This window comes from Curtobacterium uvaldense, assembly GCF_028307415.1.
Taxonomy (GTDB): Bacteria; Actinomycetota; Actinomycetes; order Actinomycetales; family Microbacteriaceae; genus Curtobacterium.
This window is the reverse complement of the sequence record NZ_JAQMHU010000029.1, coordinates 1-40,596: the sequence shown is the minus strand read 5'-3', so window position 1 is coordinate 40,596 and position 40,596 is coordinate 1. Positions and strand designations below refer to the sequence as shown.

Genomic DNA, 40,596 nt, shown 5'->3' with positions numbered 1-40,596 from the left:
GGGCCCCCGGGGGGGGGCCTGGTGGTGGGGGTGTTGGTGTTGGGTAAGGGGTGGTTTTGGGGGGGGGGGGGGGGGGGGGGGGGGGGCCCCCCCCCCCCCCGCCTCGGGAGTCGGGTGGTCGACCGCAGACTACCGCGCGGCCGAGCCGTCCACGTAGTCGGCGTCGTTCGACTTCCACGCGAACAGCGCGCGGAGCTCGCGGCCGGTGGCCTCGATCGGGTGGCCCTCGCCCTTCGCGCGGAGCTCCTTGAACTCCGGCGCGCCGGCGTCCTGGTCCTCGATGAAGCGCTTGGCGAAGGTGCCGTCCTGGATGTCGGAGAGCACGGCCTTCATGTTCTCCTTGACCTCGGGCGAGATCACGCGGGGGCCGGAGACGTAGTCACCGAACTCGGCGGTGTCGGAGATCGACCAGCGCTGCTTGGTGAGGCCGCCCTCCCAGATGAGGTCGACGATGAGCTTGAGCTCGTGCAGGACCTCGAAGTAGGCGATCTGCGGCTGGTAGCCCGCCTCGACCAGGGTCTCGAAGCCGTACTGGATGAGCTGCGACGTGCCACCGCAGAGGACGGCCTGCTCACCGAACAGGTCGGTCTCGGTCTCCTCGGTGAAGGTCGTCTTGATGCCGCCGGAACGCAGGCCGCCGATGGCCTTGGCGTACGACCAGGCGAGGTCCCAGGCGCTGCCGGAGGCGTCGACCTCGACGGCGACGATCACGGGCACACCACGGCCGGCCTCGTACTCGCGACGGACGGTGTGCCCCGGGCCCTTCGGCGCGACGAGCGCGACGTCGACGCCCTCGGGGGCCTCGATGTAGCCGTAGCGGATGTTGAAGCCGTGGCCGAAGACGAGCGTCGCGCCGTCCTTCAGGTTCGGCTCGATGTCCTCGGCGTAGACGATGCGCTGCACCTGGTCCGGCGCGAGGATCACGACGACGTCGGCGTTCTTCGTCGCCTCGGCCGGGGTGAGGACCTGGAAGCCCGCCTCGGTCGCCTTGTCGCGGCTCTTCGAGCCCTCCTTGAGGCCGATGACGACCTCGACGCCGGAGTCACGGAGGTTGAGCGCGTGGGCGTGGCCCTGCGAGCCGTAGCCGATGACGGCGACCTTCTTGCCCTGGATGAGCGTCAGGTCGGCGTCGGCGTCGTACACGATGTCAGTCACGAGGGTGTGTCTCCTTGGTTCTGGTGGCTTGTGGTGTGCGGACGGGAGGCGCGTGGCGGGACCGCCCCGCGCCTCCCGCCCGGAAGCGGGGTGTGCTCAGCGCACGCGGTCGGTGATGCTCTTCGGCCCACGGCCCATGCCGAGCAGACCGGCGCGGGCGAGTTCCTTGACGCCGTAGGGCTCGAGGACGCGGAGGATCGCCTGGATCTTGCCCGGGTCGCCGGTCACCTCGACGATGAGCGAGTCGGTCGCCACGTCGACGACCTGCGCGCGGAAGAGGTTCACGGCCTCGAGCACGGCCGAGCGGGTCTGGTTGTCGACGCGGACCTTCACGAGCATGTGCTCGCGCTGCACCGACTGGGAGAAGTCGAGCTCGACGATCTTGATGACGTTGACGAGCTTGTTGAGCTGCTTCGTCACCTGCTCCAGCGGCAGGTCCTCGACGTCGACGACGACCGTGATCCGGGACAGGCCCTCGACCTCGGTGCCGCCCACGGCGAGCGACTCGATGTTGAAGCCGCGCCGGGCGAACAGCCCCGCGACGCGCGTCAGCAGACCCGGCTTGTCCTCGACGAGGAGGGAGAGGACGTGGCTCATGCGGTTTCTCCCGTCATGTCGGCGTCCTCGTCGTCCCAGGTCGGGGCGAGGGCCTGGGCGTACTCGATGGACGAGTTGCTGACCCCCTGCGGGACCATGGGCCAGACCATCGAGTCGCGGCTGACCACGAAGTCGATCACCACGGGGCGGTCGTTCGTCTCGAGGGCGAGCTGGATGGCGGCGTCGACCTCGTCCGCCTTCTCGACGCGGATGCCGAGGGCACCGTAGGCGTCGGCGAGCTTCACGAAGTCCGGGACGCGGCGCGTGCCGTGACCGGTCTGCAGGTCGGTGAAGGAGTGTCGGCCGTCGTAGAACAGCGTCTGCCACTGCCGCACCATGCCGAGCGAGGAGTTGTTGATGACCGCGACCTTGATCGGGATGTCGTTGATGACGCAGGTCGCGAGCTCCTGGTTCGTCATCTGGAAGCACCCGTCGCCGTCGATCGCCCAGACCACGCGGTCCGGCTGGGCGACCTTCGCGCCCATCGCCGCGGGGACCGAGTAGCCCATGGTGCCGGCGCCACCCGAGTTCAACCAGGCGTTCGGCCGCTCGTACCGGATGAACTGCGCGGACCACATCTGGTGCTGCCCGACCCCGGAGGCGAACACGCCCTCGGGACCGGTGAGCTCACCGATGCGCTTGATGATCGCCTGCGGCGCGAGCAGCCCGTCGGTCGGCTCCGCGTACCCGAGCGGGAAGTCCTGCCGGAGCTGGTCGAGCTTCGCCCACCAGGCGCTCGTGTCCGCCCGTTCGGCGGAGACGTCGTCCCAGGCGTCGAGGAGGTCGACGAGGACCTCGCGGGCGTCGCCGACGATCGGCACGTCGGCGAAGCGGATCTTCGAGATCTCCGCGGGGTCGATGTCGACGTGCACGACCTTGGCGTGCGGCGCGAACTCGTCCGCCTTGCCCGTCACACGGTCGTCGAAGCGTGCACCGAGGGCGACGATGAGGTCGCTCTCCTGCAGGCCGAGCACCGCGGGCACCGTGCCGTGCATGCCCGGCATGCCGAGGTGCTGCTGGTGCGAGTCCGGGAAGGCGCCACGGGCCATGAGGGTCGTGACGACCGGCGCACCGGTGGCCTCGGCGAAGCGCAGGAGCTCGGCCGACGCACCGGAGCGGACGACGCCGCCGCCGACGTACAGCACCGGACGCTCGGCCTCGGCCAGCAGCTGGGCCGCGGCCGTGATCTGCTTGCCGTGCGCCTTCGTGACCGGACGGTAGCCGGGCAGGTCGATCTTCGGCGGCCAGACGTACGGCGCCGACTTCTGCTGGGCGTCCTTCGTGATGTCGACGAGCACCGGGCCCGGGCGACCCGTCGTGGCGATCTGGTGGGCCGCGGCCAGCGTCGCCGGCACGTCGGCCGGGTCGGTCACGAGGAACGAGTGCTTCGTGATCGGCATCGTGATGCCGACGATGTCGGCCTCCTGGAAGGCGTCGGTGCCCATCAGGGTCGAGAACACCTGCCCGGTGATCGCGATGAACGGCACCGAGTCCATGTAGGCGTCGGCGATCGCCGTGACGAGGTTCGTCGCACCGGGACCGGACGTCGCGATGGCGACACCGACCTTGCCGGACGAGGAGGCGTACCCCTCGGCGGCGTGGCCGGCACCCTGCTCGTGGCGCACGAGGACGTGGCGGATGGTCGTCGACGCCATGAGCTCGTCGTAGAACGGGATGATCGCGCCGCCGGGCAGGCCGAAGACGTCGGTGATCCCGAGGTGCTCGAGCGTCCGCAGGACGGCTCCCGAGCCGGTCAGGATCTCGGGCGACCGCCGCGTACCGGCGGCCGCGGACAGCGGAGTGGCTTCCGTGGGCATGAGGTGGTCCTTGCCTGGAGGGATGGCGGTTCGAACGTGTCGACGCTAGCCCGTGACCGCGCCCTTGGCGGCGGACTGGACGAGCTTCGCGAACTTCGCGAGGACTCCGCGGGTGTAGCGCGGGGGCAGCGGGGCCCAGCCTTCTCGGCGGGCCTCCAGCTCGGCGTCGTCGACCAGTAGGTCGAGCGAGCGAGCCGCGATGTCGACACGGATGCGGTCGCCATCGCGCACGAATGCCACTGGACCTGCGTCCACGGCTTCCGGTGCGATGTGGCCGATGCACAGGCCGGTTGTGCCGCCTGAGAATCGTCCGTCCGTCAACAGTAGTACATCCTTGCCCAGGCCCGCGCCCTTGATGGCAGCGGTGATGGCGAGCATCTCGCGCATGCCGGGGCCGCCCTTCGGGCCCTCGTAGCGGATGACCACCACGTCGCCCTTCTGGATCCGTCCCTCGGTCAGGGCGTCCATGGCGGCGCGTTCGCGGTCGAACACCCGCGCCGGGCCCTCGAACACGGCGGCGTCGAAGCCGGCGGTCTTCACGACGGCACCCTCGGGCGCGAACGAGCCCTTGAGGATCGTCAGGCCACCGGTGGTGTGGATCGGGTTGTCGAGCTTCCGGAAGACCTCGCCGTCGAGCTCCGGCGGGTCGATCTCGGCCAGGTTCTCGGCGAGGGTCTTGCCGGTGACGGTCATGACGTCGCCGTGCAGCAGACCGGCCTCGAGCAGCGCCTTCATGATCACCGGGATGCCGCCGTTGCGGTCGACGTCGACCATGACGTACTTGCCGAACGGCTTCATGTCCGCCAGGTGCGGCACCTTCGAGCCGATGCGGTTGAAGTCGTCGAGACTCAGCTCGACCTCGGCCTCGTGCGCGATCGCGAGCAGGTGCAGCACGACGTTGGTCGAGCCTCCCAGCGCCATCGCGACGGCGATGGCGTTCTCGAACGCCTCCTTCGTCAGGATCTGGCGGGCGGTGAGCCCGAGGCGCAGCATGTTGACGACCGCCTCGCCGGAGCGGTGGGCGTAGTAGTCACGGCGACGGTCGGCGCTCGGCGGGGCCGCGGACCCGGGCAGCGACATGCCGAGGGCCTCGGCCACGCTCGCCATCGTGTTCGCGGTGTACATTCCGCCGCAGGCGCCCTCGCCCGGGACGATCGCGCACTCGATCTCCTTGAGCTCGGCCTCGGTCATGGTGCCGGCCTTGCACGCACCGACGCCCTCGAAGGAGTCGATGATCGTGACCTCCTTGAAGGAGCCGTCGGCCTGCTTCACGTAGCCCGGCATGACCGAACCCGCGTAGAGGAAGACGCTCGCGAGGTCCAGACGCGCGGCGGCCATGAGCATGCCGGGGAGCGACTTGTCGCAGCCGGCGAGCAGCACGGTGCCGTCGAGGCGCTCGGCGTTGACGACCGTCTCGACGCTGTCGGCGATGACCTCGCGGGAGACGAGCGAGAAGTGCATGCCCTCGTGGCCCATCGAGATGCCGTCGGAGACGGAGATGGTGCCGAACTGCAGCGGGTACCCGCCGCCGGAGTGCACGCCCTCCTTCGCACCCTGGGCGAGGCGGTCGAGCGAGAGGTTGCAGGGGGTGATCTCGTTCCAGGACGAGGCGATCCCGATCTGCGGCTTGTCCCAGTCGGCGTCGCCCATGCCGACGGCGCGGAGCATGCCACGCGAGGTGGTCGCTTCGATCCCGTCGGTGACGACCCGGCTGCGCGGCTTCACGTCGATGTCAGGCATGGAGGCAGTCTAGGACCAGTTGGGATACCACCCGGACACCGTTGCGCGGACGGGAGGCGCGGGGCCGGGTCGTCAGCGCGTCGCGCGCAGGCGTCCGAGCTGCTTCAGGACGTCGGTGAGCGCCGCAGGGTCGGCCACGCGGTGGGCGGCGAGCGTGTCGCCCTCCCCCACCTTCACGCCGACGTCGCCGTCGCGGAGCACCCGGAAGGCGTCCTCGTCGGTGACGTCGTCGCCGGCGAAGAACACCGCGTCGGCGCCGCGGAGCCCGCGCAGTCGATCGATCGCGTCGCCCTTCGTGACGTGCCGGACGGCGAACTCGACGATGTCCTTGCCGCCGCGCTCCAGCACGTCCGGGTCTGCTGCGTGCGCCGCCTCGTGCGCCGCCGCGTTCGCCGCGGCCGCGTCCTCGACGCTCGCCCGCCGGGTGTGCACACCGTGGCCGGCCGGCTTGTGCTCGATCACGACGTCGGGGAACCGTGCACCGACCTCGTCGAGGGCAGCGCCGACCCGTTCGACCCGCGCGAGCTCGTCGTCGCTCAGCGCGGCCTCGTCGTGGCCGTCCACGCGCCACTCGACACCGTGCGACCCGACGAGCGCCATGCCGTCGGGTGCGTGCGACACCCGGGCGAGCCCCTCGAGCGGACGCCCGGAGACGAGCACGACCTCGGTGTCGCGGGCGCGCTGCAGGGTGAGCACCGCGGCCCAGGAGCCGGGGAGCGCCCCGACCCGTGCGGGGTCGTCGGCGAAGGGTGCGAGCGTGCCGTCGAAGTCGAGGGCGACGAGCAGTCGCGGCGCAGCCGCGAGCGTCTCGAGGGCCGCCGCCAGGACGGCCGGGTCGGTGGAGACCTCAGGCACCGCGTGCCTCCCGGGTGTCCTCGGCGGCACGCGCCTTCTGCGCGTCCTGGTCGAAGATCGACATCCCGTCGTCCTCCGCCTCGCGGTGCCGCTCGCCGCCGTCGTCGGACGGGTCGATCCGCGACCCGCGCGGGGCGTGCCGGTCGAGCGCCTCGAGGAACGAGCGGGACCACCGGGCCACGTCGTTGTCGCGGACGCGCTTGCGGAGCGCGCGCATGCGCGTGGAGCGCTCGCGGCGGGGCATCTCGATGGCGCGCTGGATCGAGTCCTTCAGCGCGCCGATGTCGTGCGGGTTGACGATGACGGCCTGCTTGAGCTCGTCGGCGGCACCCGCGAACTCGGACAGGATGAGCACGCCGTCGTTGTCGAACCGGGCGGCCACGTACTCCTTCGCGACCAGGTTCATGCCGTCGCGCAGGGCCGTGACGAGCATGATGTCGGCGGCCAGGTAGAGCGCCACCATCTCCTCGCGCGGGTACCCGTGGTGCAGGTACGCGATCGGCTGGTGGCCGATGACCCCGAGGTCGCCGTTGATGCGGCCGACGGTGAGCTCGATCTCGTCACGCAGCGTCGCGTAGGTGTCGACCCGCTCGCGGCTCGGGCTCGCGACCTGCACGAGCGTGGCGTCCTCGACCGCGATCCGGCCGTCCTCGACGAGCTCGCCGAACGCCTTGATCCGGTGCCGGATGCCCTTCGTGTAGTCGAGCCGGTCGACGCCGAGCAGCACGGTCTTCGGGTTGCCGAGACTCTCGCGGATCTCCCGCGCGCGCTCCTGCACCTCGGGCCGGTGGGCGATCTCCTCGAAGCTCTCGGCATCGATGGAGATCGGGAAGTGCCGTGCCTCGACGTGCCGCACGGTGATGCCCTTGCGGCTCCGCGGGGCCGCCGGGTCGTCCACGGGGACGTCGATGGTCGACCCCTTGGTGGTGTAGCCCTTGATGTGCCGGACCGCGCGGAGGAAGTCGCTCGCGTCGTCCTGGCGCTGGAAGCCGATCACGTCGGCACCGAGCAGCCCGTCGAGGATCTGCGCGCGCCAGGGCAGCTGCGCGTAGATGCCGACCGGCGGGAACGGGATGTGGTTGAAGAAGCCGATCGTCAGGTCGGGGCGGCGCTCCCGCAGCAGCGCCGGCAGGAGCTGCAGCTGGTAGTCCTGCACCCACACGATGCCGTCCTGCTCGACGATCTCGGCGATCTGGTCGGCGAAGCGCTCGTTGACGCGTCGGTACGCGATCCACCAGTCGCGGTGGTAGCTCGGGTGCTCGATGACGTCGTGGTAGAGCGGCCACAGCGTGTCGTTGCTGAACCCCTCGTAGTACTCCTCGACGTCGGCGGCGCTGAGCGGCACCGGCACGATGTGGATGCCCTCGTTGTCGAACGGTGCGACCTCGACGTCCGGCTGGCCGACCCACCCGACCCAGGCGCCGTCGTTGGCGCGCATGACCGGTTCGAGCGCCGTCACCAGCCCGCCGGGCGAGTGCCGCCACCCCTCGTTGCCGTCCTCGTCGACGACGCGGTCCACCGGGAGGCGGTTCGAGGCGACGACGAAGGCGTAGCGGTCCGGGTCGGTGTCTGCTGCCATGGGGTGCTGGTGTCTCCGTTCCCTCCGGCCGGTGCGCCGGGATCGAGGCCGACGGTACCAGCGGAGGGGCGGCCGGCTCTCGGTGCGCCGTCACTAGGCTCGTCGCCATGGTCATGACACGGGCGTGGCGGGACGGCACCGCGGTGGAGCGGGACTTCCCCGTCGAACGGGTGTCGGACCTGCTGGAGCGCGACGACGGCACCTTCGTGTGGGTGGACCACGTCGACCCGGACCCCGGTGACCTGGACCAGCTCGAGGACGAGCTCGGGGTGCACGCGCTCGCGGTCGAGGACGCCCTCGAGCACGGGCAGCGGCCGAAGCTCGACCGCTACCGGGACAGCCTGTTCCTGGTCGTCTACGACGTCGACGGCCTCGACGCCGAGGGCGAGCTCGTCACGCACGAGGTGAAGGCCTTCGTCACGCACCGGGCGCTCGTGACCATCCACGGCCCCGACGTCGACCTCGGCGCCGTCGAACGGCGGCTGGAGGCGAACGCCGACCTGGCCGACCGCGGGGTGCCCTGGCTCGTCTGGGGACTCCTCGACGCCGTCGTCGACCACGCCACGAAGGCCGTCGAGGACATCGAGGCACGCATCGACGACCTCGAGGACGACCTGTTCGAGCACGGGGACCCGCGCGAGCAGCAGGTCCAGCGCCGGTCCTTCCGGCTGCGGAAGGCGCTCGGCGTGCTCCGGCGGCAGGTCGTGCCCACGCGCGACAGCGTCGGGTCCCTGCTGCACGGCGACGCCGAGACGATCGCCGACGGCATCCGCCCGTACCTCCGTGACGTCGAGGACCACCTCGTGACGATCGCGGACTCGGTCGAGCAGCTCCGCGACGCGGTGTCGAGCGTCCTCGACACGAACCTGAACCTGGCGTCGAACCGGCAGAACACCGTGATGAAGAAGGTGACGAGCTGGGCGGCGATCATCGCGATCCCGACCGCCATCACCGGGTTCTTCGGGCAGAACGTGACGTTCCCCGGGGAGGGGCACTGGAGCGGACTGGCCGCATCGGTGTCGCTGATCGTCGCGACGTCGCTCGTGCTCTACCGCGTGTTCAAGAGCAAGGACTGGCTGTAGCCGGCCGCCTCAGAGCTGCAGCGCGAGCACACCGGCGACGACGGTGAGCGGCGCGACCACGCACCCCAGCGCCATGTAGCGTCCCCACGACAGGTGCACGCCCTCGGCCGACAGCCGTGCGTGCCACAGCAGCGTCGCGAGCGAGGCCCACGGCGTGATGAGGCACCCCGCGTTCACGCCGACCAGGAGCGCCGCGTAGCGCAGCGCCTCGTGTCCGGCGGCCGGCTCGAGCACCAGGTACGCGGGCAGGTTGTCGATCGCGTTCGCCGCGACCCCGCCGGCACCGCCGAGCAGCAGGAGCGACCCGGTGTCGGTGCCACCGGACAGCGCCTGCACGATCGGGTCGGTGAGCCCCGTGGCGTGCAGGGTCTCGACGACGACGAACAGCCCGGCCGCGAAGACGAGCGTCGCCCAGGGGACGCGGGACGGCCGGAGCTCGGACGGTGCGCGGAACGCGGCGACGACGACGAGCAGCGCCGCCGCGACGAGCGCCGCGACCCAGACCGTCACGCCGGCGGTCAGCGCGACCACGAGCAGGACGAGCACCGCCGAGGCCGCCCAGAAGAACAGCGGGTCGCGCGGCCGTCGCACGTCGACCGGCGTGTACCGGCCGAAGAGCTTCCCGCGGAACACCACGAGGAGCACCGCGCACGGCACGACGACCCCGGCGAGCGCCGCCCACACCATGAGGCCGGCGAACGGGATCGGGCCGTCGAGGCCGATCCCGTCGACGGCGAGCAGGTTCGTCAGGTTCGACACCGGCAGCAGGAGCGACGCCGTGTTGGCGAGCCACACGGTCGTGAGCGCGAAGGGCATCGGCGGCAGCCCGACGCGACGCGCGAGCGTGATGACGATCGGGGTGAGGAGCACCGCCGTGGTGTCGATGCTCAGGAAGACCGTGCAGACCACCGCGAGCACGACGACGGCCGCCCAGAGGCCGATCGTGCGCCCGCCGCCGACGCGGGCCGCCAGGTCGGCGAGCCGGTCGAAGACACCGGCGTCGGCCGCGAGCTCCGACACGATCGTCAGCCCGAGCACGAACGCGAGCACCGGGACGACCCGGTCGGCCAGCGCGCCGAGGTCCGAGAGGGGCAGCAGCCCGAGCGCGACGCAGACGGCGCCCACGACGAGCAGCACTCCCCCGATGACGGCCTGGCGCACGGTGTCTCCTCGCTCTGCGGACCGGCAGGGCGACCGGCGGCGCTCCAATGTAGCGGCCGGTAGCGTGGCGGGGACGACCAGGAGGAGGAACCCGTGCGGAAGTTCATGTTCAGCGGTGCGGTGTGGAGTTCGATCATCAGCGGCTACAGCGTCGTGCAGACCACCCGGCAGGGGCCGCGCGACTGGCGCCTGGCCCTCACGTGGATCGCGTGGCTCGCGACGACGATCGTCGCGCTCGGCACGGTCGTCGAGGACGACCGAGCCGTCAAGGCGCGCCAGCGCTAGGACGCACGTCGTGGTCACGACGGTGACCGGACGACGGACGGGAGGCGCGGTACCCACCGGTACCGCGCCTCCCGTCCGTCGTCCCGTGGCGTCGCGACCTGCGGGCGCCCGTGCGGTCAGCGCAGGCTGTCAGCGCGTGCGGTCAGCGCTCGGGCGGGACCTCGTCCGGGCGGATGTCGGACGTCTGGATCGGACCGGTGAACAGCGCGGTGCGCTCGTCGCCCTCACGGAAGAGCGCAGCGTCCTGCTCCTCGGTGCGGGCGCGGCGCTCGCCGACGCGCTCGGTGCCCTGCGTGACCTGCACCCGCTGACGGGGCAGGGCGTCGGGGTGCTCGCGCTGCACCCACTCGACCATCTCCTCGCGGACGTAGCAGCGCAGGTCGAACAGGCCGCCGGCGTCCGGAGCGGACACCAGGATGCGGACCCGCACGAGCCCGCTCACCGCGTCGGTGACCTGGAGCACCTTGGTCCGACCGTCCCAGATCGTCGAGGTCGACAGGATGCGGTCGAGCTCCCCGCGCATCTCGGTCGGACTGATCCGCCAGTCGAGGTCGAACTCGACCGCGCCCAGCAGCTCGCTGCCGGTGCGGGTCCAGTTCTCGAACGGCGTGGACGTGAAGTAGGTCGACGGGAGCACGAACCGGCGGTCGTCCCACAGGTGCACGACGACGTAAGTCAGGGTGATCTCCTCGATGCGCCCCCACTGCTGCTCGACCACGACGACGTCGTCGACGCGGATCGACCCGGAGAACGCGAGCTGCATGCCGGCGAACACGTTGCCGAGGGTGGACTGCGCCGCGAGACCCGCGACGACGGAGATGAGTCCGGCCGAGGCCAGGACGCTCGCGCCCGCGGCCTCGACCCCGGGGAAGGTCAGCAGGATCGCGCCGACCGCGATGATGACGAGCACGGCGACCGTGAGTCGGCGGATGATGAGGACCTGGGTGCGGATGCGCCGTGCCACCCGGTTGTCGGGGACGTCGACGCGGTAGCGGTGCAGGCCGAGGTCCTCGAGGAAGATGGCGATCTGGCACGCCAGCCAGCAGCCGACGGCGATGGTGGCGATGAGGAAGGCGTGCGAGACCTCGTCGCGCCACGGGTAGGTGTCCTCGTCGTGCGGGATGCTCGTCGTGAAGGCCGTCCAGAGCAGCGCGATGAGCAGGATCGACCGCGCGGGGTGCTTGGTGCGCCGGGACAGGACCGCGGCCCAGCGTTCCCGGCGGGCGATGGTCCGGAGCACGAGGTGCAGGACGAGCGCTGCGGCGGCCGTCACGAGCAGGGCGATCCCGATCGCGACGAGGAGTCGGAGGAGGGTGTCCATCCGTCCATGCTGTCGGACCGGCGTCGGTGGGCGTTCAGCGTCGGCACACCTGTGGTGTCGTTCAGGGTGGGCTCCCGTTCCACCCCGGGCCGTCCACGCATGTAGGTTGGCGCGCATGACAGCGCAGAACGACACGGGTGTTGCGAAGCCCGCGAACGACTTCTCGCACGAGCAGGAGGGCTACCAGCACGGCCTGAAGCCCCGGCAACTGCAGATGATCGCGATCGGTGGGGCCATCGGCACCGGGCTCTTCCTCGGCGCGGGTGGACGCCTGAACACCGCCGGCCCCGCGCTGGCGGTCACCTACCTGATCGCCGGCGTCTTCGCGTTCTTCATCCTGCGCGCGCTCGGCGAGCTCGTCCTGCACCGCCCGTCCTCCGGGTCGTTCATCTCCTACGCCCGCGAGTTCTACGGCGAGAAGTTCGCCTACGCAGCCGGGTGGATGTACTTCCTGAACTGGGCGATGACCTCGATCGTGGACACGACCGCCGTCGCGCTGTACCTCCACTACTGGAGTGCGTTCACCGCGGCACCGCAGTGGCTCCTCGCACTCATCGCCCTCGTCGTCGTGCTCGCCGCCAACATGGTCGCCGTCAAGGTGTTCGGCGAGCTCGAGTTCTGGTTCGCGCTCATCAAGGTCGCCGCACTCGTCGCGTTCCTCGTGATCGCCCTCGTCTGGCTGATCTTCGCCTTCCCGGTGGAGACCGGCGGCGAGGCGGTCCGCACGGGCTTCTCGATCTGGGCCGACAACGGCGGACTCATCCCGAACGGCGTGCTGCCGGCGGTGCTCGTCGTCCAGGGCGTCGTGTTCGCCTACGCCGCCATCGAGCTCGTCGGCACCGCGTCCGGCGAGACCCAGGACACCGAGAAGGTCATCCCCCGCGCCATCAACTCCGTCGTCTTCCGCATCGCGGTCTTCTACGTCGGGTCGGTCGTCCTGCTCTCCCTCCTCCTGCCGTACACGTCGTACAAGGACGGGCAGAGCCCCTTCGTGACGTTCTTCTCGTCGCTCGGCAACCCGCAGGTCGGCGTCGTCGCCGGGTCGATCATGAACTTCGTGGTGCTCACCGCGGCGCTCTCGTCGCTGAACGCGGGGCTGTACTCCACCGGCCGCGCGCTGCACTCGATGGGCATGAACGGCTCCGCGCCGAAGTGGACCACGAAGATGTCGAAGGGCGGTGTGCCGTACGCCGGCATCCTGCTCACCGCGGCGTTCACCGTCGCGGGCGTCGCCCTCAACTACTTCGTGCCGGCGCAGGCGTTCGAGATCGCGCTGAACGTCGCGAGCCTCGGCATCATCACCGCGTGGGGCACGATCATCCTCTGCCAGATGAAGCTGCGGCAGTGGGCGAAGCAGGGGCTCGCGAAGGAGCCGTCGTTCAAGCTGCCCGGCGCCCCGGTCACCTCGTGGTTGACGCTCGCGTTCCTGGCGTCGGTGGTCGTGCTCATGGCGATCGACTACCCCGTGGGCACGTACACGATCGCCTCGCTCGTGGTCATCATCCCGCTGCTGATCGTCGGCTGGTTCCTGCAGCGCGACCGCATCCTCCGCATCGCCGCGCTCCGCGAGGGTGTGACCGGGCCGTTCCCGATCGGTGTGCGCGACCCCGCGAACCAGGTCCGCCGCGACGGACAGGACGGGTCGGGCAGCTCCCGCGGCTGATCGCGCCTCCCGGACAGGGTCCGGTGCGCGCCGGTACGATCGGCGCGTGCCGGACCCTTCTGTCTCCCCCACGCTCGACCTCCAGCTCACCTGGCGTGGCACCTTCGGGCGGATCCGGGTCTACGACGACACCGTCCGCGCGGAGACGAGCTTCGAGCGCGACGCACTGACGCAGGTGCCGACTGACCTGATCACCGGGTGGCGCATCGAGCCGTGCGACTTCGACGCGGTGTGCGTGGAGTTCGTCTGCGAGGACGAGACGTTCCGCGTGCTGCTCGACACCGGCGACGAGCGGGTGGCGCGGCTCGGGCTCGAGCGGGCGCTCGGGGCGCCGCTGCCGCCGGCTTCCTGAGCCGTCCGGGTCGCTCGCCGCGCGCGAGACGCCGGCGTCGGCGCGGGACGCCGGCGTCAGCGCGGGACGCCTGCATCAGTTCGAGACGCCTGCGTTCGTGCGAGACACCGCAGGCGCCGCGAGACGCCGCCGGATACAGCGGCGTCTCGCCGGCACGGCGGCGTCTCGCCGGGACGGCGGCGGCTCGCCGGGACGGCGGCGTCTCGCCGGCACAGCGGCGGCTCGACGGGACGGCGGCGGCTCACGAGCGCATGGTGACCACGGACGGACGGGAGGCGCGGTACCAGCCGGCACCGCGCCTCCCGTCCGTCAGGTGGCCACTCGGACCGCGTCAGACCAGCAGCAGGATCCCCGCGACCACGGCGGCGAGGGCGATCGCGAAGGCGATGAGCAGCAGCACCAGGTGCACCGTGTAGAACGTCGTCGGCTTGCCGGCCGCGTCGCGCGCCCGGCTGTCCTTCGCGACCCGCTGGAAGAAGCGCGGCCAGGTCACGAGGTTGAACACGGCGGCGAGGAACAGGACGATGGCGGCGAAGACGGTCACCCGACGAGTCTAGACAGCGACGCGATCCCGGCTCGTGACCGGAGCGTGAGCCCGGGGGTGCTCGGCCGCCCCCAACGCGGCCGAGACCTCCCCGGCGTGCCGACGACGAGGGACCCCGTCGTGTAGCACGTGCTACAGACCCTACACGGAAGCACACCGCAACGTCGAGCGCTGCTCGGGAACGTGATCCGACCGATGCAGACGAGCAGGGCTCAGACGGAGTCGCGAGCAGGCGCGAGCGCTTCGTCGAGCGCGGACTCCGCCTCGGCGAGCACGATGCGCTCGTCGGCGTCCAGCGGTCGGCGCGAGCGGCGGGCACCGTCGTTGATCTCCACGATGGTCCGGCTGAGCCGCGTCGCGGTGTCCTCGGTCGCCGGGTAGGCGTTGTCGGTACCGATGCGGGCGTGCAGCGGCTCGAGGGCGGCCAGGGCGGCGTCCAGGCGGCGCGCACGGCGTCGACGGGAGAGCTGGTGGCCGATGACCAGCAGCAGCATCCCCGAGGCCATGCAGAGCACCGCGCCGGGCGTCGTGACGTCGTACGGCGGGGTGAGCGCGCGGGTGACGTCGAGGCGACCGACCACGTGTGCGACGTCCATCACGGCGACGACGACCATCCGCACGACACCGAGGACCCCGCCGAGCACGATCACCCACAGCCCGACCAGGTCCGCCGCCGTCCGGGCCTCCCGCAGGCGCATGATGCAGATCACACCGGTGGCGCCGACCGCAGTGCCGAGGTAGGTCGTCTGCGCGATCGAGTAGACGGCCGCGGCGGGCTGGTGCCCCGCGACGAGCATGAACGTCGTCGTGGTCGGCGGCTGGTCGAGCGTGAGGAACGCCGCCACGACCACCACCACGACGACCGCGAACGCGACGATGATGGCGGTCCGCAGCCACCGCCACGCTGCGCCGACGGCCTTCGCGACGCCCCAGAGGAGCGTGCTCGTCCCGGCGATCATCAGGCAGTCGCTGACGACCGTGACGACGTTGCGGCCACCGACGAGCGGGTCGAGCCAGCGGTACAGCGGATCGACGTTCGTGACGATCGTCGCGGTGAACAGCAGGAACGTCACCGCGAGCGTCCGGTCCTGCCCCCGCTGCAGTCGGAACAGCACCACCGTCCCGACGACGAGGACCACCGCCATCGTGACGGAGACGATCACCCGAAGACCCCGCGGAAGGCGCTCGGACGACCTCGGTTCGACCGGATGAGGGCGGCGAGGCGGTCGGCGAAGAGCTCGGCCTCGTGCTCGTAGGTGTTCGAGAACAGCCCGCGCGCGAGTGCTCGCTCCACCTTGTACTCGGGGACGTCCGGGATCACGTCGCGCACGTAGGCCGACTGTGCCGCGTGCTCCGAGTGCCGGTGCAGCACGTGCCCGAGCTCGTGGCCGATGACGAACGACCGGAACGTCGCCGAGTTCGTCGGCGAGATCATCACGAGGTGCTGGTGCTCGAGCGTCGCCACGAACCCGCAGACCGGCTCGGCGCTGAGGAACGACTCCTCGCGCACGACGACCGGCTTGCCGACGTGGTCGGCGGCAGCGGCGACGGCCTGGTCGATGTCCGACCAGCCCTCGGCTGCCCCGCGGGCCCAGAAGGCCTCGACCGAGGGGTCCGTCACGCCACACCCCCTCGTGCCGACTCCTCCTCGAGCACCTGGGCGATGCGCCGCAGGGCCTCGGGTGAGAGCTCCCCCGGGAACGTCCGCGCGGCGAAGCCGCTCACCCGTGCCGACCGCAGCGCACGGACGAGCGCGATCTGGGCGCCGATCCGTTCGGGCACCGCACTGTCCTCGAGCAGGAAGCGTTCGTCGACCTCGAAGAACCCGGCGAGCAGGCGCAGGAGGTCGGTGTCCCGGTTGCGTCGGCCGTCGCCGGAGAGCATGTACGTCCACTTGGCGCGGGAGAGCGAACCGCCCTGCGCCGCGACGTACTCCTCGATCGCCGCGAAGGGCACGGGAGCGCCGCGCTGCGACTCCTCGAAGTCGAGCAACAGGTTGAGTCGACGAGCGAGCTCGGCAGCGTCGAGCGCGCCGCCCCTGGGATCCACGGTCGTCATGTCGATCGGACTCCTCCCCAGTCGTCGGCTGTGCACGCCATGGTAGCGCGGGCCGCCGACGGCGCGCGGCTACCCTCGAGCACGTGCCCCGCCACTTCCCGTCGACCATCGCCGGCACCGTCGAGCACGAGATCGTCGTCACGAGGTCGCGGTTCGTCACCACGGTCGTCCCCGTCAGCGGGGTCGAGGACGCGGAGCGCGCCGTCGCCGAGGTCCGCCGCCGGTACTGGGACGCCCGGCACAACTGCTCCGCGATGGTCACTGGGGTGCTCGGCGACCAGGCACGGTCCTCCGACGACGGGGAGCCGTCCGGGACCGCCGGGGTCCCCATGCTCGAGGTCCTGCGTCGCCGCGACCTGACCGACGTGGTCGCCGTCGTGACCCGGTACTTCGGTGGGGTGAAGCTCGGTGCGGGCGGACTCGTCCGCGCGTACTCGACCTCGGTGTCCGAGACGCTGGACCGCGCCACGACGCTGCAGCGCGTCGAGCTGACCCGCGTCGACGTCACCGCGCCCCACGCGGACGCCGGCCGCATCGACAACGTGCTCCGGCAGTGGGTGCAGCAGCACGGAGCGACCTTCGACCCCCCGACCTACGGCAGCACCGTCGGGTTCACGCTCTGGGTCCCCGAGGACGCGCTCGACGTCCTGGGTGCCGAGCTCGCGGCGGCGACGGGCGGTGCCCTCGCACCCCTCGTCGGCGGGACGCGCGTGGTCGACCTCCCGACCACCTGAGGCCGCCCCGGGTCGGACTCGAGAGCACGTCCGAGATCCTGGTCGCGGATCTGCGCCCCGACTGCAGTCCGCGCGTGTCGCCCTCCGGGGCCACCGACCGGACCGTCCCGGGGAACGAAGAAGGCCCGGTCGGAGTGATCCGACCGGGCCTTGCGGTGCGCCCCCTCGGACTTGAACCGAGAACCCACTGATTAAGAGTCAGTTGCTCTGCCAATTGAGCTAGAGGCGCATGGTGTTCAGTTGTCTGTCGCTCTCGCACTTCCGTGCTGCAACGGGAAACAACATTAGCATGACTTTCGCGTGCCCACGACCACTCGGGCGCCGCGACCGAACAGGAGCACCATGACCGACCGTCTCGCAGCCGGCGACACCGCCCCCGACTTCACCCTCCCGGACCAGGACGGCGCGCAGCACAGCCTCGCGGACCTGCGGGGTCGCAAGGTGATCGTGTACTTCTACCCGGCGGCGTCGACCCCCGGGTGCACGACCGAGGCCTGCGACTTCCGCGACAACATGTCGTCGCTCCAGGCAGCCGGCTACGAGGTCCTGGGCATCTCGAAGGACGAGCCCGCGAAGCTCAAGACCTTCCAGCACGAGCAGGCGCTGACCTTCCCGCTCCTCAGCGACCCGGACCTGGCGGTGCACCGGGCGTACGCCGCGTGGGGCGAGAAGAACAACTACGGGAAGATCGTCACCGGCACGATCCGGTCGACGGTCGTCGTCGACGAGGACGGCGTCGTGCAGCTGCCGCTCTACAACGTGAAGGCGACCGGGCACGTGGCGAGCCTGCGGAAGAAGCTCGGCCTGGTCTGAGACCCGGCCACGTCACGGACGGGAGGCGCGCTGCCAGCTGGCAGCGCGCCTCCCGTGCGTCGGCACGTCCCGTAGAGCGGGGCGCGCTCTCGTCCGTCCCGGGGTCGCGGCTACTCGTCGCGAGCGTCGCGCGGGACGAGCCACCCCGTCACGGCACGCGAGAGCACCAGGGTGAGCCCGAGCAGCGCGGGGATCAGGAGGGCCCAGCCGACCCAGGCGACCCGGAACACGCCCTGGAACGCACCGATGGCCAGGGCGCCCTGCATCACCTGCCACACGAGGATGCCGGCGCGGACCCACGCCCGACGGTTGCGCAGCCCGACGACCAGCGAGACCAGCCACAGCGCGGCGACCGCGCAGAGCAGGGTGAGCGCGACGGCCGAGGCGATGCTCGACGACGGGGCGACGATCGACTCCACGAGCAGCACGACGGTCGTGACGACGAGCGCGAGGGCCTCGAGCCCCACCACGACGAGCAGGGTCGTGACGGCCGGCGGGCGGCCCGGGACGTGGTCCGGAGCGGTCGGGGTGGTGTCGGGCACAGCAAGCCTCCAGCATCGGGACCCTTGATTTGGTCATCCCAGTATGGAACGATATTCGAGGTCGTTTGGACGGCACGATGTGGTGTGCGTCTCCCGCGGTTCGACGCTTCTCCCCCGAGCGTCCAGCGGGCGTCAGACTCGCTCCCAGCGGAAGCCTCCCCCACAGGTTCCCCTCGTGCCCTGTGCATGCCAGCGTTCCGATCCCCGAGCCGCGGCCCCGGCCTGCCGTTCGAGCATCGACATCAAGGAGCACCACACATGGACTGGCGTGACCAGGCAGCCTGCCTCACCGCGGACCCCGAGCTCTTCTTCCCCGTTGGGAACACCGGACCGGCCGTCGACCAGATCGAGAAGGCGAAGTCGGTGTGCGCGCGGTGCACCGTGACCGAGATGTGCCTGCAGTACGCCCTCGAGAACAACCAGGACTCCGGTGTCTGGGGCGGCCTGAGCGAGGACGAGCGTCGTGCGCTGAAGCGCCGCGCTGCCCGCGCCCGCCGCGCCTCCTGACGCAGCGCTCCTGACACGACGACGCCCGTCGCTCCCGGGGGAGCGACGGGCGTCGTCGTGCGCGCGGGCGTCGCAGGCGTGCGGTGCCGCCCGGGGTCGCCCGCAGGACGACCGCCGTCGCCCGCCGTTGCCGTGGGACGGCCGCACAACCGGAAGCACCTCGCACCACGGATACCCGCGGCGCGAGGTGCTTCCGGTTGTGCACGGGCAACGGACGCCACACGAACACGCCCGCGACGCGTCGGCCTAGGCGGCGCCGGCGGCCGTCAGCCAGCGGAACGGGATCGTGATCGTGACCTCGGTCCCGCTGCCGGTGAGCGTGTGCCAGTCGATCGTGCCGCCGAGCTCGCCCTGGATGAGCGTGCGGACGATCTGCGTGCCGAGACCCGAGCCGACCTTGCCCTCGGGCAGGCCCACACCGTTGTCACGGACCTCGATGTCGAGGTGGTCGTCGGCGCGGTTCGCGACGATCTCGACCTCGCCGTCGCGCCCGTCGAGCCCGTGCTCCACGGCGTTCGTGACGAGCTCGGTGAGCCCGAGCGCGAGAGGCGTCGCGGCTTCGGAGGGCAGCACGCCGAACTCGCCGGTCTTCTTCGGGCGGACGGTGGTGTTGTGCGACGCGGCGACCTCGGTCACGAGCTTGAGCACCGAGTCGAACACCTCGTCGAAGTCGACGTTCTGGCTGAGACCGGTCGACAGGGTGTCGTGCACGACGGCGATCGCGGCGACACGGCGCATCGCGTTCTGCAGTGACGTGCGGGCCTCGTCGGAGTGGGTCCGTCGGGCCTGGATCCGCAGCAGCGACGCGACCGTCTGCAGGTTGTTCTTCACCCGGTGGTGGATCTCGCGGATCGTCGCGTCCTTGGTGATGAGCTCACGCTCCTGGTGCCGCAGCTCGGTGACGTCGCGGCAGAGCACGATGGCGCCGATGCGCTCCCCGTGGTCACGCAGCGGGATCGACCGGAGTGACACCGTCACGCCCTTCGCCTCGACGTCGGCGCGCCACGGCGCACGACCGGTCACGACGAGCGGGAGGGACTCGTCCACGTCGAGCTTCGAGCCGATGAGCTCGGTGGTCACCTCGGCGAGGGACTTCCGCTCGAGCTCCCCCTCGAAGCCCATGCGGTTGAAGGCACTGAGGCCGTTCGGGCTCGCGAAGGTCACGGTGCCGTTCGTGTCGAGGCGGAGCAGACCGTCGCTCGCGCGGGGCGCACCGCGGCGCGGACCAGCCGGCGCCCCGAGGTCCGGGAAGTCACCGGTCGCGATCATGCCGAACAGGTCGTTCGCGCTCGCGGTGAAGTTCAGCTCCTGGCGGCTCGGCGTCCGCATCTCGTCCTGGTTCGAGTGCCGGGTGACCACGGCGATCGGACGGTCGGTCGTCTCGGTGCTGTTCGTGGTCAGCCGGCGGAGCACGGGGATCGCACGGACCCGGGTCGGCGTGTCCTCGTACCAGTCCGGCTCGGCCGAGTCGACGACCGTCGCACTCGCGAAGCACTGGGTGACCTGGTCGCGCCACTCCTCACGCATCTCCTGCCCGACGATGTCGCGGTAGAACAGGGTCGCCGCCGAGCTCGGACGCGCGTGCGCCACGGCCATGAACGAGCCGTCCACGGCCGTCGGCACCCACAGCACCATGTCCGCGAAGGAGAGGTCGGCGAGGAGCTGCCAGTCCCCCACGAGCAGGTGGAGCCACTCCACGTCCGCTTCCGAGGACCGGCCTTGCGCGAGGACGAGATCACTGAGGGTCGACACCCGGCAAGTCTAGGTGCGCCCGTCTGTGGAGAACGACGCCCCTCCACAAGCACGATGACGTCGGTATTTCACATGCGCCATTCGTCCGTACGCTCGGGACCGGAGGGGACATGGCGGCAGGAGAAGCGCGTCCGATCACGGCGGACGACCAGAGCGGACCGGTACCGCGGACGCTCGCCCCGGTGACCGGGACGACACCGAGGAGCGAGTCCGAGCACCGGGAGCTCGTGGCGGCGGGCAGGGGCCACCCCGACGTCGCGGACGGCGCCGAGGCCGGGACGTCGTCCGAGACCACGACGGCGACACCGGACGTCGCCGACACGGCGCGGGCACTCGGGCTGTGCGTCGTCGAGGTCCTGACCGGTGGGCGCGAGGTCGACAGCATCGCGCGCTGGATCACCGAGGACGTGCAGCGGCACCTGCTGCAGCGTGCCGCCCTCGGCGCTCGGGCGCGGTCGATCGGGAGACGGTCCCGCGCCCGCCCGATCCTGCAGGTCGGGAGCGTCCGGGTCTGCGAGCCGGCGCCCGGCGTCGCGGAGGCAGCCGTGGTGGTGCACACGCGCAGCCACGCGCGTGCCGTCGCGCTCCGGCTCGAGCTGCGGCAGGGGCGCTGGCGAGCGACCGCGATCGGGGTGCTCTGATCCCGCACCGGGGACACGACGGACGGGAGGCGCGGTGCCGTCCGGCACCGCGCCTCCCGTCCGTCGTGGGGCGTCAGCCCTTCTTGGCGGCCTGACGACGCTCCGCGCGGTTACCCGCGGCGGCCTGTCCGGAGGCGGTCGCCGCGTTGCCGAACGCCGACCCCTGCTCCGGACCGGCGGCCTCTGCCTCGGCCTCGGCCTGTGCGCGCTGCGCGCGAGCGGTGGCGGCCTGCTCCAGGCGTCCGCGCTCGTCGCGCACCTCGACCTCGCCGTCGATCGACGGCGCCGAGTACTCGAGGCCGGTGGCCTCGGACTCCCCGAGCCCCTTCGCCTCGATGACCGCGTTGTCGCCGTCCGACTGCACCTGGACCTCGAGGTTGAACAGGTACCCGACCGACTCCTCGCGGATCTGGCCCATCATGCTCTGGAAGAGCGCGTAGCCCTCGCGCTGGTACTCGACCAGCGGGTCGCGCTGTGCCATCGCGCGGAGGCCGATGCCGTCCTTGAGGTAGTCCATCTCGTACAGGTGGTCCCGCCAACGACGGTCGATCACGGAGAGGACGACGCGGCGCTCGAGCTCGCGCATGGCCTCGTCACCGAGGAGCTCCTCACGCTGCTGGTACGCGAGCTTGGCGTCGGACAGGATCTCGCGTGCCAGGAACTCGCGCGTCGCCTTGCCCTTCGAACCGGCCTCGGTGATGACCTCGTCGATGGAGATCGAGATCGGGTACAGCGTGCCGAGCTCGGTCCACATCGCGTCGAGGTCCCAGTCGTCCGGGGAGCCCTCGCCGGTGTGCGTGTCGATGACGTCGTCGATCACGGCCTTGAGGAACGACTGCGCACGGTCGTTGATGTCGTCGCCCTCGAGGATGTGACGGCGGTCGCTGTAGATCGCCTCGCGCTGGCGGTTCAGGACGTCGTCGTACTTCAGGACGTTCTTGCGGATCTCCGCGTTGCGGCCCTCGACCTGCGCCTGGGCGGACCGGATCGCCCGGCTGACCAGCTTGTTCTCGATCGCCATGTCGTCCGGCACGTTCGAGCGGCCCATCAGGCTCTCGGCCGCACCGGAGTTGAACAGGCGCATCAGGTCGTCGGTCAGCGACAGGTAGAAGCGGCTCTCGCCCGGGTCGCCCTGACGACCGGAACGACCTCGGAGCTGGTTGTCGATGCGGCGCGACTCGTGGCGCTCCGTACCGAGGACGTACAGACCGCCGGCGTCGCGGACCTTGTCGGCCTCTTCCTTGATCTCGGCCTTGACGCGGGCGAAGACGTCGTCCCAGGCGGCCTCGTACTCCTCCGGCGTCTCCGTCGGGGACAGGCCCTTGGCGTGCATCTCCTGCACGGCCAGGAACTCGGAGTTGCCGCCGAGCATGATGTCGGTACCGCGGCCGGCCATGTTCGTGGCGACCGTGACGGCCCCGAGTCGACCGGCCTGCGCGACGATCGCGGCTTCGCGGGCGTGGTTCTTCGCGTTGAGGACCTCGTGCTTGACGCCCTTCTTCGCGAGGAGCTTCGACAGGTACTCGGACTTCTCGACGCTCGTGGTGCCCACGAGGACCGGCTGGCCCTTCTCGTGGCGCTCGGCGATGTCGACGGCGACCTGCTCGAACTTCGCCTTCTCGTTCTTGTAGACGAGGTCGGTCTGGTCGATGCGCTGCATCGGCTTGTTCGTCGGGATGGGGACCACGCCGAGCTTGTAGGTCGACATGAACTCGGCCGCCTCGGTCTCGGCGGTACCGGTCATGCCGGAGAGCTTCTGGTACAGGCGGAAGTAGTTCTGCAGCGTGACGGTCGCGAGGGTCTGGTTCTCGGCCTTGACCTCGACGCCCTCCTTCGCCTCGATCGCCTGGTGGATGCCCTCGTTGTAGCGCCGGCCCATGAGGATGCGACCGGTGTGCTCGTCGACGATGAGCACCTCGCCGTTCATCACGACGTAGTCCTTGTCCTTCTTGAACAGGGCCACGGCCTTGATCGAGTTGTTCAGGAAGGAGATGAGCGGGGTGTTCGCCGACTCGTAGAGGTTGTCGATGCCGAGGTAGTCCTCGACCTTCTCGATGCCGGGCTCGAGCACGCCGACGGTGCGCTTCTTCTCGTCGACCTCGTAGTCCTCGCCCGGGATCAGGCGGGTGGCGATCGACGCGAACTCGGTGAACCAGCGGTTCGCCTCGCCCGAGGACGGACCCGAGATGATGAGCGGCGTGCGGGCCTCGTCGATGAGGATCGAGTCGACCTCGTCCACGATCGCGAAGTAGTGGCCGCGCTGCACCATGTCGGAGGCCTGCCACGCCATGTTGTCGCGCAGGTAGTCGAAGCCGAACTCGTTGTTCGTGCCGTAGGTGATGTCGGCCGCGTACTGCTCGCGGCGCTCGGCCGGCGACTGGTTCGCGATGATGCAGCCGGTGGTCATGCCGAGCGCACGGAAGACGCGCCCCATGATCTCGGACTGGTACGACGCGAGGAAGTCGTTGACCGTGATGACGTGCACGCCGCGCGACGGGATCGCGTTGAGGTAGGCGGCGGTCGTCGCGACGAGGGTCTTGCCCTCACCGGTCTTCATCTCGGCGATGTTGCCGAGGTGCAGGGCCGCGCCGCCCATGAGCTGCACGTCGAAGTGCCGCATGCCGAGGGTGCGCTTGGCTGCCTCGCGCACGGCGGCGAACGCCTCCGGCAGGAGGTCGTCGAGGGACTCCCCGTTGGCGTACCGCTCGCGGAGCTCCTTCGTCTCGTCCTGGAGCTCCTCGTCGGTGAGGCTCGCGAAGTCGTCCTCGAGGTCGTTGATGGCCGAGGCGTACGCCTTCAGCCGTCGGAGGGTCCGTCCTTCGCCGATGCGGAGGACCTTCTCCAGCACGTTTGCCACGTGAGCTCCTTACGGGGTCGTCGCGCGCGACCTGCGCGATCCGAACAGCCAGTCATGCTAGCAACCCGCCGGAGCGCTGCGCTGGGAGACGGGCGGTGCACCGAGCAGGGACGGCCGACGAGGGCAGCGGGTGCGCACGGTCCGACGAGGACCGCACGCACCCGCTGGACGGCGACGGTGCGCTACGCGACGGCCGCTGATCCGACGGCGTCGGCGTCGACGGTGCTGCCGTCCGCGCTCCCGTCGTCGATGCCGATCACGCCGTAGTCCCAGCCCTTGCGGCGGTAGACGACGCTCGGGCGCCGGGTCTCGGCGTCGACGAAGAGGTAGAAGTCGTGCCCGACCAGCTCCATGCGGTAGAGCGCGTCGTCGAGGGTCATCGGGGCCTCGGTGAAGACCTTCTGCCGGATGACCACGGGCGAGTACGGCTCGACGTCCTCGTCGTGCGACTCCTCGACCACGGGGACGGCACCGGTCGCGACGGTCTCGATGAGCCGTCCGTCGGCCGGCGTCACATCCATGTGCTCGAACCCGGTGCCGGCGGCCTCGGCCACCGAGGTCGGGCGGTGGCGACCGCGGTGCACCTTGCGGCGGTCACGTGCCCGACGCAGGCGCTCGGTGATGCGGGCGAAGGCGAGGTCGAACGCCGCGTACTTGTCCGAGGCGGCGGACTCGGCCCGCACGAGGGGCCCGGGTCCGATCAGGGTGAGTTCGACGCGGTCCTCGCCCTGGGCGCCGCCGGCCTTCTCGTTGTGGCGGCTGAGGCGCACCTCGAAGGCGAGGGCGCGGTCGGCGAGCACGTCGATCTTCTCGGACTTCTGTTCCACGTAGGTGCGGAATCGATCGGTGACCCCGACGTTCCGGCCCGTGATCGTCACGTCCATGTGGCGGCTCCCATCCGTACTTCGGCGCGTCGCCTCCATCCGGCGATCCCGAACGCCTTGCCGCGAGGCTAGACCCCCGGCCCGAGCGGCGTCACCACCCACCGGCGGGTCGCGCCGGACACCCACCCGACGCTCAGGCGTCGCCGGGCGTCCACCCGGCGTCCACCCGGCCGACCAGCCGCCGCACCCGCGGGGCCGGCGTACGACCCGTCCTGGTGCGGCCCGAGCGGTCACTCCTCGACCTCGGCGAGCGCGACGCACCGCACCACGCGACCCCCGGCCGCACGGACCGCGCGGACCGCCTCGGCCATGGTGACGCCGGTCGTGACCACGTCGTCGACCACCACGACGTCCCGACCCGCGACGTGCGCCGCACGGAGCGTGCCCACCGTCGCCTCGACCCGTTCGAGTGCCGTCCGCTCCTTCTGGCCGTGCGCGACGCGCGTCGTGGCCCGGGAGCCGGGCCGGTCCGCGGGGACCCGCCCCCGGACTCGCCGGAGTGCCCGGCGCGGCGCGCGACGGGCCCGCCCACGCGCAGCACCCGCGCGGCGGAGCAGCAGGACGACCGGATCGAACCCCCGTCGCCGCGCCCCGGCAGGCGACGGCGGCACGCGGACGAGCAGCGCTCCCGGGACGTCGGCCAGTGCCCGGTCGACGAGCGCGCCGAACCGTGGCGCGAGCACCGGCACGAGGTCCGTCCGGCCACGGAGCTTCAGCTCGAGGACGAGGGCCCGCACGGTGTCCCGGTAGGCGAAGGCCGCGTCGAGTCGGACACCCGCGACCAGCCGGCGTCGCTGCGGCTCGGCGTCGAGTACGTCACGGCAGGGCCGGCAGACCGCGCGGTCCGGCGCACCGCACCCGACGCAGGCCACGGGGAGCACGAGTCCGAGCACCGCGGCGACGGCGTCCGACCAGGCGGACGGGTCGGTGGGAGGTGCTGTGGCAGGGGCGGTGGGAGGGGCGCCGGCAGCGCGGGTGCGCCGGCGGCGCGGGTCGGTCCTGGACACGGGTCGATCGTGGCGCCGGCACACCGCCGAGGTGGGCCGTCGCGGCGGACGGTGGACGAGCCTCCAGGCCGCGCCGCGTGTGCAGGAACGGCCGCGCCGCGTGTGCAGGATCGGCCGCGCCGCGTGTGCAGGGACGGTCGCGCCGCCGGTGCAGGGACGACCCTGCTACCCGCGCAGGGGCGGCCGCGCCGCAGGAGCGGCGCGTGCCGCGTCAGCGCTGGGTACCGAGCACGTCCGCGGTGACCCCCGTGGTGTCCCAGCGGCCGCCGGTGGACTGCAGGACCGTGCCGTCCGCCATGCGCAGCAGGACCGATCCGCCGCTGCCGCCCGCCACCGAGGACGCCGTCCCGTCCGGCTTCGGCAACGTCGTCGACTGGCCACCGACCGTCGACCGGACGACCTCGGGGCCGGCCTCCGTCTGCCCGACCGACACGACGTCGCTGTCGTTCACCCAGGCCGCACCGACGGCGTCACCCGTGGTCGCCTGCACGCGCACCGGCGAGCCGAGGCTCGTCGGCGTGCGGTCGCTGCCGCGGACGATCGCCATCACGTACAGGGCGGGCCCGTCGCCCGTCTCGATGAGGGCGAGCGCCCGTGTGGAGTCGCGGGAGACCTGGAACGAGACGAGCCGACCGCGTGGCAGCGTCGTGGCGACCTCGTGCGGGTCGCCACCCAGCCCGTAGGCCGTCACCCGGCTCGTGTCGTCACCGCTGCCGACCCAGACGAAGCCGAGGTCGTCGAGCGTCGGCGGGACCAGTCCGTCGGTCGCGTCGATGCGGAGCGCGTCCCGACCGCGGACGACGACCACGCCGCTGGCGTTGCCCACCGCGGCGACCGTGCCGGACGTGGAGAGCGAGAACGACTCCGGGTCGAGGGAGGCGATCGTCGTGCTCGCGTCGCCGCCGAGGGCCGCGACCCGACCGTTGCCCGTCGCGTACCCGACCTCGTCGTCGCGGTCGACGAGCGGTCGCGGGTCGACGTCGGGGTTGAGACGCGCCATCGCGTCCTGCTGCTCCGGCTCGGCGAAGGTCGCCCCCTCGATGGTGATCGAGACGGACGACACCGAGGCGACCGACGCGAGCGAGCGGGTCAGCTGCTCGCGCATGCGCGCCTTGTCCTCGCCGCTCGAACCGAGGGCGTCGCGCGACAGGTCGACGAGCGCGGAGCCGTTCTCGATCGTGACCGCGTTGAGCGAGAGCTGCGTCCCCTCCGGGAAGGCCGACACGACGGCGCCCTTGAGCCAGTCGGACGGCCCGGCCAGCAGCGCGCTGGCGATGCGGGTGCTCGTGGACGACCGGGCGAGGAACCACCGTTCGTCGGGTACGAGGTAGCGGTACGTCGGATCGAAGAAGTACAGCGCGTGCTGCTGGAACTGCGACTCGAAGCTCACGGGCGTGAGGATGATCCCGTCCGGGGCGTAGGCGATCCGCCACTCCCCGCCCTCGCGGACGAACTGGAACGTCAGGGTCGACGTCGTCGGCCGGACCGCCTGGGTGTACTCGCCGTCGGCGTCGACGGTCGCACTGGCGGTCAGCGTGTAGGTGAGCTCGCGGTCGGCGACCCGCTCGATCGCGCCGCTGCCCTGCAGGACGGTGACGCCGCGGCGCGGGTTCCACTTCTCGGCGAACCCCGTGGCGAGGAACTCGCGGGCGGTGCCGTAGTCGTCCTGCGCGCCGGTGCCGGCGGCGACGAAGCCGCGCAGGATCGCGGTCTGGTCCATGCCGGCGACCGGTCGGTCCGGGCGGAGCTCGAAGCCGGAGATCGCCTCGTCCTTCACCGACTGCCCGGTACGCACGCCGCCACCCGTCGGGATCGCCGCGCACGCAGAGAGGGCGACCACGGAGAGCGCCGCGAGCGTCACCACCACCAGGGTCCGGAGTCGTGCGCGCATCAGTCCTCCCCCCGGACGGCGCGGGGGCCGTCGTAGGTCTCGTCGAGTTCGGGCAGCGGGATGGCGGAGGTCGCGGTGCCGAGCGACTCGCCACGCGGCAGGGTCAGCACGAACGTCGAGCCCTCGCCGGGGCGCGACCACACGTCGATCCGACCGCCGTGCAGGTTCGCGTCCCCGAGGGAGATCGCGAGACCGAGGCCGGTGCCGCCGATGGTGCGCTTGCGGCTCGGGTCGGCGCGCCAGAAGCGGTCGAACACCCGCGCTGCGTCCTCCGGTGGCATCCCGACGCCCTGGTCACGGACCGCGATCGCCACGGACCGGGAGTCGCTGTCGACGACGACCTGGACGGGCTTCGCGTCGCCGTGCTCGACCGCGTTGCCGACCAGGTTCCGCAGGATCCGCCGGATGCGCTTCGCGTCGAGCTGCATCGTGGTGTGGCCGCCGGGGGTGACGAGCTGCAGGTCGACGCCGGCACGGTCGGCGAGCGGGCGGAACTCCTCGACGATGTCGGCGGCGAGCGCGGCGGGCACGACGGGTTCGGTGTCGAGCTGCACCGCCTGGGCGTCGTAGCGGGAGATCTCGAGCAGGTCGGCCAGCAGCAGCTCGAAGCGCTCGACCTGTGCGTGCAGGAGCTCGGCGGACCGGCTCACCGACGGCTCGAAGGCGTGCCGCGAGTCGTAGAGCATGTCGCCCGCGAGCCGGATCGTGGTCAACGGCGTGCGGAGCTCGTGGGAGACGTCGGACACGAAGCGCTGCTGCACGCGGGAGAGCTCGGCGAGCTGGGTGATCTGCCGGCTGACCGCGTCGGCCATGTCGTTGAAGCTGCGCGCGAGGATCGCGATGTCGTCGTGACCCCGGACCGGGATGCGCTCGTCGAGCCGGCCGGCGGCGATCTTGCGACTCGTCTCGGCGGCACCGCGGATCGGCACGACGACGAGCCGCACCACGAGCGAGGTGACGAGCGCGATGAGGACGATGAGTGCGACGCCGCCGACCGACAGCGTCTGTGACACGAAGTCGAGGGTCTGCTGCGCGTCGGACAGGTCGTACACGATGTAGAGCTCGTACTGTCCGGCGCTCGGGACCTGCAGGACGGACCCGACGGCCAGGCCCGGCTCGCGGCGGCCGCCGTCGTCGAGCTGCACGGGCTGCAGGCTCAGTCGCCCGGTGTCCTTCCCGACCTCGCGGCGCAGGGCGTCGGTGATCACGGCGTCCGGGAAGCCCTGGCTCGCGAGGTTCTGCAGCGTCTGGGGCGTCGACTGGCCGGGCGTCCGCTCGATGGCGATGCTCGTGCCGCCCGGGCTCGTCGTGTTCGAGAGGATCGCCTGCTGCGCCTCGCTCTGCAGGGTCTCCAGCTCGGTCTGGTTGTTGTCCTCGGCCGCGGTCGCCGCGTCGAAGATGCCCTGCGCGACGATCGTCGCCCGGGCCGACTCGGACTCGATCTGGTCGCGGCGCTGCGCGTAGACGTTGTTCGAGATGCTGATCATGACCGCGGTACCGATGACGGCGACCGCGAGGCCGGTCGTCGCGACGGTGATCGCGACGCTGCGCACCATGAGCGACCGGCGCCACAGCCAGGCGACCGCGTACCACCCGCGACGGAGCCAGCGGCGGAGCCGACGCCGCACACGGGCGGCGCGACCGGGGAACCCGCGGCCGGCCCGCGGTGCGCCCCCGCCCGCCGCGGTCCCGGACGACGCCGACGGCACGGTGCTCAGGCTCCTCCGGCCCGGTAGCCGACACCGCGGACGGTGGTGACGATCTTCGGGTTGTCCGGGTCGTGCTCGATCTTCGCGCGGAGCCGCTGCACGTGGACGTTCACGAGCCGGGTGTCCGCCTTGTAGTGGTAGCCCCAGACCTGGTCGAGGAGCATCTCGCGGGTGAAGACCTGGTTCGGCTTCTCGGCGAGCGCGCGGAGCAGGTCGAACTCGAGCGGGGTGAGCGCGATCACCGTGTCGCCGCGACGGACCTCGTGCGCGGCGACGTCGACGGTCAGGTCGCCCGCGTGCAGCACCGACGCGTCCCCCGCCGTCGGCCGCAGCCGCGTCTTGATGCGCGCGACGAGCTCCTTCGGGTTGAACGGCTTGACGACGTAGTCGTCGGCACCGTTCTCGAGGCCGGCGACGACGTCGGCGGTGTCGCCCTTCGCCGTCAGCATGATGATCGGGGTGCCGCTGTCCGCGCGGATCCGCTTGCAGACCTCGATGCCGTCGATCCCCGGCAGCATGACGTCGAGCAGCACGAGGTCGGGCTTCGTGCTGTGGAACGTCTCGACGGCGTCGTTGCCGTCGGCGCTGAACTCCGGGTCGTACCCCTCGGAACGGAGGACGATGCCGATCATCTCGGCGAGGGCCTGGTCGTCGTCGACGACGAGGATGCGCGGTGTCATGTGCATGGACTCCGTGGGACGGGCGGCGGTGCCGAGAGCCGGCACCCACAGTCACGATAGCCGAGCACCCGTCGCACCGGGATCTTGCGACAGTATGGGTGCACGGTCGCGCGTTCCGCTGCGCGACACGAGCACGACGAGGGGGCGGCGATGGCCGACTGGCAGGTTCCGGGATCCGGTGGGGGCGAGGACCGGGCGGGAGGCCCGTCCCACCCCGCAGGGCAGCCGTCGTCCGCAGGGTGGTCGGGGCAGCAGCCGTGGCCGGCCCAGCAGGGCTGGCAGCAGCACGCCGGCCCCGGGCGTCCCGGTCCCGGTCCGCAGCGACCGCCGGCGCAGCGCCCGGTCGTCCCGCTCCGTCCGCTCGGTCTGGGCGACGTGCTCGCGGGGGCGTTCACGGTGTTCCGGCGGAACCCGCGCGTCCTGCTCCTCTGGAGCCTGCTGCTCAGCGGTGTGCTCGGGCTCCTCGCGACGCTGGCGAGCACCTTCGGGCAGCAGTCGCTGCAGGCGCGCATGTCATCGGCGGTCGAGGCCGGCGGGAGCGGCGCGGGGGACGTCGTCGCCGGGTCCGTGACCCTCTTCCTCGTGCTCTCGGTCGGGCTGCCCTTCCTGGCCTACCTGGGCCGGGCCTTCCTCGTCGCGCCGGTCGCGGCGGACACCGGGCAGCGCGTGCTCGGGCGCCGCGCGAGCTTCCGCGGCCTCTGGGCGCTCCTCGCCGGTCGGCGGTGGCCGGTCCTCGCGTGGATCCTGCTGCAGCTCGCCGCGGGCCTGGTCCTCGGCGCGGTGTTCGGCGGACTCGTGGTCGGCATCGCGGCCGGTCTGGTCGCGGGTCGCTCCGGCATCGGCGGCTTCATCGGCGCGTTCTTCCTGCTCGCCCTCGGCGCGCTCGTCGTGGTCGCCTGGCTGGCGACGAGGTTCGCGTTCACCGTCCCCACGATCGCCCTCGAGGGCCGGGGCGTCTTCTCGGCAGCGGCGCAGTCGTGGCGACTCACCCGCGGGGCGTTCTGGCGCACCTTCGGCATCGTCCTGCTCGTCCAGGTCGCCTTCGGGATCGCGGGGTCGATCGCGTCGATCCCGCTCACGTTCGGCACGGTCCTGGCCATCGGCGCCTTCGACCCGCTCGGGCAGACGGGCGCGGCCGCCGGTGTGGGCGTCGGGGCCGTCGTGACCATCGTGCTCGGTGCGCTGCTGTCCATCGCCGTGCAGTGCGTCACCGACGTGCTCAGCGCCTCGGTCCTGACCTTCCTCGCCCTCGACCGCCGCATCCGCACCGAGGCGCTCGACCAGCGGATCGCCGCGCACCTGGACACCGGGGAGCCGTCGGACCCGTTCGCACCGGCGCCCGCCGTCGCCCGCCCGCCGTGGCCCGGTCAGCAGGGGCCCGGACAGCAGGGCCCCGGACAGCCCTGGCCCGGACAGCAGGGCCCCGGACAGCCCTGGCCGGGTCAGCCGTCGACGCAGCAGTGGCCCGGCCCACAGCAGCCGTCGCAGCAGTGGCCGGGGCAACCGTGGCCGGGCGGCTCGTGACGCTCGGTCCGGACGAGGCACGTCGACTGCTCGAACGCGAGCTCGAGCGAGCCGACTACGACGGTGCGCGCGCGACCTGGTGGGACCGGGCCTCGCGCCACGTGCTCGAGTGGCTCGGGTCCTTCCGCCCGGGCGGCGGGCTGGACTCCCCCGTCCTCGGGCAGTCCGTGCTCTGGATCGCGGTCGTCGTGCTCGTGGCGGTCGTCGTGCTCGTGGTCGTCGCCCGCGGTCTCCCCCGTCGCCGGGCCCGCACCGCGCGGTCCGACGACGGGAGCGTCTTCGACGCCGACGACGTCCGGTCCGCCCGCGAGCTCGGCGACGCCGCCCGCTCCGCCCTGCGCGCGGGCGACTGGTCCGCCGCGGTCCTCGACGGGTACCGCGCCGTCGCGCGCGGACTCGCCGAACGCGACCTCGTGCGCGAGGTCCCCGGCGCCACGGCACGGGCCGTCGCCGGCCGCGCGGCACCGTGGTTCCCCGACCACGCGGACCGGATCGACCGGGCAGCGCGCGCCTTCGACGACGTCCGGTACCTCGGCACCGAGGCCGACGAGGCCACGGCACGCTCGGTCATCGACACCGAGGCGACGGTGCGCGGTGCCCGACCCGCGGTCGCACCGGCGGTGTCGACGTGAGCGCCGCCGCGACCGCGATCCGCGTCGTCCGCGCCCCGGGCAGGCTCGGTCGTGTCGCCTTCTGGGTCGTCATCGTGCTCGTCGGCCTGCTGCTCGCCGGGCTCACCGCGGCGGTGCAGTCCTCCACCGACCCGTCCCGCGAGCCGCTCGACCCGGCCTCGACGACGGCGAGCGGTGCCCGGGCGCTCGTCCGGGTGCTCGAACAGCAGGGCACCCGGGTCGACGTGGTCGACCGCGTGGACGGCCTCGACGGCGACGCACTCCGCGGTGCGACGGTCCTGGTCGACGACTCCGCCGGCGCCCTCGACGCCGGGGTCGCCCGCCGACTCGGTCGCTCGGCCGAGCACGTCGTCCTGGTCACCACGGACCAGGCCGCACTCGACGCCCTGGGCCTCGACGTGGTCGCCGCCGGCCCCGTGCTCGGGGACGACACCGTCGCGACCACCGGGTGCGCCGTCCCGGCCGTCGCCGCCGCCGAGCGCATCACCACGAGCGGCCAGGGCTACCGCCCGCCGTCGGACGGCCCCGTCCCGTCCGGCACCGACCTCTGCGCCACGACCGGCAGCGGGGACGACCGCGTCGCCGGCATCGTCCGGACCGCCACGCCCGGCGGCGACGTCACCCTGGTCGGCACGACGGGGGCGCTGCGGAACGACACGATCACGACCGCGGGCAACGCCGCCTTCGCACTCGACCTGCTCGGTTCCGGTGACCGGCTCGTCTGGTACACGCCGACCCGGACGTCGGCCGACGCCGCGCCGACGATCGGCTCGCTCGCACCGTCGTGGGTGCCCGGCGCCCTGCTGCTGCTCGGCCTCGTCGCGGTCGCGGCCGGTGTCTGGCGCGGTCGCCGGCTCGGGCCGCTCGTCGTGGAACGGATGCCCGTGGTCGTCCGCGCCTCCGAGACCACCGAGGGGCGCGCACGCCTCTACGCCAGGACCCGGGACCGCACGCACGCGCTGGACACCCTGCGGCTCGCAGCGCTCCGACGGGTCGGGCACCGCCTCGGGCTCCCCCGCGGTGCGCACGTCGACGAGGTCGTCCGTGCCGCGGCCCGCGCGACCGGTCGTCCCGACCCCGCCGTCGGCGCCGTCCTGGTGGGCGGCCCGACGACCGACGACCGTGCGCTCCGCGACGGCGCAGCGGCCCTCGACGAGCTCGAGCGTGCCGTCCGCGCGGCGACCGGCGCCCCCGTCCCGCAGACCTCCACCCCCCGAACGCCCCACCGCAACCGACGAGGAGCACGACCGTGACCGATCCGTCACCCGCCCAGGAACCGAACGGCACGACCCGGACCGACGCTGCGTCCACCACCAGGACGCGGCCCGCCACGGAACCGGACGCCACGGCACGCCCGACCGGCGGCACCGACGCGCTCCGGGACGCCTTCGGCCGGCTCCGCGCCGAGGTGGGCAAGGCCGTCGTCGGCCAGGAGGGCGCCGTGTCCGGGATGATCGTCGGCATCCTCGCGCAGGGCCACGTCCTGCTCGAGGGCGTCCCCGGCGTCGCGAAGACACTGCTGGTGCGCAGCCTCGCAGCGGCCATGTCGCTCGACACGAAGCGCATCCAGTTCACCCCGGACCTGATGCCCGGGGACGTCACGGGCTCGCTCGTGTTCGACGCGTCGACCGGCACCTTCCCGTTCCGCGAGGGCCCGGTCTTCACGAACGTGCTGCTCGCCGACGAGGTGAACCGCACGCCGCCGAAGACGCAGTCCGCACTGCTCGAGGCGATGGAGGAACGCCAGGTCAGCGTGGACGGCGCCGCGCGGCCGCTGCCCGACCCGTTCTTCGTCGCCGCGACGATGAACCCCATCGAGTTCGAGGGGACCTACACGCTGCCGGAGGCGCAGCTCGACCGCTTCCTGATGAAGCTCACGCTCGACGTGCCGCCCCGGGACGTCGAGTGGCAGGTGCTCCGTCGGCACGCGGACGGCTTCGTCCCGCGGGACGTCCGGTCCGCCGGGGTCCGGCCGGTGCTCGGCGTCGACGAGGTCCTCGCGGCGCAGCGGGCCGTCCGCGCGGTGGGGGCGCGCGACGACGTCCTGGCGTACGTGGTCGACCTCGCCCGCGCCACCCGGCAGGCGCCGTCCGTCCGCATCGGCGTGAGCCCCCGCGGTGCGACGGCGCTCCTCGCCGCCGCGAAGGCGTGGGCGTGGCTCACCGGCTACGACGCGATCACGCCGGACCACGTGCAGGCGATGCTCCTGCCGGTCTGGCGGCACCGGCTGCGCGTGGCCGCGGACGCCGAGCTCGAGGGCGTCGGGGCGGACGGGGTGCTGCAGCAGGTCGTCGAGCAGGTCCGGGTGCCCTTCTAGTGGCCGTCTCCGGTCGCTTCGTCGCGCTCCTGGCGGTCGCGATCGTCCCCACGGTGCTGCTCGGCAGCGCCTGGGGCGGCGTGGCGTGGGCGGCCGTCGTGGTGCTCGCCGCCGGGCTCGACGTCCTGCTCGCCGCCGATCCGGGCTCGGTCCGCGTCGAGCGACGGATGCCGCAGCTGGTCCGACGCGGCAGCACCGCCGACGGCACGCTCGTCCTGGCGAACGACGGACGTCGGCCGCTGCGCGCGGTCGTCCGGGACATGTGGGAGCCTTCCGCCGGCCACGGGCCGCACCGGATCCGCTCGACGGTGCCCGCCGGGGAACGCCGGACCGCCCGGGTGCGCTTCACGCCCTTCCGTCGCGGCCGTCGCACCAGCGCCGGGGTCGCCGTCCGGTCCTTCGGCCCGCTCGGCCTCGCCGCCCGGCAGGCCGTCCTGGACGCGCCCGGTTCGCTGGTGGTCACGCCGCCCTTCCGGTCGCGTCGGCACCTGCCCTCCCGGCTCGCCCGGCTCCGCGAACTCGACGGTGAGACCACCCTGCAACTGCGGGGTCACGGGACGGAGTTCGACTCTCTGCGCGACTACGTGCGCGGCGACGACGTGCGGTCGATCGACTGGCGCGCGACCGCCCGGCGGCAGGACCTGGTCGTCCGGACGTGGCGACCGGAACGTGACCGCCGCGTCGTCATCGTCGTCGATGCCGGTCGTGCCGGCGCCGGACGCGTCGACGACGAGCCGCGGCTCGACACGTTCATCGAGTCCGCGCTGCTGCTCGGCGCGCTCGCGACGGCTGCCGGCGACCGGGTCGAGCTGGTCGTGCTCGACGACACCGTCCGCGACCGGGTGCACGGTGCGACGCGGACCGACGTGGTGCGACGCTTCGGCGAACGGCTCGCACTCGCCGAGCCGGGCCTCGCGGCGACGGCGTGGTCGGCGGTCCCGGCAGCCGTCGACGCCGTGACGACCTCACGTTCGTTCGTCGTGCTCCTGTCGAGCCTGGACTCCGTCGGCGCCTCGGCCGACCTGCTCGCGGTGCTCCCCCGGCTCGCGCGACGGCACGCCGTCGTCGTCACGAGCATCGCGGACCCGGCCGTCGAGCGGATGGCGAGCGGGGTCGCCGAAGCCGGTCACGGGACACCGGAGCAGCGGGACGGACGGGTGTCGCGCCTCCTGGCCGGGTCCGGTGCCGAGCGCGACGTCTACCGACGAGCGGCCGCGGAACGGACCCTGCTCGACGCGGACGGCGTCGGGGACGTCGCACGCCGGGCCGGCGCCGAGGTCGTGCGCGGTGGGCCCGGGGCCGTGCCACCGGCCGTCGCCGACGCGTACATCCGCGCGAAGGCGGCCGGCCGGCTCTGAGCCGCGGGCGGCGGGCGCACGACCCACAGCGCAGCCCTCGGCTCAGCCCGCGGTGAGCGCCGTCGCGCCGCGCTCGAACTCCTCGACGTCACCGCGCTCACCCGCGCGGAACGCACGGCCGCCGAGCACCCACTGGTACCAGAGCACCGCGGCCAGTGCGACCGTGCCGATGCCGATCTTCACCGGCCACGGCCAGTCCTGGCGGGTCACCACGCCCTCGACCAGCCCGGAGAGGAGCAGGGTGAGCGCGAGACCGACCGCGACCGTGAGGAGGGCTCGACCGTCCTCCGCCAGGGCCTGCGCCCGCGTGCGCGCACCGGGGGCGATCCACGACCAGCAGATCATCAGGCCGGCGGCACCGGCGAGGAAGACCGAGTACAGCTCGAGCTGACCGTGCGGAGCGATCCAGAGGAAGAAGTCGCCGAGCCGCCCCTGCGAGTGCATGATCGCCGCGGAGACGCCGAGGCTCACCGCGTTCTGCACGATCGACACCGGGACGTAGAGCCCCGTGATGCCGAAGGCCACCATGCGTGCCGCGATGAAGGCGTTGTTCGACCACACCTGCGCGGTGAACGCCCCCAGGCCGTGATCGGAGTAGTACGCCTGGAAGTCCTCCGTCGCGTACTGCCGCAGGGCCTCCGGCGTGCCGAACGTCGTGACCGCTCCCGGGGTCGACGCGATCCACACGGCCACGATCGCCGTGATCGCGACCGTTGCCGCCGCGACCCAGACCGTGACCCAGCGGATGCGGTACAGCGCCGCCGGGAGGTGCCGCGCGAAGAACGTCGTGACGGCGGTCAGGGGGTCGACCGGCGTGCCCGTGAAGCGCAGTCGTGCGCGGAACACGGTGCGGGACAGGCGGTCCCCCACCGCGGAGCCGGGCGCGACGCCGCGGACCCGCGCGAGGTCGGTCGCGACCTCCTGGTAGCCGCTGACCAGTCGGTCCGCGTCCGCGCCCGACCCGTGTCGGGCGCGGGCGAGCCGGTCGACCTCGTCCCAGCGGTCGCCGTGCACCGCGCTGTAGGCCTCCAGGTCCACGTGCCTCCCCCGATCGCGCACACCGGGCCCCCGAGGGGACCCGCTCACGACAGAATGATCCCATGGGGAAGACGCGCGTGCCACGCGACCTGTCCGACGCCCGTTTCGGCGGGACGCTCGACGAGACCGCCGACGAGCTCGTCGTCGGCGAGGCCGTCGCGCTCGACGTGCAGCCGGCCGGCATCGTGCTGCGACTCGCGGCGGCGCTGCTCGACGGGGTCTGCCTCGTGGCGCTGCTCGCCATGCTGCTGTTCGGGCTCGCGAGGGTGTGGCCGCCCGGCGCCGACACCGTGTGGCTGCTGCCCCTCGGCATCGGGGCCGCGGTGACGGTGCTCGTGCTCGTCCCGGCCGGGATCGAGACCGTCACGCGGGGCAAGAGCGTCGGACGGTACGCCGCCGGGACCCGGGTGGTGCGGGTCGACGGAGGCGCGATCGGGTTCCGGCACGCCTTCACCCGCGCACTGGTCGGGCTGCTCGAGCTCTGGTCCACCCTGGGCTCCGTCGCGTTCGTCGTGGCGCTGTTCGGCTCGCGCCCCAGACGCCTCGGCGACCTGCTCGCCGGCACCTTCGTGCAGCACGAACGCGGCGCACGTCGGCGCGACGTGGAGGTCCTGCTGCCGGTCGAACTCCTGCCGTGGGCAGCGGTGGCGGACGTGTCGGCGCTGCCGCAGCGGCTCGAGGACCGCCTCGGGGCCTTCTTCCGCTCGGCGGCCGACCTGCGGCCGGAAGCGCGCGAGACCGCCGCGCGGATGCTCGCGGCGGCGGTCGCGGAGCACGCCTCCCCGGTGCCGGACGTCCACCCCGAGGTGTTCCTCGCGGGCGTCGTCGCCGTGCGGCGGGAGCGCGACGTGCGGGCACTGCGGGCGCGGGCAGCACTGCTCGACGGTGCGGCGGCCGTCGCCGGGGCGCGGCCGCCGGGCTTCCCGCGCTGAGGCGCTGCGCCGCCCCGCGCGGCGACGGGAGCCGCGCAGCAGCGCGGCGCCGGCGCGGTCAGTACCGGTAGTGGTCCGGCTTGTAGGGGCCCTCGACGGGCACACCGATGTAGGCGGCCTGCTCCGGCCGGAGCTCGGTGAGCCGGACCCCGAGGGCGTCGAGGTGCAGGCGCGCGACCTTCTCGTCCAGGTGCTTCGGCAGCACGGAGACCCCCGTCGGGTACTCCTCGCGCCTCGTGTGCAGTTCGATCTGCGCCAGGACCTGGTTCGTGAACGAGTTGCTCATCACGAACGAGGGGTGCCCCGTCGCGTTGCCGAGGTTCATCAGCCGTCCCTCGCTCAGCACCAGGACCGAGCGGCCGTTCGGCAGCCGCCACTCGTGCACCTGCGGCTTGATCTCGACCTTCTCGACCCCCGGCAGCGCCTCGAGCCCCGCCATGTCGATCTCGTTGTCGAAGTGTCCGACGTTCGCGACGACCGCCAGGTGCTTCAGCGCGAGCACCTCGTCGACCCCGACGACGCCGAGGTTGCCGGTGCAGGTCACCACGATGTCGACCTCGCCGGCGACGTCCGCCAGCCGGGCGACCTGGTAGCCGTCCATCGCCGCCTGCAGTGCGCAGATCGGGTCGACCTCGGACACGACGACCCGGGCGCCCTGGCCGCGGAGCGCCTCGGCGGCGCCCTTGCCGACGTCTCCGTAGCCCACGACGAAGGCGACCTTGCCGCCGATGAGCACGTCGGTTGCCCGGTTGAGCCCGTCGGGCAGCGAGTGCCGGATGCCGTACTTGTTGTCGAACTTGGACTTCGTCACCGAGTCGTTGACGTTGATCGCCGGGAAGCGCAGCTCGCCCTTCCGAGCGAGCTCGTACAACCGGTGCACGCCCGTGGTGGTCTCCTCGGTGACGCCCTGCACCTCGGCCGCGATGCGGGTCCAGCGGTCGGTGGAGCGCTCGAGCGACGCGGCGACGGTCGCGAGCACGATCCGCCACTCGGCGCTCGCGTCGGCCCCCGGCTCCGGAGCACGTCCGGCGGCCTCGGCGTCCGCACCGGTGTGCAGGAGCATCGTCGCGTCCCCGCCGTCGTCGAGGATGAGGTTCGGCCCCGTCCACGACTCCCCCGCGGCAGCGGCCTCGACGCTCCAGTCGAAGATGCGGTCGGTGCACCACCAGTACTCGTCGAGCGTCTCGCCCTTCCACGCGAACACCGGGACGCCCGCGGATGACGCCGGGGTCCCCGTCGGCCCCACAGCGACCGCCGCGGCGGCCTCGTCCTGCGTGGAGAAGATGTTGCAGCTCGCCCAACGGACCTGCGCGCCGAGGGCCACGAGGGTCTCGATGAGGACCGCGGTCTGCACGGTCATGTGCAGGGACCCGGCGATCCGCGCACCGGCGAGCGGCTGCGACGGCCCGAACTCCTGACGCAGGGCCATCAGGCCCGGCATCTCGTTCTCGGCCAGGCGGATCTGGTGGCGACCCGCCTCGGCGAGGGCGAGGTCGGCGACGCGGAACGGGGCGGCGGTGCGGGTCTCGGTCGACATGGCGTCAGTCTGGCACGCCGGGAGGCGCGGACCGTCAGACGACGTCACGGACGTCGGGCGGGCCTCCAGGCCGCACCGGGAGACGCTGGACGGACCGGCTCACCTCCGGTGGGCGGGCCACCGGAACCGACGCACGCGGCGGCCGTCGGTCGGCGGCGTGGGCCACCGGGACCGCGGTGCGCGGCCTCAGTCGGCGGGCGCTGCGTCCCGCCGGATCGGTTCGCGCCGCACGACGTCCCAGCCGCGGGGCACGCGCAGGCGGGCCGCGTGGCGGGCGCAGAGGTCGTACCCGTGCGGCTCGACACGGGTGGAGAGGGGCCCGACGACGACCATGGAGTCGCCGTAGTCGTACGTCAGGGTCGCCGAGGCGCTCGCGCCACAGGCGACCTTGCTGCAGATCCGTACGTCCATACCGGCACCGACCCTACCGGGCGGACCACCGCGACGGCCTGCCGAGGGCCGTCGCCGGGGTCGGCCACGCCCTCGCCGCGTACGATGGCGGGATGCGTCGGAAGCACCCCACCGTCACCCCCGTCGACCGCGCCCGTGGTCGGTCACGGCACGGACGCGGTGGCCGGTCGAGTGTCACCGGACCGGAGCTCGCGCCCGTCATCACGCGCGCCGAGACGTTCGACCGCATCGTCGGCGACACCGCCCACTACCTGGTGGGGCTCTGGCCGGACGAGCTCGCCGGGGTGGTGTTCCAGGTGGCCGACATGCCGACCGACCAGACGCTGCCGGACCGCCTCCCCCGCTGGCGGGTCGACCGCGGCGACCGGCGCGTGACGCTGTTCCGGATCCCCGTCGAGCGGGTCACCCGGAGTCCGGAGAAGGACGACACGGACCGCCGCGTGATCATCGAGACCGCGGTGTTCCGTGCGGTCGGCGAGCTCATCGACAAGGACCCGTGGGACCTGGCGCCCGACCGGTACCGCCACTGGTGACCGACAGGGAACAGCACCCACGGCCGGACCCGGCACCCGACCGGTACCGCCACCGGTGACCGACACGGACCAGCACCCACGGCCGGAC

38 protein-coding genes and 1 tRNA gene are annotated in these 40,596 nt (G+C 72.3%); 15 read left to right on the top strand and 24 right to left on the bottom strand.

Going from position 1 to position 40,596, the window contains the following annotated elements; genetic code table 11:
* Nucleotides 1-129: 129 nt before the first annotated feature.
* From ilvC to otsA, 6 genes are all read right to left on the bottom strand, one after another.
* Complete coding sequence (gene ilvC / locus PIJ49_RS14225) at nucleotides 130-1,155, bottom strand: ketol-acid reductoisomerase (RefSeq protein ID WP_209685237.1); 1,026 nt, start codon at nucleotides 1,153-1,155, stop codon at nucleotides 130-132.
* Between the two features lie 96 nt (nucleotides 1,156-1,251).
* The gene (ilvN, locus tag PIJ49_RS14220; protein ID WP_066654921.1) at nucleotides 1,252-1,752 is read right to left on the bottom strand and encodes an acetolactate synthase small subunit; all 501 of its coding nucleotides are present in this window, start codon (nucleotides 1,750-1,752) and stop codon (nucleotides 1,252-1,254) included.
* A complete protein-coding gene (locus PIJ49_RS14215; RefSeq protein WP_271826891.1) occupies nucleotides 1,749-3,569 on the bottom strand; it encodes an acetolactate synthase large subunit in 1,821 nt (606 codons plus the stop codon). The genes ilvN and PIJ49_RS14215 overlap by 4 nt, the downstream gene beginning before the upstream one ends.
* 45 nt (nucleotides 3,570-3,614) lie before the next feature.
* Complete coding sequence (gene ilvD, locus PIJ49_RS14210; protein WP_066654925.1) at nucleotides 3,615-5,309, bottom strand: dihydroxy-acid dehydratase; 1,695 nt, start codon at nucleotides 5,307-5,309, stop codon at nucleotides 3,615-3,617.
* A 72-nt stretch (nucleotides 5,310-5,381) separates the two neighbouring features.
* Nucleotides 5,382-6,164 carry a trehalose-phosphatase gene (gene otsB / locus PIJ49_RS14205; protein ID WP_066654927.1) on the bottom strand — a complete coding sequence of 261 codons (783 nt, stop codon included), beginning with the start codon at nucleotides 6,162-6,164 and terminating at the stop codon, nucleotides 5,382-5,384.
* Nucleotides 6,157-7,743 carry an alpha,alpha-trehalose-phosphate synthase (UDP-forming) gene (gene otsA / locus PIJ49_RS14200; protein WP_066654929.1) on the bottom strand — a complete coding sequence of 529 codons (1,587 nt, stop codon included), beginning with the start codon at nucleotides 7,741-7,743 and terminating at the stop codon, nucleotides 6,157-6,159. The genes otsB and otsA overlap by 8 nt, the downstream gene beginning before the upstream one ends.
* A gap of 107 nt (nucleotides 7,744-7,850) precedes the next feature.
* On the opposite strand from otsA, the gene PIJ49_RS14195 reads away from it, so the two are divergent.
* Nucleotides 7,851-8,825, top strand: coding sequence for a magnesium transporter CorA family protein (locus PIJ49_RS14195; RefSeq protein ID WP_066654931.1), 975 nt, complete (start codon nucleotides 7,851-7,853; stop codon nucleotides 8,823-8,825).
* A gap of 9 nt (nucleotides 8,826-8,834) precedes the next feature.
* Here the strand turns inward: PIJ49_RS14195 and PIJ49_RS14190 are convergent, their stop codons facing one another.
* Nucleotides 8,835-9,986 (bottom strand): SLC13 family permease, encoded by a 1,152-nt coding sequence (locus PIJ49_RS14190; RefSeq protein WP_251159488.1) that lies wholly within the window; start codon nucleotides 9,984-9,986, stop codon nucleotides 8,835-8,837.
* A 93-nt stretch (nucleotides 9,987-10,079) separates the two neighbouring features.
* Between PIJ49_RS14190 and PIJ49_RS14185 the strand changes: the two genes are divergently transcribed.
* The gene (locus PIJ49_RS14185) at nucleotides 10,080-10,271 is read left to right on the top strand and encodes a hypothetical protein (RefSeq protein WP_058728987.1); all 192 of its coding nucleotides are present in this window, start codon (nucleotides 10,080-10,082) and stop codon (nucleotides 10,269-10,271) included.
* Between the two features lie 142 nt (nucleotides 10,272-10,413).
* Here PIJ49_RS14185 and PIJ49_RS14180 read toward each other — a convergent pair whose 3' ends face one another.
* Nucleotides 10,414-11,592, bottom strand: coding sequence for a mechanosensitive ion channel family protein (locus PIJ49_RS14180; protein ID WP_066654941.1), 1,179 nt, complete (start codon nucleotides 11,590-11,592; stop codon nucleotides 10,414-10,416).
* A gap of 115 nt (nucleotides 11,593-11,707) precedes the next feature.
* Here PIJ49_RS14180 and PIJ49_RS14175 point away from each other — a divergent pair, with 115 nt between their 5' ends.
* Together PIJ49_RS14175 and PIJ49_RS14170 are read left to right on the top strand one after the other, a co-directional pair.
* Nucleotides 11,708-13,255 (top strand): amino acid permease, encoded by a 1,548-nt coding sequence (locus PIJ49_RS14175; RefSeq protein WP_066654943.1) that lies wholly within the window; start codon nucleotides 11,708-11,710, stop codon nucleotides 13,253-13,255.
* A gap of 46 nt (nucleotides 13,256-13,301) precedes the next feature.
* Nucleotides 13,302-13,607 (top strand): hypothetical protein, encoded by a 306-nt coding sequence (locus PIJ49_RS14170; protein WP_066654944.1) that lies wholly within the window; start codon nucleotides 13,302-13,304, stop codon nucleotides 13,605-13,607.
* A gap of 331 nt (nucleotides 13,608-13,938) precedes the next feature.
* Here PIJ49_RS14170 and PIJ49_RS14165 read toward each other — a convergent pair whose 3' ends face one another.
* From PIJ49_RS14165 to PIJ49_RS14150, 4 genes are all read right to left on the bottom strand, one after another.
* Nucleotides 13,939-14,151, bottom strand: coding sequence for an SCO4848 family membrane protein (locus PIJ49_RS14165; protein WP_066654946.1), 213 nt, complete (start codon nucleotides 14,149-14,151; stop codon nucleotides 13,939-13,941).
* A 212-nt stretch (nucleotides 14,152-14,363) separates the two neighbouring features.
* Nucleotides 14,364-15,314 carry a hypothetical protein gene (locus tag PIJ49_RS14160; RefSeq protein WP_271826890.1) on the bottom strand — a complete coding sequence of 317 codons (951 nt, stop codon included), beginning with the start codon at nucleotides 15,312-15,314 and terminating at the stop codon, nucleotides 14,364-14,366.
* Nucleotides 15,311-15,772, bottom strand: a complete 462-nt coding sequence (locus PIJ49_RS14155) for an ImmA/IrrE family metallo-endopeptidase (RefSeq protein ID WP_066654952.1) — start codon at nucleotides 15,770-15,772, stop codon at nucleotides 15,311-15,313. Before PIJ49_RS14155 ends, PIJ49_RS14160 begins: the two co-directional genes overlap by 4 nt.
* Complete coding sequence (locus tag PIJ49_RS14150; protein WP_066654954.1) at nucleotides 15,769-16,209, bottom strand: hypothetical protein; 441 nt, start codon at nucleotides 16,207-16,209, stop codon at nucleotides 15,769-15,771. The genes PIJ49_RS14155 and PIJ49_RS14150 overlap by 4 nt, the downstream gene beginning before the upstream one ends.
* 83 nt (nucleotides 16,210-16,292) lie before the next feature.
* On the opposite strand from PIJ49_RS14150, the gene PIJ49_RS14145 reads away from it, so the two are divergent.
* On the top strand, nucleotides 16,293-16,943 hold the full coding sequence (locus PIJ49_RS14145) for an IMPACT family protein (RefSeq protein ID WP_066654956.1): 651 nt from the start codon (nucleotides 16,293-16,295) through the stop codon (nucleotides 16,941-16,943).
* 156 nt (nucleotides 16,944-17,099) lie between these two features.
* Here the strand turns inward: PIJ49_RS14145 and PIJ49_RS14140 are convergent.
* Nucleotides 17,100-17,172 (bottom strand) — tRNA-Lys (locus tag PIJ49_RS14140).
* A gap of 113 nt (nucleotides 17,173-17,285) precedes the next feature.
* Here PIJ49_RS14140 and bcp point away from each other — a divergent pair.
* On the top strand, nucleotides 17,286-17,756 hold the full coding sequence (gene bcp, locus PIJ49_RS14135; RefSeq protein WP_066654958.1) for a thioredoxin-dependent thiol peroxidase: 471 nt from the start codon (nucleotides 17,286-17,288) through the stop codon (nucleotides 17,754-17,756).
* A 110-nt stretch (nucleotides 17,757-17,866) separates the two neighbouring features.
* Here bcp and PIJ49_RS14130 read toward each other — a convergent pair whose 3' ends face one another.
* A complete protein-coding gene (locus PIJ49_RS14130) occupies nucleotides 17,867-18,298 on the bottom strand; it encodes a hypothetical protein (protein ID WP_066654959.1) in 432 nt (143 codons plus the stop codon).
* Between the two features lie 258 nt (nucleotides 18,299-18,556).
* On the opposite strand from PIJ49_RS14130, the gene PIJ49_RS14125 reads away from it, so the two are divergent.
* Nucleotides 18,557-18,805 carry a WhiB family transcriptional regulator gene (locus tag PIJ49_RS14125; RefSeq protein WP_022904217.1) on the top strand — a complete coding sequence of 83 codons (249 nt, stop codon included), beginning with the start codon at nucleotides 18,557-18,559 and terminating at the stop codon, nucleotides 18,803-18,805.
* A 246-nt stretch (nucleotides 18,806-19,051) separates the two neighbouring features.
* Here the strand turns inward: PIJ49_RS14125 and PIJ49_RS14120 are convergent, their stop codons facing one another.
* Entirely contained in the window at nucleotides 19,052-20,557 is a 1,506-nt protein-coding gene (locus tag PIJ49_RS14120) for a sensor histidine kinase (RefSeq protein ID WP_209685230.1), read from the bottom strand.
* Between the two features lie 182 nt (nucleotides 20,558-20,739).
* Here PIJ49_RS14120 and PIJ49_RS14115 point away from each other — a divergent pair, with 182 nt between their 5' ends.
* Nucleotides 20,740-21,198: an Rv3235 family protein gene (locus tag PIJ49_RS14115; protein WP_144411321.1), complete on the top strand. Its 459-nt coding sequence runs from the start codon at nucleotides 20,740-20,742 to the stop codon at nucleotides 21,196-21,198.
* Nucleotides 21,199-21,271: 73 nt separating this feature from the next.
* On the opposite strand, the gene secA is transcribed toward PIJ49_RS14115, so the two are convergent.
* The 6 genes from secA to mtrA form a co-directional block, all read right to left on the bottom strand.
* A complete protein-coding gene (gene secA / locus PIJ49_RS14110) occupies nucleotides 21,272-24,055 on the bottom strand; it encodes a preprotein translocase subunit SecA (RefSeq protein ID WP_066654965.1) in 2,784 nt (927 codons plus the stop codon).
* A gap of 182 nt (nucleotides 24,056-24,237) precedes the next feature.
* Complete coding sequence (hpf, locus tag PIJ49_RS14105) at nucleotides 24,238-24,939, bottom strand: ribosome hibernation-promoting factor, HPF/YfiA family (RefSeq protein ID WP_271826889.1); 702 nt, start codon at nucleotides 24,937-24,939, stop codon at nucleotides 24,238-24,240.
* A gap of 230 nt (nucleotides 24,940-25,169) precedes the next feature.
* Nucleotides 25,170-25,946, bottom strand: coding sequence for a phosphoribosyltransferase family protein (locus tag PIJ49_RS14100; RefSeq protein WP_271826888.1), 777 nt, complete (start codon nucleotides 25,944-25,946; stop codon nucleotides 25,170-25,172).
* Between the two features lie 211 nt (nucleotides 25,947-26,157).
* A complete protein-coding gene (locus PIJ49_RS14095; protein WP_271826887.1) occupies nucleotides 26,158-27,837 on the bottom strand; it encodes an LpqB family beta-propeller domain-containing protein in 1,680 nt (559 codons plus the stop codon).
* Nucleotides 27,837-29,546, bottom strand: a complete 1,710-nt coding sequence (mtrB, locus tag PIJ49_RS14090; RefSeq protein WP_235426343.1) for an MtrAB system histidine kinase MtrB — start codon at nucleotides 29,544-29,546, stop codon at nucleotides 27,837-27,839. Before mtrB ends, PIJ49_RS14095 begins: the two co-directional genes overlap by 1 nt.
* A gap of 5 nt (nucleotides 29,547-29,551) precedes the next feature.
* Nucleotides 29,552-30,226 (bottom strand): MtrAB system response regulator MtrA, encoded by a 675-nt coding sequence (gene mtrA, locus PIJ49_RS14085; protein WP_066658387.1) that lies wholly within the window; start codon nucleotides 30,224-30,226, stop codon nucleotides 29,552-29,554.
* Between the two features lie 150 nt (nucleotides 30,227-30,376).
* Here mtrA and PIJ49_RS14080 point away from each other — a divergent pair, with 150 nt between their 5' ends.
* The 5 genes from PIJ49_RS14080 to PIJ49_RS14060 are packed head-to-tail and all read left to right on the top strand — an operon-like array spanning nucleotide 30,377 to nucleotide 36,057.
* A complete protein-coding gene (locus PIJ49_RS14080) occupies nucleotides 30,377-31,750 on the top strand; it encodes a glycerophosphoryl diester phosphodiesterase membrane domain-containing protein (protein WP_271826886.1) in 1,374 nt (457 codons plus the stop codon).
* Nucleotides 31,747-32,382 (top strand): DUF4129 domain-containing protein, encoded by a 636-nt coding sequence (locus PIJ49_RS14075; protein ID WP_144411323.1) that lies wholly within the window; start codon nucleotides 31,747-31,749, stop codon nucleotides 32,380-32,382. The genes PIJ49_RS14080 and PIJ49_RS14075 overlap by 4 nt, the downstream gene beginning before the upstream one ends.
* Nucleotides 32,379-33,635, top strand: a complete 1,257-nt coding sequence (locus PIJ49_RS14070) for a DUF4350 domain-containing protein (protein WP_271826884.1) — start codon at nucleotides 32,379-32,381, stop codon at nucleotides 33,633-33,635. Before PIJ49_RS14075 ends, PIJ49_RS14070 begins: the two co-directional genes overlap by 4 nt.
* Nucleotides 33,632-34,699 carry an AAA family ATPase gene (locus PIJ49_RS14065; protein WP_374109591.1) on the top strand — a complete coding sequence of 356 codons (1,068 nt, stop codon included), beginning with the start codon at nucleotides 33,632-33,634 and terminating at the stop codon, nucleotides 34,697-34,699. Before PIJ49_RS14070 ends, PIJ49_RS14065 begins: the two co-directional genes overlap by 4 nt.
* On the top strand, nucleotides 34,699-36,057 hold the full coding sequence (locus PIJ49_RS14060; RefSeq protein WP_271826883.1) for a DUF58 domain-containing protein: 1,359 nt from the start codon (nucleotides 34,699-34,701) through the stop codon (nucleotides 36,055-36,057). Before PIJ49_RS14065 ends, PIJ49_RS14060 begins: the two co-directional genes overlap by 1 nt.
* 42 nt (nucleotides 36,058-36,099) lie before the next feature.
* On the opposite strand, the gene PIJ49_RS14055 is transcribed toward PIJ49_RS14060, so the two are convergent.
* Nucleotides 36,100-37,095, bottom strand: coding sequence for a stage II sporulation protein M (locus tag PIJ49_RS14055; RefSeq protein WP_066654991.1), 996 nt, complete (start codon nucleotides 37,093-37,095; stop codon nucleotides 36,100-36,102).
* A gap of 62 nt (nucleotides 37,096-37,157) precedes the next feature.
* Here PIJ49_RS14055 and PIJ49_RS14050 point away from each other — a divergent pair, with 62 nt between their 5' ends.
* Entirely contained in the window at nucleotides 37,158-38,027 is an 870-nt protein-coding gene (locus PIJ49_RS14050) for an RDD family protein (RefSeq protein ID WP_271826881.1), read from the top strand.
* Nucleotides 38,028-38,085: 58 nt separating this feature from the next.
* On the opposite strand, the gene ahcY is transcribed toward PIJ49_RS14050, so the two are convergent.
* Both ahcY and PIJ49_RS14040 read right to left on the bottom strand, forming a co-directional pair.
* Nucleotides 38,086-39,564, bottom strand: coding sequence for an adenosylhomocysteinase (ahcY, locus tag PIJ49_RS14045; protein WP_271826880.1), 1,479 nt, complete (start codon nucleotides 39,562-39,564; stop codon nucleotides 38,086-38,088).
* A 186-nt stretch (nucleotides 39,565-39,750) separates the two neighbouring features.
* A complete protein-coding gene (locus PIJ49_RS14040) occupies nucleotides 39,751-39,975 on the bottom strand; it encodes a DUF3499 family protein (protein WP_066654995.1) in 225 nt (74 codons plus the stop codon).
* Nucleotides 39,976-40,067: 92 nt separating this feature from the next.
* Between PIJ49_RS14040 and PIJ49_RS14035 the strand changes: the two genes are divergently transcribed.
* Nucleotides 40,068-40,508: a metallopeptidase family protein gene (locus tag PIJ49_RS14035; RefSeq protein WP_066654996.1), complete on the top strand. Its 441-nt coding sequence runs from the start codon at nucleotides 40,068-40,070 to the stop codon at nucleotides 40,506-40,508.
* Nucleotides 40,509-40,596: the final 88 nt, after the last annotated feature.

Bases quoted from the DNA above. Each gene is read 5' to 3' on its own strand.
- PIJ49_RS14050 (WP_271826881.1), top strand. From the start codon at position 37,158: ATGGGGAAGACGCGCGTGCCACGCGACCTGTCCGACGCCCGTTTCGGC.
- hpf (WP_271826889.1), bottom strand. From the start codon at position 24,939: ATGGACGTGACGATCACGGGCCGGAACGTCGGGGTCACCGATCGATTC.
- PIJ49_RS14175 (WP_066654943.1), top strand. From the start codon at position 11,708: ATGACAGCGCAGAACGACACGGGTGTTGCGAAGCCCGCGAACGACTTC.
- otsA (WP_066654929.1), bottom strand. From the start codon at position 7,743: ATGGCAGCAGACACCGACCCGGACCGCTACGCCTTCGTCGTCGCCTCG.
- PIJ49_RS14215 (WP_271826891.1), bottom strand. From the start codon at position 3,569: ATGCCCACGGAAGCCACTCCGCTGTCCGCGGCCGCCGGTACGCGGCGG.
- ahcY (WP_271826880.1), bottom strand. From the start codon at position 39,564: ATGTCGACCGAGACCCGCACCGCCGCCCCGTTCCGCGTCGCCGACCTC.
- PIJ49_RS14040 (WP_066654995.1), bottom strand. From the start codon at position 39,975: ATGGACGTACGGATCTGCAGCAAGGTCGCCTGTGGCGCGAGCGCCTCG.
- ilvD (WP_066654925.1), bottom strand. From the start codon at position 5,309: ATGCCTGACATCGACGTGAAGCCGCGCAGCCGGGTCGTCACCGACGGG.
- ilvN (WP_066654921.1), bottom strand. From the start codon at position 1,752: ATGAGCCACGTCCTCTCCCTCCTCGTCGAGGACAAGCCGGGTCTGCTG.
- PIJ49_RS14080 (WP_271826886.1), top strand. From the start codon at position 30,377: ATGGCCGACTGGCAGGTTCCGGGATCCGGTGGGGGCGAGGACCGGGCG.
- PIJ49_RS14095 (WP_271826887.1), bottom strand. From the start codon at position 27,837: ATGCGCGCACGACTCCGGACCCTGGTGGTGGTGACGCTCGCGGCGCTC.
- mtrA (WP_066658387.1), bottom strand. From the start codon at position 30,226: ATGACACCGCGCATCCTCGTCGTCGACGACGACCAGGCCCTCGCCGAG.
- PIJ49_RS14150 (WP_066654954.1), bottom strand. From the start codon at position 16,209: ATGACGACCGTGGATCCCAGGGGCGGCGCGCTCGACGCTGCCGAGCTC.
- PIJ49_RS14180 (WP_066654941.1), bottom strand. From the start codon at position 11,592: ATGGACACCCTCCTCCGACTCCTCGTCGCGATCGGGATCGCCCTGCTC.
- PIJ49_RS14195 (WP_066654931.1), top strand. From the start codon at position 7,851: ATGGTCATGACACGGGCGTGGCGGGACGGCACCGCGGTGGAGCGGGAC.
- bcp (WP_066654958.1), top strand. From the start codon at position 17,286: ATGACCGACCGTCTCGCAGCCGGCGACACCGCCCCCGACTTCACCCTC.
- PIJ49_RS14125 (WP_022904217.1), top strand. From the start codon at position 18,557: ATGGACTGGCGTGACCAGGCAGCCTGCCTCACCGCGGACCCCGAGCTC.
- PIJ49_RS14035 (WP_066654996.1), top strand. From the start codon at position 40,068: ATGCGTCGGAAGCACCCCACCGTCACCCCCGTCGACCGCGCCCGTGGT.